This window comes from Propionivibrio sp. (assembly GCF_041441355.1).
Taxonomy (GTDB): domain Bacteria; phylum Pseudomonadota; class Gammaproteobacteria; order Burkholderiales; family Rhodocyclaceae; genus Propionivibrio.
In genome coordinates this window covers 1-56,142 of the sequence record NZ_JASDTF010000022.1, presented here as the reverse complement: position 1 = coordinate 56,142, position 56,142 = coordinate 1, and the positions used below count along the sequence as shown (strand labels likewise).

The following is a 56,142-nucleotide window of genomic DNA, read 5'->3' as shown; positions in this document are numbered from 1 at the left end:
CATCGCCAGCGTCGCGACCAACAGCAACGCCGTCGGCGGGACTTACAGTGTCGAGATCGAACGCCTGGCCAGCACCCACAAGCTGCTCTCCGCAGCCGCTGCGGACCCATCTGCGGGCGGAACACTGACAATCGAACTCGGCAGCACGGCAAGTGGCAGCTTCGTGCGCAAATCCGGCACTTCGGCCATCGACGTCACGATCAATCCCGGCTCCACCCTCGCCGACGTGGCCAAGGCCATCAACGCTTCTGACGCTGGCGTCTCGGCCACGGTGGTCAATGGCGCCAGCGGCGCGCAACTGGTCGTCACCAGCGAAGCCTCAGGCGAGACGAACCAGATCAAGATTTCGACCGCACTGTCCGGCTTCGCCTTCAACCCTGATGCCCCGGCCACCGCCGGCAATCTGACGCAGAAGGATCCGGGCCAGGATGCGATCCTGAAAATCGACGGCATCACCATCGCCAACGCCAGCTCGAACGTCGTCACCGACGCCATCACCGGCGTCACGCTCACGCTGACCAAAACCAATGACAACGCGCCGACCACGCTGACCGTGGCCAACGACGCTTCGGGTCTGCAGAGCAAGGCCGAGGCCTTCGTCAAGGCCTACAACGACGCGCGCAGCATCCTCAAAGACCTCTCGAAGTACGACGCCACGGGCAAAAACACCGGCATCCTCAGCGGCGACAGCACGGTCTCGAGTGCTGTCAGCCAGTTGCGTTCCGCCTTGTCGTCGATCCCTTCGGGAGTCAGTAGCGCCTACAGCTACCTCGCCGACATCGGCATCGTCTCGAAAAGCGACGGCACGCTGAAGCTCGACGCCACGACGCTCAAGTCGGCAACGGACAAGGACTTCGCCTCGGTTGCAAAAACTCTCTCGGCCTATGGAACGAGCTTCGCCACGCTGACCGGCAACATGATCGGCGTTAACGGCCTGATCACGGCGCGCAGCGAGGGGCTCAGCACACAGAGCGATCGCCTCGACGATCGGATTGACCAGATGAACCGCCAACTTGCTTTGGTCGAAAAACGCTATCGGGCGCAATTCACGGCGCTCGACACCATGATGGCAAAGTTCTCCACGACGTCGTCCTACCTGTCCCAGCAGCTTTCGCAGCTCAGTAAATAATCAAGGATCTTTCCGATGTTCGGTAGCCGCAGCAACCCGGCCAACGCTTACAGCCGCGTCGGTCTAGAAACGAGCGTCCAGGGGGCCAGCCCCCATCAGCTCATCGTCCTGCTTTTCGAAGGCGCCCGGCAGGCGGTTGTCATCGCCCGCGCTGGCGTCGACGCGGGCGACATCGCGCAGAAGGGGACTGCGATCACCAAGGCCATCGACATCATCCTCAACGGCTTGCGCGCCAGCCTTGACCTTGAAGCCGGCGGCAATCTGGCGCAAAACCTCTACGCGCTCTACGACTACATGGCCCGCCGTCTGCTGCACGCCAACATCAACAACGACGGTGCCGCACTCGACGAAGTGCTTGGCCTGCTCAACGAAATCCACAGCGCCTGGATCGCCATTGGGCAGCAGGTCGAGGCCGACGACACCGAATCGCGTCGCGTGGGCGGCTGACCATGAGCGCGGCGCTTGCCTTGCTGCGGGACCTCGACGAGGCGCACGCCACCATGACGCGCTGTGCCGAAGCCCTCGACTGGGATGGCGTCGCGGCCGGCTGGCGGCAGGCCGAGCGGGATTTCGCGCAACTGACGCAACACCGGCTCGAAGCCCTCCCTCCGGAGCAAAGACTCGAGGCGCGCGCGCACATTGAACGTATCCTTTACGCTCAGGCTGCCATCGTCCAACGCGCCAAGCCCTGGATGGAGCAAGTCGCCCCGCTGCTGGACAACTTCACCCGGCACCCGCTGACGCCGCTCGAAGGCTAACGCGCCGACTCCGCACCGTCGTCCTTCACGGCGACGCCCCCTCGACCGCCCCCTGCCCGCATGTCGTCCATCCCGTCCGACGTCGCCACCCGCCTGCAGAACACGGCCGATGCCGCGTTACGCCCCGTCGCCCCCACCCAGGACATCGCCGACCGCCTCTCGGGACTGGTTGCCGGCGACCGGATCATGGCGCAGATTCAGGCTTTGCTGCCCAACGGCACCTACCGCGCGCTGATCAACCAACGGGCCATCACCCTCGCCTTGCCCTTCTCGGCCAAGGCCGGCGACAGCCTGGAGTTGCTGGTCACCGAATCCGACGGCAAGCTGGCGCTCGCCGTCATCGGCCGTGAAGGGGCGGCCGCCCAGGGCGGCAGCGGCACCGAATCGGTCTCGGCCACCTTGAGCCGGGCCGGCCAACTGATCAGCGCCCTCGCCGGCAACGCCCGCCAGCCCGGCGGCAAGAGCGGCGAGGCCCTGGCGCTCAACGGCAACCAACCGCTGCTCACCGCACCGCCCAGCCAAGGGAAAGACCTGCTCCCCGCCCTGCACCAAGCGCTCACCCAGAGCGGCATGTTCTACGAAGCGCACCAGGCCGAGTGGGTCGCCGGACGGCTACCGCAATCCACGCTGCTGCAGGAGCCGCAAGGGCGGCTTTCGACCGCGGCCGCCCACGCTCAAGCCGCGGCACAAGAGGGCGCGGAAAGCGCAACGGCGCCATCGCGCGGCGAAGCCCAGCCCACGACACGCCCAGCCGAAAACCTCGCAGCCGCCCCGTCTCGTGCCGGCGAAACGCCGCCCTCCGGCGAGGTGTCTGCCCGCGCCGCCGTGACGCTTACGCCCAACGGACAACTCGTCGCTCCTCAAACCCAACCGATCGTGCAGCAACAGCTCGATGCACTCGCCACCCAAGTTTACGCCTGGCAAGGGCAAGTCTGGCCCGGGCAGGACATGCGCTGGGAAATCGAGGAGGACGGACAGCGCAATCCGGACGAAGACGCCACCGCCAATGCCTGGACGACGCGCCTGCGCCTCGTCTTGCCACACCTGGGCGAGGTCGAGGCCCGCATCCGGCTCAACGGCGACCAACTCGTCGTCGGTCTCGCCGTCGCCAACGATGCCAGCGAAGTACGGCTGCGCGGCGCCGGCGACGCCCTGCGCCAACAGTTCGACGCCGTAGGACTGACGCTGGGCGGCTTCGCGGTCAGCCATCAGGCGGCGGAGGACACCGCTCCCGTACCCCCCGAGGGAAATCGTGACGCACCGACGTGACGAGCACCTCAAGCACGCCGTCGCGCTGGCCTACACCCAAACCGACGCCGCGCCGCGCGTCGTCGCCAAGGGACGCGGCGTACTCGCCGAACAAATCATCGCCCGGGCGCGCGAGAACGGGGTTTACGTGCATGAATCTCCGGAACTGGTATCGCTGCTCATGCAAGTCGACCTCGACCAGCGCATCCCGCCGCAGCTCTATGTCGCCGTGGCCGAGCTGCTGGCCTGGCTATACCGCCTCGAGAGCGGCGAAAGCACACCCGCCGCACCGACGCTCACCCTGCCCAAGACCCCGTAATTTATTTCGCGCGAAGGCCTTAAGTTTGTCTTTTCTCCTGCCGTAAGCAGATCTAACGGCGCGCAACCTGCCCGCGAGATTCAAGGCGCCGGACACGTATCGGCGCAGGTGATCAACTGACCTCTAGGAGATTCAAATGGCACAAATCATCAACACCAACGTCATGTCGTTGAATGCCCAGCGCAACCTCAACAACACGGCCACCGGCCTGAGCACCGCCCTGCAGCGCCTCTCCTCGGGTTTGCGCGTCAACTCGTCGATGGACGACGCCGCCGGCCTCGCCGTCGCCCAGAAGATGGAATCGCAGATCCGCGGCATGACCGTCGCCATGCGTAACGCCTCCGACGGCATCTCCTACGCCCAGACCGCCGACACCGCCCTCTCGGTCGTCTCCGACCAGCTTCAGCGCATGCGCGAACTGGCCACCCAGTCGCTCAACGGCACCCTCTCCGACACCGAGCGCTCCAAGATCGACGTCGAGTACTCCGCCCTCCAGGCCGAAGCCTCCCGCATCCAGGGCGCCGCCAAGATCAACGGCCAGTCGGTCTACGCCACCTTCTCCTTCCAGGTCGGCGCCGATGCGGCCGACACCATCTCCGGCACCTTCACCAGCGTCGGCGTCACCGGCACCAACGTCAGCACCTCCGGCGGCGCCTCCACCGCGCTCTCCAGCATCGACGCCTGGCTCGGCAGTGTCGCCTCCAACCGCGCCGCAATCGGCGGGGTCCAGAGCCGCCTGACCTTCACCATCAGCTACCTCGAAGGTGCGCGTGAGAACCAGTCGGCCGCAAAGAGCCGCATCATGGACGCCGACTTCGCCGCCGAGACCGCTTCGCTCACCCGTGCCCAGATCCTCCAGCAGGCCGGCACCGCCATGGTCTCGCAAGCCAACCAGATCCCGCAGAACGTCCTCTCGCTCCTGCGTTAAATCTGAGGCAGCAGTCGCAAACCCGGCCCGGCGCAAGCCCGGCCGGGTTTTTCTTTGCCGCCCAAGCTGCCGACGCGGCTACCGGGCACCGCCCCCGGGGTGTAAAATCGCCGCCTGCAGCCGGCAGGGCATCGGCCTGATGCGCGGACCGCGTCCGCGGACGGCCCGCACGGAATGCCTCCAGCCCGCCGCCTGATGTGCCGTCCGTGGCCCAGCAGGCGCCCGCCGGCCGACCATCCGTGGAGACCCAAATTCCTGCCATGAGCTACACCGCCGAATCGATTGCCGTATTGAAGGGGCTGGAACCGGTGCGCCACCGCCCCGGCATGTACACCCGCACCGACTGCCCGTTGCACATTATTCAGGAAGCCATCGACAACGCCGCCGACGAGGCGCTCGGCGGCTTCTGCAAACGCATCACGGTCACCCTGCACGCCGACGGTTCGGTCTCGGTCGAGGACGACGGGCGCGGCATTCCGGTCGAAATCCACCCGGTCGAGCAGGTACCAACCGTCGAAGTGGTGTTCACCCGCCTGCACGCCGGCGGCAAATTCAACAAGGACGACGGCAGCTCGGCCTACCGCTTCTCGGGCGGCCTGCACGGGGTTGGCGTCTCGGTCACCAACGCCCTGTCGACGCGGCTTGAGGTCGAGGTGACGCGCGACGGCGGGCGCTTCCGCATGGCCTTTGCCGGCGGCAACGTCATCGAACCACTCGAACGTACCGGGGACGCACCCAAGCGCGCCAGCGGCACCCGCCTGCGCATCTGGCCCGATGCCCAGTTTTTCGACGCGCCGCACATCCCGCAGGGCGAACTCGAGCGCCTGTTGCGTAGCAAGGCCGTGCTGCTCCCAGGCCTCGAAATCAGCCTGCGCATCGAAAACGGCGCGACGACCACCTGGCGCTTTGCCGACGGCATGCGCCAGTACCTCGCCGAACAGCTCGACGGCGAACTCGCTGCGCCGATTTTCGCCGGCGAGAAATACGCTGCCGCCGGCGACGAGAACTTCCCGGCTGGCGCCGGCGCCGCCTGGGCGTTGTGCTGGACGGCCGAAGGCGGCCTGGCGCGCGAGTCCTACGTCAACCTCATTCCCACCCCGGCCGGCGGCACGCACGAAACGGGCTTGCGCCAAGCGGCCTTCGATGCTGTGAAGAGTTTTGCCGAGCACCACGCGTTGCTGCCCAAGGGCATCAAACTCGCCGCCGACGACGTTTTCGCCCGCATCAGCTTTGTTCTTGCCGCCCGCGTGCTCGATCCCTCGTTCCAGGGCCAGACCAAGGAACGCCTCAACTCGCGCGACGCCGTCGCCCTCGTCGCGCGCATGCTGCGCGACCCGCTCGAACTGTGGCTCAACGAACACCCCGACGCCGCCAAGAAGATCGCCGAACTGGCGATCAAGGCCGCGCAGGCGCGCACCCGCGCCGGGCAGAAAGTCGAGAAGAAAAAACAGTCGGCGGTCGCCATCCTGCCCGGCAAGCTCTCCGACTGCCAGAGCGAGGACCTCGAGCGCAACGAACTCTTCCTCGTCGAGGGCGATTCGGCCGGCGGCTCGGCCAAATCGGGCCGCGACAAGGAAGTACAAGCGATCCTGCCGCTGCGCGGCAAGGTGCTCAACACCTGGGAAGTCGACCCCGGCAGTCTGTTCGCCAACCGCGAAGTGCATGACATCGCCGTGGCGCTGGGCATCGACCCGCACCCGCCCGAAGCGCCCGACGGCGTGCTCGACAACCTGCGCTACGGCAAAGTCGTAATCATGACCGACGCCGACGTCGACGGCAGCCACATCCGGGTGCTCCTGTGCACCCTGTTCTACCGCCACTTTCCCAAGCTCGTCGAACGCGGCCACCTTTATTTCGCGCAACCGCCGCTGTACCGCCTCGACGTCCCCGGCCAGGGCAAGAACCGCCCGCCGCGCAAACTCTACGCGCTCGACGACGCCGAACGCGAAGCGACCCTCGACCGCCTGCGCCTCGAAGGCGTCAAACCCGAGGCTGTCGTCCTCTCGCGCTTCAAGGGCCTGGGCGAGATGAACCCCGAGCAACTGTGGGAGACGACCATGTCACCCGACACCCGCCGCCTGATGCGTGTGCGCCTGCCCGCCGCCCACGACGCCCTGCCGGTGATGAACATGCTGATGGCCAAGAACGAGTCGGCCGGCCGCCGCGCCTGGATGGAAGCCAACGGCGCGCTGATCGACGCGGAGATCTGAACACATGTCGCACAAGCACGAAGACACCGTCACCCCTGACCTCTTTGCCGGCGCCGCCGAAGCTTCGGCATCCCCCGCCGAGCCCGCGCAGGCGCCTTCCGTCGCCGCGCCGGACGAACCTCCGCAGCCGCCGCAGCCGCCAACCGCCGCTGTCAGCAGCGACGACGATGGCGACAGCATGCTGTTGCATGAAAGCGCGGCGCGCGACTACCTCGAATACGCCGTCGCCGTGGTCAAGGGCCGCGCCCTGCCCGACGTCAAGGACGGGCAAAAGCCGGTGCAGCGCCGCGTCCTGTTCGCGATGCGCGAACTCGGGCTGATGGCCGGCGCCAAACCGGTGAAATCGGCGCGCGTGGTCGGCGACGTGATCGGTAAATACCATCCGCACGGCGACGCTTCGGCCTACGACGCGATGGTGCGCGTCGCCCAGCCCTTCTCGCTGCGCTACCCGCTGGTCGACGGCCAGGGCAATTTCGGTTCGCGCGACGGCGACGGCGCGGCAGCGATGCGTTACACCGAAGCGCGTTTGACGCCCATCGCCGAACTCCTGCTCGGCGAACTCGGCGAAGGCACGGTCGACTTCCAGCCCAACTACGACGGCGCGTTCGACGAGCCGACCTGCCTGCCGGCCCGCCTGCCCTTCGCCCTGCTCAACGGCGCCTCGGGCATCGCCGTCGGCATGGCCACCGAGATTCCGCCGCACAACCTCGCCGAAGTCGCCGCCGCGGCGATTCACAAGCTGCAACACCCCGAAGCCGGCGTCGCCGAGCTGATGGAACACCTGCCCGGCCCCGACTACCCCGGCGGCGGCCAGATCATTTCCACCCCGACCGAGATCGCCAACGCCTACCAGAGCGGACGCGGCAGCCTGCGCGTCCGCGCCCGCTACGACTTCGAGGAAATGGCGCGCGGCGCCTGGCAACTGGTGGTGAAGGAGCTGCCGCCTGGCGTCTCCAGCGCGAAAGTACTCTCGGAAATCGGCGCGCTGATGAACCCGCAGCCCAAGCCGGGCAAGAAAGCGATCGAACAGTCGGCGGCGCAGTTAAAAGCCCTTTTCGCCTCCCAGCTCGAACGCGCGCGCGACGAGTCGGGCAAGGACGACGACATCCGCCTCGTGTTCGAGCCGGTCAGCTCGCGCCAGAGCCGCGACGAACTCGTCGCCCTGCTGCTGGCGCACACCAGCCTGGAAACCACGGCGCCGATCAACCTCGTCGCCGTCGGCCTTGACGGCCGCCCGTGCCAGAAGACGCTCGCCGACCTGATCGGCGAGTGGTGCGAATTCCGCGTCACCACCGTGCGTCGGCGCAGCGAACATCGCCTCGCCAAAGCCCTCGACCGCATCCACATTCTCGAAGGGCGGCACATCGTCTTCCTCAACATCGACGAAGTGATCCGCATCATCCGCGAGTCGGACGAACCCAAGCCGGCGCTGATCGCCCGCTTCGCGCTCTCCGACCGCCAGGCCGACGACATCCTCGAAATCCGCCTGCGCCAGCTCGCCCGCCTCGAAGGGATCAAGATCGAGCAGGAGCTGGAAAAGTTGCGCGGCGAAAAAGACGAGCTGGAGAAGTTGCTCGCCAGCGACACCCTGCTGCGCAAGCTGGTGATCAAGGAAATCCGCGCCGACGCCGCCAAGCACGGCGACGCCCGGCGCACGGTGATCGAAGCCGCGGCCATGGCCTCGCGCGCGGAAGTCGCCGCCGTCGCCGACGAACCGGTGACGCTGATCGTCTCGGCCAAGGGCTGGGCGCGCGTACGCCAGGGCCATCATCTCGACCTCTCGGCCGTGGCCTACAAGGACGGCGACGGGCCGGGCGCGCACTTCGAATGCCGCGCGATCGATTCGCTCGTCATCCTGTCGACCGAAGGCCGTGCCTTCACCGTCCCGATCGCCGCCCTGCCCGACGGGCGCGGCATGGGGGCGCCGTTGCCGTCCTTCGTCGACATGGGCGGCGGCAAGATCGCGCACGTCCTCGTCGCCAAGGCGGAAGAGGAATTCCTCTTCGCCAAGACCTCGGGCTACGGCTTCATCTGCGCTTACGCCGACCTGCTCTCGCGCCAGAAGGCGGGCAAGGCCTTCCTCACCGTCGAAGACGGCGCCGAAATCCTGCCGCCGGCCCGCATCACGGGCTGCGACCACCTCGCCGCGCTGGCCGACGACGGCCGTCTGCTCGTCTTCCCGCTCGAACAGATGAAGCGCCTCTCGGGCGGCAAGGGCGTGCAGATCATCGGCCTCAAGGGCAAAGAGACGCTCAAGGCCGTGCTCCCGATCCGCGGCGCCACCCTGCTCGTCAAGGGCAGCTTCCGCAACAAGCCCAAGGAACTCGCCTCCGAAGACAAGCACCTCGGCCAGCGCGCCCGGCGCGGCGCGGCCGTCGGCCTCGTCAACCATCCGCGGCTCGAAGCGTTGCCCGAGGTAACGCCGCCCGCGGTCACGTCCGAGAACGGCGGAACCTGACGCACCGCGCGCACCGCCGTGACGCTCAGGCACATCACTCCAAACTCCTGCATGCATCCTTTCCTTACTTCACCATCCAGCGGGACCAGAGGCCGCGCCCATGCCGCGCACCCGGTCCGTCCGTCTAGGGAGAACTCCGCATGAAACGTCTCACCCTCGCCCTGTTGCTCGGCCTCGCCACCCAGGCCGCCTGGTCGGCCGGCAACAACTACGCCGACCTCGAGCGCAAGGAGCAGCAGCGCCTCGAACAGGCGCGCCGCGACCACGCCCGGCGCCAGCAGGACAGCGCCCGCGCCAACCGCGACTACCAGCAGCGCATGAGCAACTACAACAAGCCGCAAGGCTCGCGCGCCTCGGGAAACGACCGTCCCGGCCGCATGCTCGACGTCGCCGACACCGGCAAGCGCCGCTAAGCCCGGCCCCCTCGTCTCCGCCCCCGGCGCCCAGGTGCCGGCGGACGGGCCTTGCCCTTTGCCGCCCTCAACTTATTCGTTTCAGGTATTCCCGTGCGTCCGAACCGTTACCCCCCGACACTGCGCGCCCTGCACTGGGCGATCGCCGTGCTGATCCTTGCCGCCCTGGTCATGGGCACTTTCGTCATGGCGCGCATCGCGCCGACCGACCCGGCCAAAGCCACCGCCCTCCTGAAACACATGCTGGTCGGCGGACTGATCCTCGGCCTGACCTTGATCCGCCTCTTCATCCGTCCGCACACCCGGCGTCCGGCGCCGATGCTCTCGGGCATCGCCGTCGCCGACCGCATCGTCCCTTTCGTGCATCGCGTCTTCGACGTGCTGGTGCTGGCCATGGTCGGCAGCGGGATCGGCATCGCGGCGCTGTTCAACCTGCCCGAAACCCTGTGGGCGGTTTTTCAGGGCGGCGAGGCGAGTTTTCCCACCACCTACGCGCAGCAACCGCTCTACGCCATCCACGTTGTCACGGCGCGCATCCTGGCGGCGGTCGTGGCGCTGCACATCGTCGGCGCCTTCTACCACCAGTTCATCCTGCGCGACGGGCTGATCGGCCGCATGGCCCTCTCCACCGGCCGCGGCAAGGACAGCTGAGGCCATGACGTCTCGTCCGTCCTCTCCGGCGGACGGGACGGATACAGCGACCACCGCGCCATTCGGCGGCTCGCCGCAGCCATCGACTCCGCCGTGCGGCGCCCGACTGCCTTCCGCAAACCCGCGCTGGCCGGCCCAGGCGCGCGCCCATATACTAGGCGCTCCCGGCCCTTGCCCGCCGTCAGCCCTTGCTCCCTGATCCCATGCTCTCGACCGAATGGATCGGCTACTTCGCCGCCAGCCTGACCACCCTCTCCTTCGTGCCCCAGGTCTGGCAGACCTGGAAGACCCGGCACACCAAAGACATTTCCTTGCGCATGTACCTGCTGTTCACCTGCGGCGTCGCGCTGTGGCTGGTGTACGGCCTGCTCCTCGAGGCGTGGCCGATCATCGTCGCCAATGCCGTCACCCTGGTCCTCGCCGGTACCGTTCTGACGCTCAAGCTCCGCCACGGCTAGGGCGTCGTTCGCTCTCCCGTCGAGCGCCGTCCCGCTTGCCCTGCAGCCGGGCTGCAAGCGCCCACCACAGGCGGACGCCGAGCAGACCGGCAACCGTCAAGGCATACGGCAGCACCGGGGCCAGGTCGTTCTTGCCCGCCTTGTGCCACCCGTAATGGAGGATCGCCGCCACGGCGATCAGATAGACCAGCCGGTGCAGGCGCTGCCAGTTCGCCCCGAGGCGGCGGATGGACGCCGTGTTGGAGGTCGCGGCCAGCGGCACGAGCAGCACGAAGGCCGCGAAGCCCGCGGCAATGAAGGGCCGCCGGCCGACATCGCGCAGCATCTCGAGCAACGAGAAGGCGTGTTCGACCCAGAGCCACAATCCGGCATGCAGCCCGGCGTAGAAGAAACAGTACAGTCCGAGCATGCGCCGCAGGCGCAGCCAGCGGCCGTCGCCGGTCAAGCGGCGCAGCGGCGTCATGGCCAGCGACAGGCAGAGAAAAACGAGCGCCCAGGTGCCGGTCGAACGCGTCACGAATTCGACCGGGTTGGCGCCCAGGCCGTCGCCCGTCCCGAGCCAGAAAAGCCGGGCCAGCGGCAACAAGGCGGCCAGGAAGAGCGCCAGACGGACCAGAGCAAAGCCCTGCGGAAAAACGAGACGCATGCGATCGCCCCGCTCAGAAATTAGCGCGCAGGTCCATGCCCGCATAGAGCGAGGCGACCTGTTCGGCGTAGCCGTTGAACATCAGCGTCTTGCGCCGCGGCGCGAAAAAGCCGCCCTTGTTTTCGCCCAGACGCCGCTCATTGGCTTGGCTCCAGCGCGGATGATCGACCGTCGGATTGACGTTGGAATAAAAACCGTACTCGCGCGGCGCCGCCAGCGACCAGCTGGTCTTCGGTTGCTGCGCGACGAAGCGGATTTTCACGATCGACTTGGCGCTCTTGAAGCCGTATTTCCACGGCACGACGAGGCGCACCGGCGCCCCGTTCTGTTTGGGCAGCACTTCACCGTAGAGCCCCAGTGTGAGCAGGGTCAGCGGGTGCATCGCCTCGTCGAGACGCAAGCCCTCGCGGTAGGGCCAGTCGAGGACGCCCGAGGCGACGCCGGGCATCTGCCGCCGGTCGGCGAGCGAGATGAATTCGACGAAACGCGCGCTGCCCAGCGGCTCGACGCGCCGGATCAGCTCGGACAGCGAATAGCCGACCCAGGGGATGACCATCGACCAGCCTTCGACGCAGCGCAGGCGATAGACGCGCTCCTCGAGCGGCGCCAGCTTGAGCAATTCATCGAGGTCGAAGACGCGCGGCTTGCCGACCAGGCCTTCGACGGCAACGGTCCACGGCCGGGTCTGCAGGCGATGGGCTTCGCGCGCGGGGTCGGCCTTGTCAGTGCCGAATTCGTAGAAATTGTTGTAGCCGATGACATCCTTGTACGGCGTCAGGACGGCATCCGAGGCGTCCAAGGCGTAGGCTGGATGCGGCTTCGCGGCCAGCCGCTCGCCGCGCCCCGCCTCGCTCCCGGCGGCCCAGGCCTGACGCAAGCCCCAGGGCGCGAGCGCGGCACCGAAGGTTCCGGCAGCGGCCGCCGCCAGCAGCCGGCGCCGTTGCTCGAACACCGCGCGCGGGGTGATTTCGTCCGCCGGCACCGCGGCCGACGCGTTCTTGATGAGGATGCCCATCGCTGCACTTCCTTTCCGTTTTGCGCCTCGCGCCCCGTTCGGCAAGGCGCCGCGCTGATTTCGGCGACGCCGGCGAAGCCGCGGCGGCCATGTGGTTTGGACCCCGCCACCCGGCACAAGATTCTCAGCCGGGAGCGAGGGCATTAAACTAGGGATGCAGCGCGCTTCGAGCCCACAGAAAACCGAGACCGCGAGGCGAAACCGCCGCTCCCAGGCATTGGTCGTTCACCGTACGGAATCCTTACACCATGCATCGTCATTGCGCTTTTTCCCTTGCTCCCCGCCCCCTCGCCGCGCTCGCCGCCGCCCTCCTCGCCCTGCCGCTCGCTGCTCAGGCCGAGCGCGTCGGTTGCGTCACCACCGAATGGAAGTTGCTGGGCGCCAACCACCGCGTCTGCGTCGAATCCTTCTCCGACCCGAAGATCCCCGGCGTCACCTGCCACGTGAGCCAGGCGCGGACCGGCGGTATCAGCGGCAGCCTCGGTCTGGCCGAAGACCCCTCGCAGTTCGCGCTCGCCTGCCGGCAGACCGGGCCGATCGTCCTGCCGGAAAAAATGCCCAAGGAGGCGACGGTGTTCTCCGAAGACACCTCGCTGGTCTTCAAGGAAACCAAGGTCGTCCGCCTGTGGGACGAGTCGCACCGCACCCTCGTTTATCTCGCCATCAGCCGCAAGCTGATCGATGGCGCCCCAGCCAACAGCATCGCCACGGTCCCGGTCCGCCCCTGGGCCGCCCCCTGACCGTACATTTCACCCTCAAGCCTTCGATAAAGACGCCGTAGAGGCGCATACATCACACCTGCATCCACCGTTGTCCAGGGAGGTCTTACCGTGTCACTCAAGCAACGCCTGCTCGCCTTCGTCGTCGTTCTGCTCGGCGTGGTCGTCGCCGCGCTCACCAGCCTCGCCTACAAGGAGATGCGTGAAGAAATCGTCACCGGGGTCACCTACGAGATCGAATCGGCCGTCCGCGGCAACCGCGAGGCCATCTCGCGCTGGTCCGAACAACGGCGCGATGCGATGAGCGCCGCAGCGGCCCGCCTCAACGACGGTGCCACCGATCCGCGCCCCTTCCTCAACACCGGCAAGGACGCCGGTCGTTTCGAGCAAACCTTCGCCGGCTACGCCGACAAGCGCATGCTCTACAACCTCGCCGACAAGAAAGCGGCCGAGGGCTACGACCCGACCTCGCGCCCCTGGTACAAGCTGGCAGTCGAAAAACGCGTCGCCATCGCCACCGAACCCTACGTCTTCGCCAGCACCAAGAAACTCGGCATCACCTTCGCCCGCGCCTTCGAATCGCATGGCGTCACCGGCGTCGTCGGCGGCGACATCACGCTCGAAGACGTGATCGCCATCGTCACCCGCATCCAGTTGCGCGGCGACGGTTACGCCTTTCTGGCGACGCGCGACGGCAAGGTCGTCGCCCACGCCAAGCCCGATTCAACCTTGAAGCCCGTCGCCGAGGTCATGCCCGGCTTCGACGCCGCCGCCCTCCAGAACGCCGGCGACACCATCGCCCTGCGCGAGATGACCATCGACGGCCGCACCAAGTACGTCGCCGTCACCTCGATCCCCGGCGCCGACTGGGCCCTCGCCGCCGTCATCGACAAGGCCGCGATCCTCGCCCCGCTCACCACCCTGCTCTGGTCGCTGATCCTCTCCGGGGTCCTCGTCGCCGCCCTCGGCGCCGTCGCCACCCACTTCGCCCTCGCCCGCCTGCTCAAGGACCTCTTTGGCCTGCGCGATGCGCTCACCGAGATCGCCGGCGGGCAGGGCGACCTCACCCGCCAGTTGCCGGTCACCGCGCGCGACGAGATCGGACAGACCGCTGAGGCCTTCAACCGCTTCATCGCGTCCTTGCGCACCATGTTCCTCGAGGTCCGCGACAACGCCACCCAGCTCAACAGCGGCATCGACGACCTCTCGGGCGACATCGACCAGATCTCGTCCGAGGTCGGCCGCCTGGCCACCACCCTCGATTCGCTCGGCCGCCGTTCGAGCGAAATGAATTCGATCATCGCGGCCATCCGCGAGATCGCCGAGCAGACCAACCTCCTGGCCCTCAACGCGGCCATCGAGGCGGCCCGCGCCGGAGAGTCCGGACGCGGCTTCGCGGTCGTCGCCGACGAGGTCCGCAAGCTCGCCGAGCGCACCGCCAAGGCCACCGTCGATATCGGCAGCCTGATCGATGCCACCCACGGCGACATCCGTTCGGCGCTCACGGACATGAACGATACCCAGCGCTCCGTCGGTACCGGCCTCTCCGCCTCCCAGGCCGTCGCCACCGAGATCGCCGGCATCGAGGATGAGGTCGCCCGCGTCGTCGCTTCGATCCGCGACATCGCCGCGTCGACCCGCGAGCAGTCCGTCGCCACCAACGAGATGGCCAACGCCGCCGAGCAGGCCAACCGCATGACCATGCAAACCGATCAGGCCGTCCAGCGCGCCACCGCCACCGTCAGCGAGCTCAACGCCCTCTCCCATCGCCTGCACGAGCTCGTCGGCCGATTCCGCATCTGACCCCCACACCTCTCAACCTCAACGCCGGCTAAACGCCGGCGTTGGTTGTTTTAGCAGTATTAATCGAAACAAAGCATGAAGGGATCAGACAAGCGCTTTTTTATGTCAAGGTAGCTCTATTCGAGCTGCTTGCAGCAACTGATATTGATTAATCTGCGGCACAAGCAATTAACCCGTTTTTCGCCCGCCAATCGCACCTAATGCCTTCCCTGGGCCATCTAAACTCAACAACCGTTTTGACTGAAGCCCCTTCCAACATCGATCTTGCATCAGCGCCACCGCTTTGCTTGAGTGAAAGCTCTCCTTGCCAAGGAAGGCAGTCATGCCGCGCCGCTTTTCTGCCCCCCGTCCGCTCCACCCGCCGCAAGCTGGCGTCGCCTGCCGCTACTGCCGCCTCGTGGGCACGCTCTGCAGCGGAGCAGCGCGCCCGTATGCGCCGCGGAAACGGCAACGGCTGATCGCCGGCTCGCTGTTCTTCGTCCTCGCATTACCGGCGCTCGGCTGGGCTTTGCACGGCGAACCGGCGCATAATTTCGTTGGCGCGATCATCGATCTGGGTTTCGCCCTGTCCGGACTCGGCCTGCTCGTCGGTTTGCGCGGCTGCAACGCTTGCGTTGCCCGTCTTTTTGGCGAACGCGAATAGGTCAGGCAAAACACTCCGGTTGAGCGTACGCCGCACGCAACGCCTCGACGAACAAGCGGACGCGCAACGGCAGATGACGACGTTGCGGATACAGCGCATAAATGCCCAAAGGCGGCGGCGCATGCTCCTCGAGCACGGCTACCAGTCGTCCGGCGCGCAAATCGGCCCCGACCTCCCAGAGCGAACGCCAGGCAAGACCGGCGCCGGCCACCGCCCATTCGTGCAGCACCGTACCGTCGTTGCACGCAAAACGACCGCCGATCTTGACCGCGACGGGTGCGGCTTCAGGGCTCGGCCGCAGCATCCAGCCGCGCTGCAGGCCCAGCGACAGGCATTCGTGCCGGGCCAGATCGGACGGGGTCTGCGGAACGCCACAACGCGCCAGATACTCAGGGCTGGCGACCACGGCCCGTCGCATCTCACCAAGCTTGGTGCCCACGAGGCTCGAATCCGGCATCTCGCCGATGCGCACGGCACAATCGACGCCCTCGTTGACCAAATCGACCAAACGGTCGGACAGATCCAGCGTCACCTGTACCCCGGGATGCTCGGCCATGAAACGCGCCACCACGGGGACGACGTGCCGACGCCCGAAACCGGCCGGCGCCGAGACCCGCATGTGCCCTGAGGCCTGCAAGCCCCCTTGCATGACCGCCGCCTCGGCACTCGCCAAGTCGCCCAGCAGCCGCTGGCAATCTTCCAGGTACGACTGTCCTTCGAACGTCAGCGACAAGCGCCGCGTACTGCGCACCAGGAGCCGCACGCCCAGGTGGGCTTCGAGCGCATCGAGGCGACGACCGATCACCGCTGGCGTCACCCCTTCCTGCCGGGCGGCCGCCGACAGGCTACCGCGCGTCGCCGCGTTCACGAACGCCTCGATCTGTGCCAAACGATCCGCCATCTTGCTCTCCGGGATGCGCCGCCCATCGCCCACTACGACGGCACGGTGCGACAAGACTTACAGAATGCTTACATTAAATACCGAATTAAACGACAAGCAATCAAAATTTTATACTTAAATGAAAAAATGGTTTGCATTCTCGCCCTCTAATCAAGCGTCCGGTCCTTCCCTAGAATGGCTGAGCACACCCGCCGTACGCCGTTCCAATTTTTAAACACTCGGATTCGCTTACCCCCTTCCCGAACGCCCGAACAAGGAGCCAACGCATGGATCGCATCGCCAACCTCACTCTGCCCGCGGGCATGCAGATCAACGCCCCGCTGCACGCGGGTTACGACACCGTGCTCACGCCCGAGGCATTGGCCTTCGTGGCCCAGTTGCACCGCGCGTTCAACGGCCGTCGCCTGGACGTGCTCGCCGCGCGCCGCGCCCGCCAAGCCCGCATCGACGCCGACGAGATACCGGACTTCCTGCCCGAGACGCGCGCCGTGCGCGACGGCGATTGGCGCATTTCGCCCCTGCCCAAGGCGTTGGAACGCCGACGTGTCGAGATCACCGGCCCGGTCGAAGCCAAGATGATCATCAACGCCTTCAATTCCGGCGCCGACTCGTACATGACGGACTTCGAGGATTCGAACAGCCCGCGCTGGGAGAACCAGATCCAGGGGCAGATCAACCTCTACCGCGCCGTTCGCCGCAACCTCGCCTTCACCAACGAAGCCGGCAAGGAATACCGGCTGAACGAGCAGATCGCCACCTTGCAGGTGCGGCCGCGCGGCTGGCACCTCGATGAAAAGCACGTCACCGTCGACGGTGAGCGCGTCTCGGGCGGGCTCTTCGACTTTGCGCTGTTCTTCTTTCACAACGCCCGCGAACAGGTGGCGCGCGGCGCCGGCCCCTTCTTCTACCTGCCCAAACTCGAATCGCACCTCGAGGCGCGCCTGTGGAACGAGGTTTTCGTCATGGCCCAGGAGCAGCTCGGCCTGCCGCGCGGAACGATCAAGGCCACGGTACTGATCGAGACCATCCTCGCCACCTTCGAGATGGAAGAAATCCTCTACGAACTGCGCGAGCACTCCGCCGGACTCAACGCCGGGCGCTGGGACTACATCTTCTCGTGCATCAAGAAGTTCCGCCAGAACCGCGACTTCTGCCTCGCCAACCGCAGCGCGATCACCATGGAAGTGCCGTTCATGCGCGCCTACGCCCTGGCCTTGATCCGCACCTGCCACAAACGCGGCGCACCGGCGATCGGCGGCATGAGCGCACTGATCCCGATCAAGAACGACCCGGAAGCCAATGAAAAAGCGCTGGCCGGCATCCGCCACGACAAGACGCGCGATGCCAACGATGGTTTCGACGGCGGTTGGGTCGCACATCCGGGCCTGGTGCCGATCGCCCTGGAGGAATTCGTCAAGGTGCTTGGCGAGCGCCCGAACCAGTGGGACAAGCAGCGCAACGAGACCTTCACCGCCGCCGACTTCCTCGACTTCCGTCCCGAACAGCCGATCACCGAAGCAGGCCTGCGCAACAACATCAACGTGGGCATTCACTACCTCGGTTCATGGCTGGCCGGCAACGGCTGCGTGCCGATCCACAACCTGATGGAGGACGCCGCAACGGCCGAGATCTCGCGCTCGCAGGTCTGGCAATGGGTGGTGTCGCCCAAAGGCGTCCTCGACGACGGTCGCAAGGTCGACGCCGACCTGGTCCGCCGGCTGATCGGCGAGGAACTGCCCAAGGTCAAAGCCACGATCGCCGCGCAAGAGGAGGACGGCAGCACCTACGAGCAGGCCGCACGCCTCTTCGAGCGCATGAGCCTGGCACCGGAGTACCCCGAGTTCCTCACGCTACCGCTGTACGAGACGATGAACTGAGCCAAGCACGCGCCCCGACGTCCCGGCGCCAGGACAAGGGCGTCGGGCTTGCTTGCGCCAGAGGCGCCGCCCCGCGTTTCACCAGACGAAAAACGTGTAACAAAATGTAATGAATCGGATGCACCACCCTCTGCTCGAGGTGTTATCCTCCCCCCATAAACAGAACCGATGCGAAAAACACAAGGCATCGGCGGGGGGTGGAGGAAGAAAATGCACAGGGAATTTCTCGGGCGCATTGGCTTCGGCCAACGCGAACAGATCGCCGGTATCCGGCTGCACCGGGTCGCGCCGTCGGCGCGCGAGCGTTTCGACGCCTGCCTGGAAGCGCTCGGACTGGCCGAATACACGCAGATCGAACGGCGCGGAGACACGCTGGACGCCACGCTCACCGCGCACGCCGCGGTTGGGCTCACGCCCCGTTTCGAAACACTGGGGCTGGCCGAACGACTGGAACGCCACGGTGAATTTTCACTGCGCCGCGAAATCGTTGCTGCCTTGCTAGGATCGCCCCTGCGCTTCGAATACCCGACGCTGGACGAATTCGACGCCGCCATCCGGGTTCGCGAACGCATCGTCGCCGCCGCGCACAAGACGCAACTGGCCTTCGACACCGAGGCAGCAGAACGCCCCTGGGACTACTGGACCTACGACAGCGAACGCGGCTTCACCCTGCGCCCCGGGAAATCGCTGATCGAAGCCCTGCTCAAAGCCACACAGCCGGAAGACCCGGCGCACAAGTACGAATTCTCCTGCTACAGGGCCACCGAATACGTGCTCCTGCTCGGCATCGCGCAGGAACTCGCCGAACACAACCCGGCGCTCTACGCCAGCTTGCAAAAGCAATGGGAAACGGAAGCCATCATGTCCGGCCGCTTCCACGATACGTTCCTGCACGAGTTCGGTTCGCTCGACACCCCGCTGCCCGGGGGGTACTACATCCCCGGTGACCGGGTTTGGTTCCGCAACCCGGACGCGCGCTCGGCGGACATCCCCGGCTACGAAGGCTCTTGGGTCTTCTACCTTGGCGGCGGCCAGTTTTCGAATTTCTGGCGCGCCGACCGACCCTACACCTTGGCCAGCAAGTGCCTCGAAATCTACCACTGGCGTAACGGCGCCCTCCCGTCCGACGAACCGGGGCGCCTGTGCATGGATGAAACGGTGGTCGATGCCTGCGTGCAGGAATCCTTGACCCACCCGCGCGAAGCCCGGCGCATTCTCGACCGCATGCTGCGCCTGCGCGACGGCCGCGGCATCTACGCCGAAGGCGGCTGCATCGACGCCTCGCGCGAATGCCCGCGCCCGCTGTGCCAGGGCACGGCCGACCTGCGCCTGCCGCAGAGCGGCACCGCCTGAGCGGCGCCCCGCAAGCTCAGACGACCACGTTGCGCGGCGCACCGCGCAAGAAGGCCTCGACGTTGCCGATCAATTGTTCGGCCAGCTTTTCGACAGTTTCGACGCTGGCCCAGGCAATGTGAGGCGTCACGATCAGGTTCGGCAGATCGACATCGAGCAGCGGATTGCCGTTGCGCGGCGGCTCTTCGCTCAGCACATCCACGCCCGCTCCGGCGATGACGCCCCGCTGCAGCGCTTCGAGCAAGGCCGCCTCGTCGACGATCCCGCCCCGCGCCGTGTTGATGAGGATGGCGCTACGTTTCATCTGCGCCAGTTCGGGGGCGCCAATCAGATTCCTTGTCTCCTGCGACAACGGACAATGCAGGCTCAGCACGTCGGCGGCAGCCAGCGCCTCGGAAAACGGTACCCGCCCCGAACGTGCGTGCGCCACGCCTTTATGTTCGGCGAACACGATCCGCATTCCCAGCCCGCGCGCCAACTCCGCCAGCCCCTGGCCCAGCACGCCGCCACCAACGATCGTCAAGGTGCTGCCGCCCAGCTCGAACAAGCTTGGCGTCTGCAAGCAGAAGGTCGGCGAACGCTGCCAATCGCCGGCCAACACCCGGCTGCGATAGGCGAACAGTTGCCGACGCAAGGCCAACATCAGCATCAGGCAATGCTCGGCCACCCCGCTCACCGCGTAGTCGCGCACATTGCACACCGTCACCCCGCGCGCCCTGCAGGCGTCGAGATCGATCACGTTGTAGCCCGTCGCGGCCACGGCGACCAGTTTGAGCGCCGGCAGGCGGGCCAGAACGGCCGCCGTGATCGGCACCTTGTTGGTGATCGCGACGGCGGCTTCCTGCAGGCGGGCGACGGTTTCGTCCTCGCCCGTCGTCGCGGGATACTCCTGCCAGAGATGCGGCAAAGCCACCGGACGAACCGGCACGGCCACCGTCGAACGGTCGAGAAAAACAATTTTCGGCAACATGAGCGATCGAGAATGAAGGCGCCCCCCCCGGAAGGGGGCGAAGGACTGGCGGGAAAAGAGTAAAACCGCCGCGGCGAACGCGCCGCTACGGCCTCAGGTTCACTGGTCTTCGATGCGGAAGCCGATTTTCAACGTCACCTGAAAGTGCGCGACCTTACCCTCGACCACGTGCCCGGTCGTCTTGACGACTTCGAACCACGAAATGTGACGAATGGTTTTCGCGCTGGTCTCGATGGCATTGCGGATGGCTTCGTCCGAACTTACGGGCGAGGAGCCGACGATCTCGATCATCTTATAGACATGATCCGACATGGCGTTCTCCGGCGGGTTGAAAAGGGGGCGACGACGGGGCGCGCAGCGCAATGACGCCGGCACCTCTTCAAGAAGACTATACCCTCTGCCGCCCCCGGCAAACAATGCGCAAGCGATGACGAACGCTTTTCCGCCCCGCTGCGCGTCAAAACATCTTCGCCAGTCTCGACTTGGCGAGCGGCGGGTTTTTGGCGAAGTATTTGCGGATGCCGGCGATGATCGCCTCGGCCATCTTGTTCTGGTAAGCGTCGTCGTTGAGCCGCCGTTCTTCTTCCGGGTTGGAGATGAAGGCCGTCTCGACCAGGATCGAAGGAATGTCCGGCGCCTTGAGCACGGCAAAGCCAGCCTGCTCGACTTGCGGCTTGTGCAGGCGGTTGATGCCGCCGATCTCGTCGAGCACCGCACGCCCGAGCTTCAGGCTGTCGCTGATCGTCGCCGTCTGCGACAAATCGAGCAGGGTGCGCGCAAGCACCGGGTCTTTCACGTCGATATTCACCCCGCCGATCAGGTCGGCCGCGTTTTCTTTCTGCGCCAGGTAGCGCGCCGCCGAACTCGAAGCACCGCTCTCGGAGAGCGCGAAGACCGAGGAACCGTTGGCGTCGGGGCGGGTGAAGGCATCGGCATGAATCGACACGAACAAATCGGCCTGGATGCGGCGCGCCTTTTGCACGCGCATCTGCAGCGGGACGAAGAAATCGGTGTCGCGCGTGAGCACCGCACGCATGTTCGGTTCGGCGTCGATCTTGGCCTTGAGCCGCTTGGCAATGGCCAGGGTGATGTGCTTTTCATAGCTGCCACTGCGCCCGACGGCACCGGGATCCTCGCCGCCATGCCCCGGATCGAGCATGATCGTCACCAAGCGGTCGACCACCGGCTTGCCGCCGCGGGGCCGTTCGACGCGCGTCTCGCTCTCCGCCACACTCGGTCGCTCGGTCGCGGGTGCGGCCTGCCCGGCGCCTTGTGCCTGGGCATCGACCTTCCCGATCAGTTGCGCCAGCGGGTCCGGCGGCTCGAGCGGGTAGACGTCGAGCACCAGACGATGGCCGTATTCACCCACCGGCGGCAGGACGAAGACCTGTGGCTTCACCTCCTGCTTGAGCTCCATCACCAGGCGCACGATCCCGGGCTTGAAGCGCCCGGCGCGCAGCAGCTTGATGTTCGGGTCGTCCGGCGAAACCTTGGTCGACAAGCTCTCGAGGACGCTGTCGAACTCGACGCCCTCCATGTCCACCACCAGGCGCTCGGGGTTCTTGACCGTGAAGTGGGAGTATTTGAGCGGCAGGCGCGATTCGATCGCCACCCGGGTGTAATCGGCAGCCGGCCAGACGCGTACGGCGAGCACGCTGATGCCCGCCGCAAACGCCCGTCCGACGGGGCTGACGAGCAGGACGAGCGACGCGCCGGCGGCGCGGATCAGCTCGCGACGACGCAGAAGCGGCCCGCCCGCTGGGCGCGGAAAGCGTTCAGACATTGCGCCCCCGCGGCACTGCGCGCTTCAAGCTCGACGACGCGTCCGTGCTCCGGCGCGGCATCGGCGAAACGGAAGACCACCGCCAGGTCCGCATGGGGAACATGGCCTGCCGCTTTGTCGGGCCATTCGACCAAGCAAATCGAATCGCTCCGGAAATACTCGCCCAGCCCTGCATCGTCAAACTCTTCTGGATCATTGAACCGATAAAAATCAAAGTGATACAAGTATAAGCTCGAAACCGAATAAAGCTCAACCAGGGTGTAGGTCGGGCTTTTGACCGGGCCGGCGTGCCCGAGCGCACGGAGCAAGGCGCGCACCAGGGTCGTCTTGCCGGCGCCAAGGTCGCCGTCGAGCCAGACCACCATCCCCGGCGCCAGGGTTTCAGCCAGGGCCGCACCGAGCGCATTCGTCGCCGCTTCGTCCGACAGGCGCAGGGTGAGGCAAGCGCTTTCGGGTGCGTCGGACCCTGGCGCCGCGTTCGCGGCAGGCAGGCTATGATTCGGGCTATGCACGAGGAACACTCCGAAAAGACAGGACAGAAAACCGCGCCGGGCAACGCCGCGCCAGACGTGGCGGCGCGCACGCCGTTGCCCGAGCTGATCCGGCGCTGGAGCCAGGATTACGGCTTTAGCAGCGTGGGCATCGCCGGACTCGCGAGCCCCGCGCTCGCCACGGCGGCGGAGCGCCTCGCCGGCTGGCTGCACGCAGGGCGGCACGGGGAAATGGATTATATGGCCAAACACGCCGCGCTGCGTGCGCAGCCCGAGCGCCTGCTGGACGGCGCCCGCTCGGCCATCCTCGCCAGCCTGCCCTATTGGCCGAGCGGCGCAGATGCTGAGCAGGTACTCACCAACCCGGATCTGGCTTACGTTTCCCGCTACGCCCTCGGGCGCGACTACCATCGCACGTTGCGCCAACGCCTGCAAAAGCTCGCCACCCGCCTGGAAGAACACCTGCGCGCGCACCCGCCGGCCGACGGGCGCGTCTTCGCCTACCGCGTGTTCACTGACTCGGCGCCGGTGTTCGAGGTCGAACTGGCCCAGCAGAGCGGCGTCGCCTGGCGGGGAAAGCACACCCTGACACTCTCCCGGCAAGGTTCCTGGCACGTTCTCGGCGGCATCTACACCACCCTTGAGCTGCCCCCCGACGCACCGGCGGAAGCACACTGCGGCCGCTGCACCCGCTGCCTCGACGTCTGCCCGACGCAGGCCTTCGTCGGCCCGTACCAACTCGACGCCCGGCGCTGCATTTCCTACCTCACGATCGAACTCAAGGGGCCGATCCCGCTCGAATTCCGGCCCTTGCTCGGCAACCGCATCTACGGCTGCGACGACTGCCAGCTCTGCTGCCCCTGGAACCGCTTCGCCCGCCTTGGCGACCCCGATTTCGCCGTGCGCAACGGCCTCGACGCGGCGACGCTCTCCGAACTCTTCGCCTGGAGCGAAAGCGAGTTCGAAACCCGTCTGGCGGGCAGCCCGATCCGCCGCATCGGACACGAGCGCTGGCTGCGCAACCTCGCCGTCGCCCTCGGCAACGCCGCACCGGACGCCCACGCCCGCACCGCCCTCGTCCAGCGCGCCGACGACCCGTCACCCTTGGTGCGCGAACACGTCGCCTGGGCACTGGCACGCCACACCGACGGGCGCTAAACCGCCGCCGTCCGTCTGCAAAGGCTTGATTTCCGGATGGAGTTGGATACCATGGGAACGTTCGGCGCAACATCCGCGCGCCGATTTTTGGCCAGACCGCCAACCGCGGTCTCTGAAACAGGGCAAAACCGCCGAAAGGCGGCGACGCAAAGTCTCCGGCCTACAGCCGATTGCGGCCAAGGTAGCGGGACCACCAGAACGGGGTCTGACATGTTTTTCAACTCGCCACATCACCCGCCCCTCCGCCGCACGCATGGCATCGACGGCTCACGTCGCGCCTCCGGCTTTTCGGCGGCCGCCCCCGCGCGGAGGCGGACATGAACCTCAAGGTCGTCTCGCTCAACGCCCTGCCCAACGGCCGCAGCCCGGGGCAGCGCCTGCTCGGCGAATGCCGCGACCTACTGCTCGATCGGCTCAGCCTGTGGCTGCGCGCCCTCGCGCCGACCATCGGCGAAGAACTCTTCGTGCTCGCCGACTCGACCCGCGACCGCCTGCTGCAGACCCGCTACCTCGACCTGCGCGCCGACATCGAGAGCAGCTGGACGCAATACGTCGAACATTTCCGCCGCACCTTCGGCCAGGTCGCCGGCGCTGACGCCGGCCGCAACGGCAACGATGCGCAAGCGTTCTCGGACGCCTCCGGGCTGTCGCTGATGGACGATGCCGTGCTCAGCGAGCACATCGTCCTGCGCGAATTCTCCGCCCAGCTTTCCGAGTCATGCGACGAGGAGCTCTACACCCTGAACCGCCGGGTCGCGCTGCTGCTCGACCGCGAAACGCCCTGCGACGAAGACAATCCGCTCGCGCCGGGCATCGTCTGCACTGCGCTGTCCAACGCCTGCGTTGCCATCGGCGACGACGCCGAGAACCGCCTGATCCTGCTCCGCCGCATCGAACGCCACCTGCATGCCGGCCTGCCGCCGATCTACCAGCAGGTCAATGCCATGCTCATCGAGCGCGGCATCCTGCCCGACCTCAAACGCACCTACCGGCGCAGCAGCAGCTTCACCACCGATACGCCCGCGGCCCCAGCCGGCGCAGCTTCGGCCGCTGCCGCAACCGCCGCGCGCGACGACGGTAGCATCCTCGCCGCCTTGCAGCGCCTGGCCGAACTGCGCACCCTCCCGGGCGCCAGCGCCGGCGGGCCAGCGCAACCGCTGGCGGGACTCCCCGCCGCCTTGACCGCCTTCGCAGGCACGGCACAGCCGGGGCACGCCGCGCCAATCGACGCCGCCAGCATCGACATCCTGCTGCGCGGCGCGCTCGCCGGCCTGCCGCAGCCAATGACAGCTCCCGCCGGCCCGGCGCTTACCCTTGACGGTGAGATGCAGGCCCTGGTCAATCAGGTTCGAGTCGTCCGCGACTCGCCCGGCGCCCAGGAGCTGGGCGGCCTCGAAGCCGTGACGCTGGACATCGTCGCGATGCTCTTCGACTTCATTTTCGACGACGCACACGTCCCGCTGGCGATCAAGGCCCTGCTCAGCCGCCTGCAGATCCCGGTGCTCAAGGTGGCGATGCTCAACCCCGGCTTCTTCGCCGACCGCCAGCACCCGACGCGCCGCTTTCTCGGCGGCATTGCCGGCGTCGCCATCCGCTGGGGCGACGAGGTCGACGAGAACGACCCCTTCTACGCCAAACTGGCCGAACTCGTCGACCGCATTCAGGCCAATTTTGAAGACAAGGTCGAAGTCTTCGGCGAAGCCCTGGCCGAACTCGAAGCCTTCGTCGACACGCACGACGCCGAAGAAGACGACACCACCCTGGCCGCGGCCAACCACGTGCTGCAACGCGAACAGGAAAGCGCCGCCTGGGAACGCGCCCAAAGCGCCCTGCGCGACTTCCTCGCCCTGCGCGCCCTGCCCGCCGCGCTGCACGCCTTCCTTAACGAACACTGGCTCGGCGTCCTCCAGCAGGCCGCCTTGGCCGCCGCCACCGCAGCCCCCGACGACGACAGCGGCCAACGTCTCTGGGACAGCACCCAAAGCCTGATGGGCGACCTGGCGTGGAGCGTCGAAGCCAAGCGCGGCCCCGACGACCGGCTGCGCCTCGTCTCCCTGCTGCCCGAACTGCTCTCCGGACTCAACCGCGGGCTCGACCGCACCGGCACCACGCACGAAGCGCGCGGCGGCTTCTTCGACGCCCTCGTCAAACTGCACGCCGCCGCCCTGCGCGGCGAAGCCGCGCCGACGACCGACGCCCCGCCGCCGCCCGCAACGCCGACGACCGACTGGTCGTCCAGCAACGGAGGCGAGCTTTTGGTCACCCGCAGCCTCGACCACGGCGTCGAAGTCGAAGACGTCATTCTGGTCGGCGCCCCGCCGGTGTGGCGCGCCGACGAACGCGAAATCCAGCGCGAGGTCGGCGCCCTGAAGCGTGGTGACTGGGTCGAGTTCCGCGACGATCAGGGCCACAGCACGCGCGAACGCCTCAACTGGATCAGCCCGCAGCGCGGCATCCTGCTCTTCAGCAATCATCAGGCCGCCAAGGCCATCTCGATTGCGCCCGAAGCGCTGGTGCGCCAGATCCGCGACGGCAAGGCCGCCATCGTTCATCCCGAAGCGATCTTCGAACGCGCCCTGAGCGGTGCACTGGACAGCCTGACCGCAAACCCCGCGCCATAATTCCATCGGCATGAAAACCGAATCCACAAGCGGTGGACCTTCTGGCAAGATAGGGGGCATCCGCCAGGAGAGGAACGCATGCCCGCCCCTGCTTTTCCGCACCTGCTTGCCCCGCTCGATCTCAGTTTCGTCACCCTGCCCAACCGGGTGCTCATGGGGTCGATGCACACCGGCCTCGAAGAAGCCCGGCACGGTTTTTACCGGCTGGCGGAGTTCTACGCCGAACGCGCGCGCGGCGGCGTCGGCCTGATCGTCACCGGCGGCTTTTCGCCCAACCTCTCCGGGCGCGGCCACTCGCACGCGGCGCAGCTGAGCTTTCCCTGGCAGGTCGGCAAGCACCGGCGCATCACCGCCGCAGTGCACGACGCCGGCGGGCGGATCGCCCTGCAGATCCTGCACACCGGGCGCTACGCCTTCCATCCGCTGGCCGCCGCCCCCTCGCGCCTGCGCGCGCCGATCAACCGCTTCATGCCGCGGGCCTTGAGCGCTCACAGCGTGCGCGCCACCCTCGTTGATTACGGCCACTGCGCCTCGCTCGCCCGCCAGGCCGGCTACGACGGCGTCGAGATCATGGGCTCCGAAGGCTACCTGATCAACGAGTTCACCGCCCCGCGAACCAACCGCCGCCAGGACCAATGGGGCGGCAGCAGCGAAAACCGCAACCGCTTCGCCATCGAAGCGGTGAAAGCCGTGCGCGCCGCCGTCGGCCCCGACTTCATCGTCATCTACCGCCTGTCGCTGCTCGACCTCGTCGAAGACGGGTGCAGCTGGGACGAAATCGCCGCCCTCGCCCGCGGCGTAGAAGCGGCCGGCGCGACGCTGATCAACACCGGCATCGGCTGGCACGAATCGCGCATCCCGACCATCGCCACCCTGGTGCCGCGCGCCGCCTTCGCCTGGGTGACGCACAAGCTCAAAGCCGAGGTTTCCGTGCCGCTGATCGCGGCCAACCGGATCAACGACCCGCAGGTCGCCGACGACCTCCTCGCGCAAGGGCGCGCCGACCTGGTCTCGATGGCCCGCCCGCTGCTCGCCGACCCCGACTTCGTGCGCAAGGCGGCGAGCGGCAGAAGCGCCGAAATCAACACCTGCATCGCCTGCAACCAGGCCTGCCTCGACCACGTCTTCGCCGGCCAGATCGCCTCCTGCCTCGTCAATCCGCGCGCCTGCCACGAAACCGAACTCAAGCTCGAAGCCACCGCCGCGCCGCGCCGCATCGCCGTCGTCGGCGCCGGCCCCGCCGGGCTGGCCTGCGCCGCCACCGCCGCCGAACGCGGCCACGCCGTCACGCTCTACGAAGCCGACGCCGAGATCGGCGGCCAGTTCAAGCTCGCCCGCCGCATCCCCGGCAAAGCCGAATACGCCGAAACCCTGCGCTACTTCGACCACCGTCTGCGCCACGCCGGCGTCGAACTTCGCCTCGGCCGCCGGATCGGCGCCGCCGAATTGATCGCCGCCGGCTACGACCACGTGGTGCTGGCCACCGGCGTCACCCCCCGTGCGCTCGACCTTCCCGGCCACGACCATGCAAAAGTCCTCGACTACGCCGAATTGCTGGCAGGCCGCCGCCAGGCCGGAAAACGCGTCGCCGTGATCGGCGCCGGCGGCATCGGCTTCGACGTTGCCGAATGGCTCACCCACCCGCCCGACGCAGCGCACGACGCACACGACGCACTCGGCGCGCCCGAGGCCCTCGCCGCCTTCGAAGCCGAATGGGGGATCGACGAAAGCTACGCCGCACGCGGCGGCCTCAAAGCCCCCGCCCCGGTGCGCAGCCCGCGCACCGTCTGGCTCCTGCAGCGCAAACCTGGGCGGCTCGGCGAAACCCTGGCCCGCACCACCGGCTGGATTCGCCGCGCTCGGCTCAAGCGGCGCGGCGTGCAGATGTTCGGCGGCGTCACCTACGAACGCATCGACGACGCCGGCCTGCACCTGATCCTCAACGGCGAACCCTGCTGCCTGCCGGTCGACCACATCGTCGTCTGCGCCGGGCAGGAACCGTGCCGCGAGCTCGAAGCCGAACTGCGCGCCGCCAGCGTCCGCCTGAGCCTGATCGGCGGCGCCGACCTCGCCACCGAGCTCGACGCCAAACGCGCCATCGACCAAGGCACCCGCCTCGCAGCAACGCTCTAAGCCCAGAAAGCGACATCCCACGCGCCCTGCAGCCGGCCTGGAAGGCGCATGGAATGGCGCACCCAGCCATGCGCCCGCCCGACGAACTTGCATTGCCGGGGCCATGGTCAATACTCCGAAAGCCCCTTCATTTTCCCGCATCGTTCAGGACGGCCTGCGTTGCCCCTCCGCCCACGCCCTCTTCACAGCTTGTTGGCGCTGTGCGCCCTGCTCCTTGCTGTGTCTTCCGTTCCGCAGGCCGGCGCGCAGCCCTTGCGCGTCCTCACCACCGAAGAGGCGCCGACCAACTACACCCGCGATGGTTTATTGACCGGGATCACCGTCGACATCGTGCGCACGCTCCTTGAGCGCCAGGGGCTGAAGACGCCGATCGAGATTTATCCCTGGCCGCGCACCTTTGCCATCGCCCAAAGCGCAGCCAACGTGGTGATCTTTACCGCCGCCCGCACGCCGGAACGCGAAGCGCTCGGCTTTTCCTTCGTCGGCCCGGTCACCACGCGCCGGCATGCGCTGTTCGCGCGTGCCGACGATGTTCGCCGTTACCCCTCGCTCGACGCCCTGCGCAAGGAACGCCCTCTGATCGCCGGAATGCGCGGCGACTGGCGCGCCGCCTGGGTGGGCGAGCAGAAGCTCCCTTTGTACGCGACCAACTCGCACGCCCAGAGCCTGCGCATGCTGCTCGCCGGCCGCGTCGATCTGGCGGTGCTCTCCGACCTGGAGGTGGGCGCCGACCTCGACGCCATCGGCAGTGCGCGCCAGAGCGTGCGCCTCGCCTACGTGATCGAGGAGCGCGCCGCCTACATCTTGCTCTCCAAGGGCACCCCGGCCGACACGCGGGCGCGCTGGCAAAGCGAATTCACGCGCCTGCAGGAGGGCGACTTCTTCCGCCAACTGAGTTCGCGCTGGTCCGCCATTCTCGGCCTTCCCTTGCACTACAGCCCTGTGCAGGGCATCCACATCGAGCCCGCGACGGAGCGCGGGAAATAAGGCGATCCGCCCCCGCCGCCCACGACCGCCCACTGCGGCCTGCCGCAGTCCGGGAGGCCGCATGGACAGGCGTGTCTGGCGTACCTCCCGGAGTAGACGCCCGCCCATGCTATGCTCCTGTGCTACCCATCCCCAACGGCTAGACAAAAGCACAAGGAGCCTCACCCATGACGTCTCCGACTCCGGAGGTCTTCCACGCCTCCAAGCGCAACGGTATCACCCGCATGCGCTTCCTTTTGATCGCCATCTTGCTCGGAACGCCGGCCGCCCTCATCGCAGCCAACGGACTTAGCACCTTCAACGCAGTCGTCTGCGCCCTCGCCGCCGGCCTCGCGTTCGCCCTAGACCGGTTGTCGCGCAAGCAACTCGGTTTCGGAAAACCGCTTCTTATCCTGACCGACGACGAGTTGAACGCCCCGAACCTGAGCGGCCAATCGAAACGCCTGCGCTGGGCCGACATTGCCTCGATCGGGCAGGAAACCGTCCAAGGTCACAACTTCATCCGCTTCCGCCTCAAAAGCGCTGCTACCGCCCCCAAGCGAGGTTTCTGGAGCCGGCTCTCGGGCGACCCCAGTCTGTCGCTCAACGCTTTTTCGCCGGAGGACCAGGCCCGCGTATTCGACGCCCTGCTCGCCCACCACGCGCGCCACCCGAGTTTTGACCGCACGCAAGCCCAGCAGGACATTGACGACGCCCAACAGGCCCAGTCCTTCGAAGCCGGACTTCAAGCCCTGCAACCGCGCCCGTGGGCAACCTATCTCCTGATCGCACTCAACCTCGGAGTCTGGTTACTAACCTTGAACCGAGGCGCCGGTCTACAACAGACGCCCAGCGATCTCTTACTGCTCTGGGGCGGTAATGCGGCCTCGGAAGTCCAGCGCGGCGAATTTTGGCGCCTCACGAGCGCGACCTTCCTGCACAGCGGCGTACTGCACGTGATGATGAACATGTTCGGCCTCTATTCGGCTGGCGTCCTCGTCGAACGCATTTACGGCACGCGCCAGTTCCTGCTCATCTACTTTGGCGCTGGCCTGCTCGGCAGCGCGCTCAGCCTGCATTTCGCGGCACAGAGCGCGGTCTCGGTCGGGGCCTCGGGCGCGGTCTTCGGGGTCGCCGGCGCCCTACTCGTCGCCGTTCTCCAGCACCGCGAACGCATTCCCAAAGCCTTCAGCAAGGAAACATTGACCGGCGTCGGCAGCTTCCTCGTCTATTCCTTGCTACAAGGCTTCGCGCACGCCGGCATCGACAATGCCGCGCACATCGGCGGCCTGCTCGGCGGAAGCCTCGCGGCCTACCTGCTGCCCGAACGCTTCGACCTCGAGAGCTTCCGCCGCCTCACCGGCCGACGAACCGGAATCGCCTTCCTGACCCTAAGCTCGGTATTGCTGAGCGTGGGGCTCACCGCTCCGGAAGCAACGCTCGACCAGCGCCGCCTGGTCGAAAGCCCGGCGATCGCCAAACGGGCATTTCAGCAGTTCAACGACGCCATCAACACGCTCAAACAGGCGGACGACGACGTCTCAGCCGGCCGGCGCGACGAGCACGAGGTGATCGAAACGCTTTATCCGCGCGTCAGCAGCGAATTCCGCGCCGCTGCCAGCGACTACAAACGCCTCGGTCATCGCCCGGGCGACCCGCGCATAGGTTTTGCTGCAGACATGACCCGGGTGGCGGAACTGTTTGCCGAATTGCTCGAACTGCCGCGCGCCTACGACCCGGAGGAGCGCAAATATGCGGTACTTGATCGGACGCGAGAGCAGCAGATTGAGGCGGAGTTGAAGACGCTCACCGAGCGCATCGCGAAGTTCATTGCCGAAACGAAGAAATAACTCAATTCACAGCCCCTCACCGCCAGGATACGCCCGCTGCGCCCTGCAGCGGGCCTGGAGGGCGCATGGAGATTGGCGGCCAGGGCACATTCTGGGCAAAAAAAGACCGGCTTCGCGCCGGTCTTTTCGTTTTCCGCCCTGCGGCGAAGGTTCAGCGTTCGACCGGGCGGGCCGGGTCACTGCACCATTCGCTCCACGAGCCCGGATAGAGCTTGGCGCCCGGCAGGCCGGCGCGTTCCATAGCCAACAGGTTGAGGCAGGCCGAGACGCCGGAGCCGCATTGCAGAATGGCTTGTTCGGGCGGCAGGCCGTCGAGCAGCTCGACGAATTCGCGCCGCAGTTCGTCGGCCGGGCGGAAGAGGCCGTCTTCGCCGAGGTTGCGCCCGAAGAAGCGGTTGCGCGCGCCGGGGATGTGGCCACCGACGGGGTCGATGGTCTCGTTTTCGCCGCGGAAGCGGTCCGGGCCGCGCGCGTCGATGACGCAGCGCTCAAGGTTGCCGAGGTTGGCCAGCACTTCGGCGGCGTCGACCGTCCAGCCGTCGCGCGGCGCACCGACGAAGTCGACCGGCGCGACGATCGGCACCACCGGGTCGAGCGGCCGGCCTTCCTTGACCCACTGCCCGAAGCCGCCGTCGAGCAAGGCGACACGTTCGTGGCCCAGCCAGCGCAGCATCCACCAGAGGCGCCCGGCAACCATGCCACCGGCGTCGTCATAGACCACAACCTGCGTTTCCGGGGTGATCCCACAGCGCCCGAAGGTGCGTCGCATCGCATCGAAGTCGGGCAGCGGGTGGCGGCCGTTGCGGCCGGTCTTCTCCCCCGAGAGGTCGTCGTCGAGGTGCAGGAAGAGCGCGCCGGGCAGGTGGTTCTCGGCATAGACGCGGCGGCCGTAGCCGACGTCAGAGAGTTGATGACGGACGTCGATGATGCGCCAGTTGGGGTCGTCGAGGTGCGCGGCCAGCGTGGCGCAGGACACCAGCGTCGAACTGAAGCCGCCGTCGCCCTCGCCTTCCTCGAGCCAGCTCCGGGCCTCCTCCTCGTTGTCGAACAGGCGCATCTCGGCCTGGACGAAAATCTGCGACAGCCAGGCGCTCCAGGCCACCCACTCGCTATGCGTGATCACCGCGATGCGTTTGAAACTGTGCTTGTGCGCCCGCGCGAAAACCACTTCCTCCCAGGCCACATCAAGGGTGAAGTCGGCCATCTGGCGCAGATCGAAGTACAGGTCCACCGGCCCTTGAAAGCGGACCTTGTAATTGACCATGTCTTCGAATTCCCGATAGTCGGCCAGCGTAAACTCGCCGTAGACATTCACTTCGACACGTTGAGGTTGTTGTTGTACGACGATCATGGTGATCTCCGCTCCGGTGGATTGAATCTGTCGAGAATGGCTGGAAAGATCGAAAAAAACTCAAGCGTTAGCGGCCGGTCGGACGTTCGAAAAAGTGTTTGCCATCACCCCGCTGGCGACGATCAGAGCGATCGCCAACCAAGCCTCGAAAGATAAGGTCTCCTGCCAAATCAGCATACCGAAAAGGCTGGCAAAAATCACCGCCGAATACGCCAGGCTGGCCGCCACCAGCGTCTTTCCGCGTTTATAGGCGCGCGTCATGGCCAGTTGGGCGAGCACACCGAAAGCGCCGACGCCCAGAAGCAGCAGGCCGCCGCGCAGGTCTTCGACCGGATGCCGCTCGGCCACGGCCAACCACAGCCCGCTCCCGACCGTGGCCAGGAGTGAAAAATAGAACACGGTACGTTCCTCGGGTTCGCCGCGCTCGCCCAGTTCGCGCACGTTGAAATAGGCGATCCCGGCCAGCATGCCGCTCACCAGGCTGACCGTGATGCCCAGCCACTGCGCCCCGTCGAGGTTCGGTCGCAGGAGCAACGCCACTCCGGCAAAACCGACGCCCAGCGCAGCCACGATGCCGGCATTGAGGCGCGCCTTGCCGAAGGCGGCCAGATAAAGGGCGAGGAACAGCGGCGCGGTGTAGGCCAGGGTCACCGCGGTCGCCAGCGGCAACAGGCTGATGCCGTAGAAATAGAAGCACAACGAGACGAAGCCGCTGGCGCCGCGCCACAACTGAAAGCGCCAGTGCGGGGTGCGCAACGGAACACGGCGGACGCCGACCAGCGCCGCGATCAGGAGCAAGGAAATGGCGTTACGGTAAAAGACGATTTCGGCGGTCGAAAAGCTGTCGGCCGCCAGTTTCACGCACACGCCCATACAGGCGAAAAGAAAACTGGCGACAACCATCCACAAGGCTTGCATGGGGGAGACGTGGCCCAAACCCGCTGGCATGGGCGATCGATGCGTAAAGAGCGGATTCTAGACCTTTTCCGATTGACCGTCCCCCCCTCTTTGCGTTATTTTGCGCCGTTTCCAGCGAGTATTTTCCGATGGCGCGCACGCCCGCTTCAGCCCCCTCTTCCGAGGAGCGCACCGCTTCCTCCGCCGACCCGGGCGAACTGCGTTTCGAAACCGCGCTCGCCGAACTCGAACAGATCGTTCAGCGCATGGAAAGCGGCCAACTCTCGCTCGAGGATTCGATCGTCGCCTACCGCCGCGGCAGCGCCCTGCTCAAGCATTGCCAGCAGAAGCTCGACGACGCCGAGGCGCGCATCCAGATTCTCGAGAATGGCAGCCTGCGCGATTTCGACGCCGCCAGCGAAGGCAAATCATGACCCCCGACACCGCCCTTCCTTTCGTCGACTGGATGCAAAGCACCCAGTCACGCATGGAGCAGACGCTCGACCGCCTGCTCCCCTCCGCAACCTCGATCCCGGCCCGGCTGCACGAGGCCATGCGCTACGCCAGCCTCGGCGGCGGCAAGCGCGTCCGTCCGCTGCTCGCCTTCGCCGCCGGCGAACTGACCGCTGCCCCGGCAGAGCGCATTGAAGTCGCCGCCAGCGCGGTCGAACTGATCCACGCCTATTCGCTGGTGCATGACGACCTACCCTGCATGGACGACGACGTCCTGCGTCGCGGCCGGCCGACCTGCCACGTCGAATACGACGAGGCGACCGCGCTGCTCGTCGGCGACAGCCTGCAGACGCTGGCCTTCGAGCTGCTCGCCCGCGAAAGTCTCGGCACCCCGACCCGCCAGCTCGACATGGTGCGCACCCTGGCGCACGCCAGCGGCTCTCTGGGCATGGCCGGCGGCCAGGCCATCGACCTCGGCGCCGTCGGGCGCACGCTCGAACAGGCCGAACTCGAACTCATGCACGCACTCAAGACCGGCGCCCTGATCCGCGCCGCCGTACTGCTCGGCGCGATGTGCGGCGACGACTTCCCGGCCGAGGCACGCGAAGCGCTCGACCGCTTCGCCAAGCGCGCCGGCCTGCTCTTCCAGGTCGTCGACGACATCCTCGACTGCACCGCCAACACCGCCACCCTGGGCAAAACCGCCGGCAAGGACGCGCAAGCCGACAAACCGACCTACGTCAGCCTGCTCGGTCTGGAACGCGCGCGCGATTTCGCTGCCGAACTGCGCAGCCAGACGCTGGATTCGCTTTCCGGTTTCGGCGAGCGCGCCCGGCGCCTGCGCGAACTGACCGATTTCATCACCCATCGATCGTTCTAAGCCCGGCCGCCCGCGGCCCGGAACAGAACTCACGGATTCGGGATTACACCCCATGACCAGCTACCCCTTGCTCGACACCATCGGTTCGCCGGCCGCGTTGCGCGCGCTGGAACGCAAGCAGCTGCCCCAGCTCGCCGAAGAGCTGCGCGCCTTCCTCGTCGAATCGGTCTCCAAGACCGGCGGCCACCTCTCGTCCAACCTCGGGACTGTCGAGCTGACGCTGGCCCTGCACTACGTCTATGACACCCCGCGCGACCGTCTGGTGTGGGACGTCGGCCACCAGACCTACGCACACAAGGTCCTCACCGGCCGGCGCGAAGGCATGGCCCGGCTGCGCAGCCACGGCGGCGTCTCGGGCTTCCCCAAGCGCTGCGAAAGTGACTACGACACCTTCGGCGTCGGCCATTCGTCGACCTCGATCTCGGCCGCGCTCGGTATGGCTCTGGCCTGCAAGCTCAAGGGCGACGACCGCAAGACGGTGGCCATCATCGGCGACGGCGCGATGTCCGCCGGCCAGGCCTTCGAGGCGCTCAACAACGCCGGCGTTGCCGACGCCAACATGCTCGTCATCCTCAACGACAACGACATGTCGATCTCGCCGCCCGTCGGCGCGCTCAACAAATACCTCGCCCGCCTCTTCTCGGGCAGCGCCTTCAACGCCGCGCGCCGCGCCGGCGAGAAGGTGCTCGGCGTCTCGCCGGGCCTGCTCGAATTCGCCAACCGCTTCGAAGAACACGTCAAAGGCATGCTCACCCCGGGCACCCTGTTCGAGGAACTCGGTTTCAACTACATCGGCCCGATCGACGGCCACGACCTCGATTCGCTGATCCCCACCCTGCAGAACCTGCAGAAGCTCAAAGGGCCGCAGTTCCTGCACGTCATCACCCGCAAGGGGCAGGGCTACAAGCTCGCCGAGGCCGATCCCATCCTCTACCACGGCGTCTCCAAGTTCCAGCCGGAGGTCGGCATCGAAGGCGGCAAGGGAGGCAAAGGCGGCGCGCGACCGACCTACACCCAGATCTTCGGCCAATGGCTGTGCGACATGGCTGCTGCAGACGACAAGCTGGTGGCGATCACCCCGGCGATGGGCGAAGGCTCGGGCATGATCCGCTTCTCGGAGCAGTTCCCTGAGCGCTATCACGACGTCGGCATCGCCGAGCAGCACGCCATCACCTTCGCCGCCGGCATGGCCTGCGAGGGCTTGCGGCCGGTGGTCGCCATCTACTCGACCTTCCTGCAGCGCGGTTACGATCAGTTGCTGCACGACGTCGCCCTGCAGAACCTGCCGGTGGTCTTTGCCCTCGATCGCGGCGGCCTCGTCGGCGCCGATGGCCCGACGCACCACGGCACCTTCGACCTCTCCTACGTCACCTGCATCCCGAACATGGTCGTCATGACGCCGGCCGACGAGGAAGAATGCCGGCGCATGCTGACCACGGCCTACCGCCACGACGGCCCGTCGGCAGTGCGCTATCCGCGCGGCACCGGCCCCGGCGTGGCAACCTGCGCCGAGCTGACGACGCTGCTGCTCGGCAAGGGAGAAATCCGCCGTCAGGGCCAGGGCGTGGCCCTGCTCGCCTTTGGCAGCATGCTCACCCCGGCGCTCGAAGCCGGCGAGGCGCTCGACGCCACGGTGGCCAACATGCGCTTCGTCAAACCGATCGACCGCGAACTGATCGCAAAGCTGGCTGCGGAACATTCTTTGCTCGTCAGCGTCGAAGAGAATGCCCTCATCGGCGGCGCCGGCTCGGAAGTCGCGCGTGTCCTCGACGAATTGGGCAGCCCGGTGCGCTTTATCCGCATCGGCCTGCCCGACCGCTTCATCGATCATGGCGACCAGGCCCGCCTGCTGGCCGAAGTCGGCCTTGATCGCGACGGCATCGTCGCAACCGTCAGAACGGCGCTCACCGATGCCCAGGCCGCAAGCGCGGCCTCCATTGCTCAGGAAAAACCATGAACGAAAAACCCGCTCCCGCCATGGTCGACGTGCAGAATCTGGCCGACACCCGCCAGATCGCGATCAACCGCGTCGGGATCAAGGCCATCCGCCACCCGGTCAAGGTCCTCGACCGCAGCGGCGGCATCCAGCACACCATCGCTGTCTTCAACATGTACGTCGGCCTGCCGCACAACTTCAAGGGCACGCACATGTCGCGCTTCGTCGAGATTCTCAACAGCCATGAGCGCGAGATCTCGATCGAGAACTTTCCCGCCATGCTGCGCGAAATGGTGCAAAAACTGGAAGCCCAGACCGGTCACATCGAGATGAGCTTCCCCTACTTCATCAACAAGGCCGCGCCGGTTTCGGGCGTGCAGAGTCTGATGGACTACGACGTGACGCTCACCGGCGAAATCTGCCACGGCGAGATCGCCTCGACGGTCAAGGTCGTCGTCCCGGTCACCAGCTTGTGCCCATGCTCGAAGAAGATCTCCGAGCGCGGCGCGCACAACCAGCGCTCGCACGTCACGATCACCGCGCACATCAAGGATCACATCTGGATCGAGGAGATCGTCGAACTCGTCGAGAAGGAGGCCTCCTGCGAGCTGTACGGCCTGCTCAAGCGCCCCGATGAGAAATACGTCACCGAGCGCGCCTACGACAACCCGAAGTTCGTCGAAGACATGGTGCGCGACGTCGCCGCCCGCCTCAACCAGGAAACGCGCATCCATTCCTACGTGGTCGAATCGGAAAACTTCGAGTCGATCCACAACCACTCGGCCTACGCCTTGATCGAGAGCGCGCCGAAGTGCGCGCAAAAAACGCCGGCCTGAGTGTTCTCACCTGCGCCCACCATCAGGGCGCAAAAAAACGGGGCGTATCCTGACGGAACGCCCCGTTGCATTTCGGCCTTGCGCGCCGCCCGGCGGCGCGCAGTGGCGTACGATCAGTCCTTCTGCTTGCGGACCAGCTTTTCCTTGATGCGCGCCGACTTTCCGGAACGCTCGCGGAGGTAGTACAGCTTGGCGCGACGCACGTCGCCACGGCGCTTGACCTCGATCGAGGCAACCAGCGGCGAGTAGGTCTGGAAGGTACGCTCGACGCCTTCGCCCGACGAGATCTTGCGGACGATGAAGCTCGAGTTCAGGCCGCGGTTACGCTTGGCGATAACCACGCCTTCGTAGGCCTGCAGACGCTCACGGGAACCTTCCTTGACCTTGACCTGGACGATAACGGTATCGCCGGGGGCAAATTCGGGGATGGTCTTGCCCAGGCGGGCAATTTCTTCTTGCTCGAGTTGCGCAATCAGATTCATTTTTAAGACTCCTTTTTGGTTTCCTGACCGCATTGCTCCTGAAACTGCACCAGGAGTTGCGTTTCCTCTTTCGACAGCATCCGCCCCGCCAACAGCTCGGGCCGCCGCTGCCACGTCCGTCCCAGCGCCTGTTTGAGGCGCCAGCGACGAATCTGCTCGTGGTGGCCGGACAATAGCACATCCGGCACCCGCCGGCCCGCGTATTCCTCGGGCCGCGTGTAGTGGGGGCAATCCAGCAGGCCCGCCACAAACGAATCCTCGCTTGCCGAAGCGGCGTCGTTGAGCACGCCCGGCAGTTGCCGCACGACGGCGTCCAAAAGCGCCATCGCCGGGAGTTCGCCACCTGAAAGCACGAAATCCCCGATCGAAATTTCCTCATCGACGCAGCGTTCGATCAGCCGCTCGTCGATCCCTTCGTAGCGCCCGCACAGCAGCACCACGCCTTCCTGCCCGGCCGCCTCGACGAAGCGCATCACCCGCGCATGCGTGAGCGGCGCGCCTTGCGGCGACAGATAGACCACCCGGCTCGCCGCGACGCCCTGCGCCGCCTGGCGCGCCTTCGCCGCAGCAATCGCCGCTTCAAGCGGCGCCGGTAACATCACCATCCCGGGACCGCCACCGTAGGGCCGATCATCGACCGTCCGGTGCAAGTCCTGCGTAAAGTCGCGCGGGTTTGTGAACGCCAGCGACCAACGTCCTTCGTCCAGCGCCCGCCGCGTCACCCCCGACTGGGTGATCGCCGCGAACATCTCCGGAAACAGCGTCACCGCATCGGCGACCAGCACCGGTCCGGCGGCCCGCCCACGAGCGGCAGAACTCACCAGTCGGCTTCCCACTCGACGCGCACCCGGCGCGTCGACAAATCCACGTCCAGCACGACCGCCGCAACGAAGGGCAGGAGTTGCTCCTGTCCGTCGCCATTGCCGACGCGCAACACGTCGTTGGCCGCCGTTTCGATCAGCCCGAGCACGCGCCCGAGCGGCTGATCCTTGGTATTCACCACGTCCAGGCCGATCAGATCGCCCCAGTAATACTCATCCGTCCCGGTCGCCGGCAGGGCTTCCCGCGGCGCACCGATCAACAGGCCGGCGGCGGCCTCGGCCGCGTTCCGGTCGTCGAAACCGGCGAACTGGGCGACCCAGGAATCGCCATGCGTCCGGCAACGGATCAAGCGCTGCGGCTGCCAGCGTTCCGGCGCCTCACCTTCACGGCCCAGCCACCAGTATTTCATCCGCGCCCAAGCGGCCGGATCGTCGGCGAAGGGATGCACGTGCACCGCACCGCGCAGCCCGTAAGCCGAAACAATCTTGCCGAGAACGACAATGTCGGCCGCAACCGGAGGTTGGGCCGACAAGGCAGAAGACTCTGTCAAGCGTCGAGAGGTCGCTTAGGCGGCAACCGGCGCGGCCGCCTTCTTCACCAGACGGGCGACCGTCGGCGAGAGCTGGGCGCCATTTTGCTGCCAGTAGCTCAGACGGTCGGCGGCGATGCGCAGACCCTCTTCCTTTTCCGAGGCGATCGGGTTGTAGAAACCGATGCGCTCGATGAAACGGCCATCGCGACGGGTGCGGGAGTCCGCCACCACCACGTTGTAGAAGGGACGCTTCTTGGCGCCACCGCGTGCGAGTCGAATAACAACCATAGGAGATCTCTATTCCGAAATCAGAAAAAGGGCAAGATTATAACAAGAAAGCGCGGGAAAACAAGCCGCTACTCCAAACAGGGCCCAAACCCGCCCCGCTCCGATGCGTACGACCGGCTGCGGACGGCCGTCGACAAATGCACGCCGGCGTGACGTATGCCGCAACGAACGCCGCCCGGCGCGGTCTACACTCAGACCAGCGCGTCTTTGAGTCCAGCGCCGAACCATGAGCCCTTCGTTCATCTCTGCTGCAAACCAGGCCCCGGGAAAACCCGACGGCATCGCTCGCCTCCAAGGATGGCTGAGGACTCCCCGCGCCCCTCATGATAGCGACGAATACGCGAATCAGTTGCAGCATCTGCAGGCGCTCGGCGAATGCGCGGCGACGCTGCCGCAACGCATGGCGGTCCTCGACGCACTCTACCTCCGCCTGCACGCCGCGCTCGACGGAACCGCCGCAACGCTCACCACGCTGCCGCTCCCCCTTCCGCGCAAACAAAAACTGACCCTGCGCGCTGCGCAGGACTGCCTGCTCAACCTTGCCCGCGCCCTGCTCGGCAGCCTCAGCGAACACAGCCCGCGCCACGGCCTCGGTGTGCACTTCGCCCACAACCTCGGCCATCCGCCAGAGCTCGTCCTATGGCGCGCCCTGCGCTGTCTCGGACGGCACTTCCAGCTCAGCGCGCTGGTTGCCGCCCCCGCAGGACACGACCTCTGGCGGGAACTGCACCACGTTTTTCAGCGCGCCCAGGCGCTCGACCTCCTCGACACGCACCCGGACCCGGACGGGCAATCGCTTGCCGACACCTACTTCGCCACCATCCTCCACGCCTGCGCCCAACCCACCTCGCTCAGCGTCGAAGAAAACCGCTTCGTAGCCGACCTTCTGGCACACAGCCGCGGCCTGATCGACCCCGAAGGCGAATCCCCGCCAACCTTCATTCTCGACCTCGCCCGCGACGCCCCCGCCTTTTCGGCCTTCCGCCCACCGCCAGACCTCGCCATTCCGTTCGCCTTTTCCTGCAAGCGCTTATGCGCCAGGCTCCGGGTCCAGGAAGCCGCACTGACCCGCGGCATCGGCGCGCGTGCGCTCGAACTTCCCGGCTTCGCCGAAACCCCGTCCGGACGCAGCCTGCTGCGCCGTCTGGCCAGCCGCTGGAACTCACCCGCCAAGCGCCGCTTCCCGCGCCGCCGCCAAGGCTACCGCGGCCAACTCCTGGCCGGACTCGACGCCTTGCGCGAACTCTTTCGCCACGCCGCGAACCATCCCCCACCCAGCACGCAGTGGATGATCATCAACGAAAGCCCGGACGGGTACGCCGCCATGCACGTCTCGGGCGACACCGGCAATTTCGCCGCCGGAGACATCGCCGCCTTGCGCACCGAAACCGGCGACCGCTGGCAACTGTGCATCGTGCGCCGGGTCGAGTCGGCCCACCCGGAACACATCGAAGTCGGGCTACAAATTCTGCCCGGCGACGCTGCACCAGCCAGCCTGATCCGCCCCGCCTCGAGCGACACCCCCACAGAACGGCACGCCGTTCTGCTCCTCCCGCCAATCCCGCCGCTGCGCAACAGCGCCCTGCTGGTCGCCCCCAGCCATGCCCTGCCCGACGCGCCCTGCGAGTTCCTGCTGGTCACCGAGCGGCACAACCTCGAAATCCGCGAGATGCGCAGCCTCGGCTGCGAGGAACGCAACGCGCGCATCGCCCTGTTCCATATTGAAAACGACGAACCGCCTGCGCTTTAACCCGCGCGCTGCGGATTCCAGCCACCGCAAAGCCGGCAAATAACGAGACGACAAGGAGGTGTGTTCCGGCACCGCTGTCGCCCACCAGGACCGACCCTTTTTCGCTCTATTCGCACTGGAATCACCAGTGGCGCGGCCACTCGGCGGCCACCAGCCCACCGAGCAACACCAGACACCAGGACAGGTAGAGCCAGAACAGGAAGATCGGCACGACGGCGAAAGCCCCGTAGAGCAGCGAAAAAGTCGGCACCAGGCCAATGTAAGCGGCAAACCCCTTCTGCATGCCGAGGAAAGCCAGCGCAGCAAAAAAACCGCCGCGCCCGGCATCGCAAAACCGCACCTTGGCGTTCGGCAACCAGACGTAAAGCAGGGTGAAACAAAACGCGGTCGCCAACAAACCGCCGAGACGCAAGGACAGCACGCGCATCCAGCCGGGCTGCTCAAACCAGCCCAGCGAAACGACCACCGCCTGGTAAGTGATGTAACCGACGCCGACGACCGCCAGCGGCCAGAACGCGAGTACACCGACATACACACCAAGACGCCGCCACCATACCGAGCGCCCAGAAACCCGCCAGATGTCGTTGAACGCACGTTCCATGTTCAGTAACAGGAACAAGACGCTCAGACACAGGCCGGCCAGGCCGAACAAGGTCATTTCCGAAGCGTTGCGCGAGAACGTCAGAACATAATCGACGATCATCCCGCCGCTGCGTTCGGGCAAGATGCTGCCGGCAAGAAACCGGTCAAGCTGCAAGGCATAGGCTTCGATGCCCGGCAACAAGGACATCACCCCGAAGGCGATGACCACCATGGGCACCAGCGAGAACAGCGTCAGGTAAGCCAAGCTCGCGCCCGACTGATCGAGCCCCTCCGCAAAAAAGCGGCGCAAGACGGTCCGCAACAGGACCACAACGCGCAAAGCAGTCGTCGACATGCGTCCTATGATAGCCTGTCGCCCCTTCGCCCGCCCCCTTCGCCATGAACGCCGTCACCGCGCACCGCATCGCCGCCAGCAGCCTCATTGCCCTGATCCTGCTCTGCCTCGCGTGGGAACTCAGGCTCGCCCCGGTCATCCCTGGCGGTTCGTGGCTGGCGCTCAAATGCCTTCCCCTGCTCCTACCGCTGCGTGGCGTCCTCGCAGGGCGTCGCTACACCTTTCAGTGGTCGACGCTGCTGATCCTTTTTTACCTCTGCGAAGGCGTAGTCCGGGCGACCACCGACACCGGCTCCAGCCGCGGCCTCGCCGGGCTCGAAACCCTCCTCGCCGCGCTCTACTTCTGGAGCGCCATTGCCTACGTGCGTCGCACGCGGCCAGGCCGCCCATAAAAAAAGCGCGTCATTCGACGCGCTTTTTCTGGATGCCGGCTTGACTCAGGAGAGTTCCGCGAGCACGGTGCTCGATGCCGAAACCTTGTCGCCGATCACCACCTTGACCTGAGTATCGAGCGGCAGGTACAGGTCGACGCGCGAACCGAAGCGGATGAAGCCGTAACGCTGCCCCGCGCTCAGTGCCGTGCCGGGCTCGACATAGTTCAGGATGCGCCGCGCCACCAGGCCAGCGATCTGCACGCAGGTGACATCACGCCCATCCGCGGTCTTGAGGTGCAGCGCGCAGCGCTCGTTCTCGACCGAGGCCTTGTCGAGGGCTGCATTGAGGAAGCGCCCCGGGTTGTACCACTTCTGCTCCACGCGGCTGGCGATCGGGGCGCGGTTCGAATGCACGTTGAACACGTTCATGAACACGCTGACCTTGAGCGCCCGGCGCTTGAGATAAGGATCGTCCGTTTCCTCGACGACGACGATGCGCCCGTCGGCCGGAGCGACGATGCTCTTCGCCCCGCCGGCGATCACCCGAGCAGGATCACGGAAAAACTGCAGGCAGAAGACGAAGATCAGCCAGAACGGCAGGGACCAGACGCCGGCCGATGAAGCCAACAAGGCCAGCGCCAGCGACAGGGCGATAAAGGGCCAGCCCTCGCGGGCCAGAAACGGATGCGGATAATTCATGGACAACCTGTAAGGGAATAAAGGGCGACACCCGGATTACGACTCGGGGTGAGACGCGGAGCAACGCTCCGAAGTCTCACCCCGAAATCCTCAGCCCGACGCTCAGTTCTTGCTTTGATCGACGAGCTTGTTCTTCTTGATCCAAGGCATCATGTCGCGCAGTTTACCACCGACCTGCTCGATCGGATGCTCGGCGGTCAGACGGCGGCGCGCGGTCATCGACGGGTAGTTGGTCTTGCCTTCCAGAATGAACATCTTGGCGTATTCACCGCTCTGGATGCGCTTCAGGGCATTGCGCATGGCGTAGCGCGACTCTTCGTTGATGACTTCCGGCCCGGTCACGTACTCGCCGTACTCGGCGTTGTTCGAGATCGAGTAGTTCATGTTGGCGATGCCGCCTTCGTACATCAAATCGACAATCAGCTTGAGCTCATGCAGACACTCGAAGTAGGCCATCTCCGGCGCGTAGCCGGCTTCGGTCAGGGTCTCGAAGCCCATCTTCACGAGTTCGACGGCGCCGCCGCAAAGCACGGCCTGCTCGCCGAAGAGGTCGGTCTCAGTCTCTTCGCGGAAGTTGGTCTCGATCACGCCGCCCTTCGTGCCGCCGTTGGCCGCGGCATACGACAGCGCGATGTCCTTGGCCTTGCCCGAGACGTCCTGGTGCACGGCGATCAGCGAGGGCACACCGCCCCCCTTGAGGTACTCGGAGCGCACGGTGTGGCCCGGGCCTTTCGGCGCGACCATGATCACGTCGAGGTCGGCACGCGGCACGACCTGGTTGTAATGCACGTTGAAGCCGTGTGCGAAGGCCAGTGCGGCGCCCTTCTTGATGTTCGGCTCGACGTCGTTGTAATAGACGGCCGGGATATTCTCATCCGGCAGCAGAATCATCACGACGTCGGCGCCCTTGACCGCCTTGGCGACTTCTTCAACCTTGAGGCCGGCCTTCTCGGCCTTGCTCCACGATGCGCCATCCTTGCGCAGGCCGACGGTGACCTTGCAGCCGGAGTCCTTCAGGTTCTGGGCGTGGGCATGGCCTTGCGAGCCGTAGCCGACGATGGTGACCTTCTTGCCTTTGATCAGGGAGAGGTCGGCATCCTTGTCGTAATAGACTTTCATCGTTTTCCTTTCTTGCGAAGTGTTCCCGTGGCGCGGGTCAGACTTTCAGAATGCGGTCGCCGCGGCCGATGCCGCTGACGCCGGTGCGTACGGTTTCGAGGATGAGATCCGCATCGATCGCCTGGATAAAGGAATCGAGTTTGGAACCGCTCCCCGTGAGCTCGATGACGTAGGTTGTCTCGGTCACGTCGATGATGCGCCCGCGGAAGATATCGGCCATGCGCTTCATTTCCTCGCGGTCCTTGCCGGTGGCGCGGACCTTGATAAGCATCAGCTCGCGCTCGATATGCGCGGCCTCAGAAAGATCGACGACCTTGATGACGTCGACCAGCTTGTTCAGCTGTTTGGTGATCTGCTCGATGATCTCGTCGCTGCCGCTGGTGACAATGGTCAGCCGCGACAACGAACGGTCCTCGGTCGGCGCCACGGTCAGCGTTTCGATGTTGTAACCGCGCGCCGAGAACAACCCGGCCACCCGGGACAGGGCGCCGGCTTCGTTCTCGAGCAGAATGGAGATGATGTGTCGCATGAAAGGTTCCCTCAGAGCGGTTCGGCCATGATGATTTCGGACAAGCCCTTGCCGGCGGCGACCATCGGATAGACGTTGGTTTCGCGTTCGGTGCGGATGTCGAGGAAGACCAGGTCGTCCTTGTGCTCGATGAAGGCCTTGCGCAACGCCGGTTCAACCTCTTCGGGCGTATCGACGCGGATGCCGACGTGCCCGTAAGCCTCGGCCAGCTTGACGAAGTCGGGCAGGGAATCCATGTAGGTCTGCGAATAGCGGCCGTTGTAGAACATCTGCTGCCACTGCCGCACCATGCCCAGGAAGCGGTTGTTGAGGGCGATGATCTTGACCGGCAGATTGTACTGCTTGGCCGTCGCCAGCTCCTGGATGCACATCTGGATCGAACCGTCGCCGGTGATGCAGGCCACCTGGCGGTCGGGGTTGGCGATCGCCGCCCCCAGGGCGTAAGGCAAGCCGACGCCCATGGTGCCAAGGCCACCGGAGTTAAGCCAGCGGCGCGGCTTGTCGAATTTGTAGTACTGCGCCGCCCACATCTGGTGCTGGCCGACGTCGGAGGTGATGATGGCGTCGCCGCCGGTGATCTCCCACAATTTCTCGATCACGAACTGCGGCTTGATGCCTCCGTTCTGCACGTACTTGAGGCTTTCGTGCGCCCGCCAGCCCTCGATCTCCTGCCACCACTCGGCGATTTCCGGGCGCGCCGGTTCGGCCTGCACCAGAGAGAGCATCTCGGCCAGGACATCGCGCACATTGCCGACGATGGGCACATCGACGCGGACGCGCTTGGAAATCGACGAAGGATCGATGTCGACGTGGATGATCTTGCGCGGATGCGAGGCGAAATGCGCGGGGTCGCCGATCACGCGATCGTCGAAGCGGGCGCCGACGGCCAGTAGCACGTCGCAGTGCTGCACTGCCATGTTGGCCTCAAGCGTGCCATGCATGCCAAGCATGCCGAGGTATTGCTTATCGGTGCCCGGGAAGCCCCCCAGGCCCATCAGGGTGTTGGTCACCGGGAAGCCGAGCGCCCGGGCCAGGGCCACGAGCTGTTCGGCGGCATCGGACAGGATCACGCCACCGCCGGTATAGATCATCGGGCGCTTGGCGCCGAGCAGCAGGTTGACCGCCTTCTTGATCTGCCCGTGATGCCCTTTGACCACGGGATTGTACGAGCGCAGGTGAACCTCCTGCGGGTACTCGAACTTGCACTTGGCCGCCGTGATGTCCTTCGGAATATCGACCACCACCGGGCCGGGCCGGCCGCTGTTGGCGATGTAGAAGGCCTTTTTGATGGTCGGGGCGATGTCCTTAACGTCCTTGACGAGGAAATTGTGCTTCACGCACGGACGCGTGATGCCAATCGTGTCGCACTCCTGGAAGGCGTCCTGACCAATGTACGAGGTCGGCACCTGGCCGGTGATGACCACCATCGGTATCGAATCCATATAGGCCGTGGCGATGCCAGTCACGGCATTGGTCGCACCCGGCCCCGAGGTCACCAGCGCCACCCCGACCCGCCCCGTCGACCGGGCAACGGCGTCAGCGGCATGCACCGCGGCCTGTTCGTGGCGGACGAGAACATGCTTGACCGCATCCTGCTTGTACAGCTCGTCGTAAATGTGGAGTACGGCGCCCCCCGGATAGCCGAATACGCATTCGACCTTTTCTTCCTGCAGGCACCTGATTACAATCTCCGCACCGGTCATCATGGTCATGATCCTTGCCTCACGCAGCCGAAACCCCGAAAAAGCTCATAACGTTATCGCCTAGACCCCGATTGGTCAAGCAAAGACCCTGCGGGGTTCCGCGCCCAATTCGCTCCCCCGCACAGCACGAACAAGGACATCGACTCTGGCCAGCTCACGCGAACTGTCGGATTTCCTAGCCGCAACGGAGCGCCGTGCTTTCAAGCAGGCGATGTTCGCCGTGCGCAACGAAGAATCTGCGCTCGACATCGTGCAGGATTCGATGATGAAGCTCGCCGAAAAATACGGCGACCGCCCGGCAGAAGAGTTCCCCATGCTCTTCCAGCGCATCATCCAGAACACGATCCGCGACCACTACCGGCGCAGCAAGGTCCGTTCGCTGTGGACCACCTTGCTGTCCGCCTTCTCGTCGGACGACGACGAGACGCACGACCCGCTGGAAACTCTCGAGGTCGAATCCGAGTCTTACACGCCGGACACCCCGGAAGGCGCCCTCCAGCAAAGCCAAGTTCTTGAGATAATAGAAAAAGAAATAAATTCTTTGCCACCACGTCAACGAGAAGCCTTCCTCATGCGTTACTGGGAAGACATGGACGTCGCGGAAACCGCCTCCGCAATGGGCTGCTCCGAAGGCAGCGTCAAAACCCATTGCTCGCGCGCCACACACGCGCTGGCGGCGGCATTGAAAGCAAAAGGAATCACGCTATGAACGAACAACATTTCGGCTTCAAGGTCAGACAGCACCTTAACCTCGGGCTTCACGAAGTCAAACCCGAGACGCTGGCGCGCCTTGCCGAGGCCCGCGAAAAGGCGCTGGCCTGCCAAAAGCAGGCCGAAACCCGCTCGCTCCTCGCCGCGGCCGGCAGCTTCGTTCATTTCAGCACCGATCACCTGCGCTTTCGCCAAGTCATTTCCGCCCTTGCCCTCGTCGTTGGCCTCGGCATCGCCGCCTACTGGACGGCCGACCAGCGCATCACGGAATTGGGCGCCATTGACAGCGCCCTGCTGACCGATGAAATTCCGTTGCGCGCATTCACCGACAAGGGCTTCGCTGCATGGTTAAATCGCAATTCGCCATAGCATTCGCCGCAACCGCGCTCGCTTTCGCCCTCACCACCCACTCGGCCTGGTGCGCCACGCCCAGCCCGTCGCTCATCGCGACCCCGCCGCAGCCTAAATGGACCGAACTCACCGTCCAGCAGCGGATCGTCCTCGCCCCGCTCAGTGACGAATGGGACTCGATGGAGTATTACCGGCAAAAGAAATGGCTGGGCATCGCCCTGCGCTTCCATACTTTATCGCCCGAAGAACAGCGCCGCATCCAGGAACAGATGCAGGAATGGGACAGACTGACGCCGGAAGAGCGCCAACTGGTGCGTGAAAAGTTCAAGTCGGCCACTCAGTTGCCGGCCGACAAGAAGCAGGAACTGCTGCAGAAGTGGGAGGAATACCAAAGCCTCCCCGAGAGCGAGAAACAGAAGCTCAAGGCAGAAGCCAGCACGGTGCCGGAGGTCAAGCCCGTCCCGACCAAACCGCTGCCGCGCCCGGCGACCCCCCCCCCCACGGTGACCGCCAAGCCGCCAGCTCCCGCTGCCCTTCCGCTGCCCGCCGAAAAGCCCCTGGACCCGGCCACCGTGCAAGCCCAGCCCGCCGTGCCGCCGGTCGGCGCCCCCACCGAAGCCGTGGCCCTCCCCGCACCGTCCGCACAAGCAGCAGACCCGGCAACGGCACCCGCGGTGGCGCCCCCCTCGAATTCGCCAAACGCCGCGAACGCAAACGCGCTGCCGTTGCCCCCCACCCAACCCTGATCGACCATGCCGAGCGCCCCCCCCGGCCTCATGCGCCGGCTGACCGGCATGGCCTACGAGGCCCTGCTGCTCGTCGGCGTGCTGCTGCTCGCTTTCGTTCTGCCGCACATTCTGATTGGCGCCCTGACCCGCTTCCTCGCGAGCCCTGGCGTCCTGTGGGCGCACCTCTTCCTGGTGCTGTGCGTTTATTTCACCTGGTTCTGGACACACGGCGGGCAAACGCTGGCGATGAAGACTTGGCGCATCCGTCTGGTCGCTGCCGACGGCGGCGCCGTCAGCCCGGGCCAAGCCATCCTGCGCTTCGTGTTGTGCTGGCCGAGCCTGTTGCTGGCTGGCGTTGGCCTGTTGTGGGCCCTGGTCGACCGCGACAGGCAGTTCCTGCATGACCGCTTGGCCGGAACCCGACTCACGCTTTCCTAGCCATCACACCACCGCGCCAAGGCTGGCGCAACCAAGGACAAAACCCTTGAACACACCGGCGGCTGCGGTTCGCGCTGCGCCCCAGCCTTGCCCGGGCGCGCACTCATGCCGCTGAAAAATGCCACTGAAATCGCCGCGCGCAAGAAACGACGCACAGCGAACGGCACTAAAGCGAGACGCTAGACGCCGCGCTCAGCGGCGCTCGACCCACCAGATCATTCCCGCAGCGGCCACCAGGAAGAGCAAGGACGGCGCCAACGCGCTGAGCGCTGGCGACCAGCTGTTGATCGCGCCAAGGTTGGAGAAGAGGCCATTGAGCATGTGAAAGAAGACGCCGATCATCACCCCGGCGAAAATCTTCAGACTGACGCCACTGACGCGGTTGTGGGTGTAGCCGAAGGGCAGCGCCAAGGCCACCATCACCAGTGCTGCAAGCGGATAGACGATCTTCTTCCACAGCGCGATGTCGTAACGCTGCGTCTTCTGGTTGTTCTCGGAGAGGTGCTTGATGTACGAGGACAGGTGCGGCAGCGACATGCGGTCAGGCGAAACCATCAGCACCGACAGGATGTCCGGGTTGAGCGCCGAGCGCCACTCCATGTCGGCCAAACGGCGAATTTCCGAGCGCTCGCCGTAGAGACGCGTCTGCACGATGTCCTTCAGGCGCCAGCCGTCGGGCGGCAGATACTCGCCTTCGGCCGCCTCGATCACCGACCGCAATTGCGCCTTCTCGTCGAAATCGTAGATGCGGATGCCGCGCAGGCGATGATCGGGAAGCACCACCTGGACGTTGATGAACATCCGCTCATCCTTGACCCACAGGCCGCTGCGCAAATCCTGGCTGACCGTGCGACCGCGCTCTTTCAGGCGCAGTTGCTGTGCGGCCCGCTCGGCCGGCGGCGCAACGACTTCACCGATCACAAAGGTGAGCACGGCGCACACGGCGGCCACTTGGAAGAGCACGCCGAGCAGGGTCGGGGTGGACATCCCGGACGCGCGCAGCACCGTGATTTCCGAGTGCCGGGCCAGGGTCGAGAGCGCGTAAAGCGTCCCGATCAGCACGGCGATCGGCATCAGTTCATAGACCCGCCCAGGGATGCGCAGCAGCACGAAGGCGATGGCGTGGCGCAGCTGGTAATCGCCCTGGCCGACGCTCTTGACCTCGGTGATCATGTCGAAGAAGCCGAACAGCGCCAGGAAACCGGCGAGCACCAGGGCGATCGCGGCGACGACCTCGCGCGACAGGTAGCGACGGTAGATTTTCATCGGAACCAGCGCCCCAGGGAGAAAATCGCGATCCGCCGGTAGAACATGAAGGGCAGGACCGCCAGCATGATCAGATGCACTCCGAACAAGCCAACGGCAAAGGACGTGCGTCCACCAGCGATCCAGGCCTGACTGATGGTCATCAGGTTGTTGTAGAGCAGGTAGGTGAACAAGGCCAGCAAGAGGTTGGCCGAACGCCCGGCGCGCGGATTGACGAAGGACAGCGGAATCGCCAGCAGCGCCAGCACGACCGCCGAAATCGGCACGCTCAGGCGCCACATCAGTTCGGCACGGTATGCCGGCTGGTCGATGGCCATCAGCTCGAGTGTCGGCGTATTGCGCGGTGTACGCTCAATCCCGCGCGACTCCTTGGTTTCGATGCGCACCGCATAGCGCCCGTACTCGAGCACGCGGAATTCCGGCGTCCCCGGGATGATCTCGTAGCGCCGCCCGTTCTCAAGGACGAGAAAGCGATCGCCGTTCTCGGCGATTTCCTGGTGTCCGCGCGTCGCCATGGTCACACCCAAGCGCTGATTCTCGACCGAGGACACGAAGACGTTGCGCACGAAGGTCTGGTCGTCAGCGACCGCCTCGACGAAGACCACCCGTGAGCCCGACGCCGATTCCTGGAAAGCGCCCGGCGACACCTGCCCGGCGTCGCGCTGCGAACTCAAGGCGCCGCGGTACTCGGCGCTCTTCGAGAGCGCCCAGGGCGAGGCGAACAGCGACAAGGCCGAGATGGCGATCAAGAGCGGCGCGAGGAAGACCAGCACCGGCCGAATCCAGGCCAGCAGCGAAACGCCGGACGAAAACCACACGACCATCTCCGAATCGCGGTAAGCGCGCGACAGCGACAACAAGATGGCGACGAAGGCCGAAAGCGACAGCAGCGCCGGGATGTAATGCAGTGCCGAGAAGCCGAGCAGGGCCACCACCGCCTCCGGCGCGACCGCCCCCGACGCCGCCTCGCTGAGCAGGCGGATCAGTTGCGTCGTGAGCAGGATCGCGAAGAGCGCCACGAAGACGCCCGCCGCCGATTGCGTAAACTCGCGCCGGGTCGCGCGCTGGAAGATCATTTTTTGACTTGGTCGAAAAACTGCGGGGATAATCGGCGCTGTTTCGAACAACAGCAATTGCCGAGGAGCAAGGCGGTGGAATTTAGCATAAAAACAGGGGTCCCGGAGAAGCAGAAGAGCGCCTGCGTGGTCGTCGGCGTCTTCGAAGACGGGACGCTCGACGCGGCGGCGAGCCGCCTCGATAAGGCCAGCGGCAAGCGCCTCGGCCAACTGATCGAACGCGGCGACCTCTCCGGCAAGGCCGGCAGCAGCCTCGTCCTCCATGACCTGCCCGGCACCGTCTGCGCGCGCGTGCTGCTCGTCGGCCTCGGCAAACGCGACGATTTCGGCGACAAGGCCTACGCCGCCGCCTTGCGCAACGCCCTCAAGGCGCTCGCCCAGACCGGCGCCGAAGACGCCGTCGTCTACCTGACGACGCTCGCCGTCGGCGAACGCTCGCCGGCCTGGAAGGTCCGCCAGGCGCTGATCGCTGCTGGCGATGCGAGCTACCGTTTCGACCAGTTCAAGAGCAGCCCGGCCGATGAGCGGGCGCTCACCCACCTCGCCTTCGCGGTCGCCAAGGACGGCGAGCAGAAGGCCGCTGAAACCGCCCTCACCCAGGGGCTGGCGATTGCCGAAGGCTGCGCCCTGGCGCGCGATCTCGGCAACTTGCCGGGCAATGTGTGCACGCCCGAGTACCTGGCGCGTACGGCGCGCGAACTCGCCGACGAATTCGGCCTCGAGCTCGAAGTGCTCGAGCGCGAAGACATGGAGCAGCTGGGCATGCACTCGCTGCTCTCGGTCGCCAAGGGCTCGCGCCAGGCGCCCAAGCTGATCGTCGCCCATTACCGCGGCGCGCCGGCCAAGAAAGGCAGCAAAAAGAGCAAGGGCCCGCTGGTTCTGGTCGGCAAGGGCATCACCTTCGATTCCGGCGGCATTTCGCTCAAGCCCGGCGAAGGCATGGACGAAATGAAGTTCGACATGTGCGGCGCCGCCAGCGTCCTCGGCACGCTGAAAACCGTCGCACAGCTCGCGCTGCCGATCGACCTTACCGTCATCGTCCCGGCCACCGAGAACATGCCCGACGGCGCGGCGAGCAAGCCCGGCGACATCGTCGCCTCGCTCTCCGGCCAGAGCATCGAAATCCTCAACACCGACGCCGAAGGCCGCCTGATCCTCTGCGACGCGCTGACCTACGCCGAGCGCTTCGAACCGGCCGCCGTCATCGACGTCGCCACACTCACCGGCGCCTGCGTCGTCGCTCTTGGCCACGTTGCCACCGGCCTCTTCACCAACGACGACGAACTCGCGGCCGACTTGCTCGCCGCGGGAGGCACGGCGCTCGACCGCGCCTGGCAGCTACCGCTGTGGGACGACTACCAGGACTTGCTTAAAAGTAATTTCGCCGACATGGCCAACATCGGCGGACGTTGGGGCGGCAGCATCACCGCCGCGTGCTTCCTCTCGCGCTTTGCCCGGAAGTACACCTGGGCGCACCTCGACATCGCCGGCACCGCCTGGAAGAGCGGCGCCGACAAGGGCGCGACCGGTCGCCCGGTGCCGCTGCTGGCGCACTACCTGATTGACCGCGCCGGGAAACTCGCTTGACCAAGATTTTCTTCTATCACAACACCCCTGACCGCATCGCCGCCACCGCCGCGCTGATCGGCAAGGCCTACGCGCAAGGCAAACCCATCCTCGTCTATGCGCCCGAGCAGGAAACCGCCGAGGCGCTCGACCGCCAGCTGTGGGTGCAGCCGCCCACCGGTTTCATCCCGCACGTCGATGCCGCCTCGCCGCTTGCCGGCGAGACGCCGGTACTGATCTGCGCCGAGCTCGAAACGCCGGCGCAGACCGACCGCCTGTTCAACCTCTCGCTCGAGGTGCCGCCGGCCTTCGCCCGCTTCACCAGCGTGATCGAAGTCGTCGGCCAGGACGACGGCGAGCGCCTGGCCGGGCGCGAGCGCGTCCGCTTCTACAAGGATCGCGGCTACGAAGTGCAGTACATCGACCTCGGGGAGGCGCGCCGATGAACGAGCTTGAGAACGTGGTCGACCGCGCCGACGCACTGATGCGCCGACGCCGCTTCGTCGCCGTACCGACGACGCCTCCGCCACCCGCCCCGCCCGAGCCGGCCGGCGACGACTTGCCGCTCCTGACCGAAGTGGTCGGTGACGACTTGCCGCTCCTGACCGAAACGGTCCCCTGCACCGGGCTGCCCGACGAGGCCGCGCTGCGCGAGCGCCTGGCCGACGAGCTGGCCCGCAGCCTGAGCGCCCGCCTGGCCTGCGAGCTCGGTGCCGAACTGGCGCAGAGCGTCGAACGGCGCCTTGCCGCCGAGCTCCCGACGCTGGTCGAAGCCGTCCTCATCGACGTCGGCGAGCAGCTGCGCGCAGGCATCGCCGCCAGCGTCGGCGACGCCTGCCGCGATTTCGTCCGTCGCCACGGCCCCGCCGCGCGCGAAGACTGATCCGCCCGCCGCCCCCCTCCCCGCCGGACGGCTCGGCGGGGCGCCTTTCCCTCGCGGCGCGTCCCGGCGCCTGCCGGCGTCCGGTATAATCGAGGGTTTCTTCTCTTCCACATAGCGCACCGCCATGGAACTCGCCAAAAGCTTTGAACCGGCCGACATCGAGCGTCGTTGGTATCCCGAATGGGAGGGCCGCGGCTACTTCGCCGCCGGCCTCGACACCGCCAAACAAGACGCCTTCTGCATCCTGCTGCCGCCGCCCAACGTCACCGGCACGCTGCACATGGGGCACGGTTTCAACCAGGCGATCATGGACGCGCTCACCCGCTACCACCGCATGCGCGGCGACAACACGCTGTGGCAGCCGGGCACCGACCACGCCGGCATCGCCACGCAGATCGTCGTCGAACGCCAGCTCGACGGCCAAGGCATTTCGCGCCACGACCTCGGGCGCGAGAAGTTTCTCGAAAAAGTCTGGGAGTGGAAGGAATTCTCGGGCAACACCATCACCCGCCAGATGCGCCGCCTCGGCACCTCGCCCGACTGGACGCGCGAACGCTTCACGATGGACGCCGGCCTCTCGAAGATCGTCACCGAAACCTTCGTCCGCCTGCACAAGGAAGGCCTGATCTACCGCGGCAAGCGCCTCGTGAACTGGGACCCGGTGCTGCACACCGCGGTCTCCGACCTCGAAGTCGTGAGCGAGGAAGAAGACGGCTTCATGTGGCACATCCGCTACCCGCTCGCCGATGGCTCGGGCAGCCTGACGGTGGCCACCACCCGCCCCGAGACCATGCTCGGCGACACCGCGGTGATGGTGCATCCGGAAGACCCGCGCTACAAGGATCTGATCGGCAAGAGCGTCAAGCTGCCGCTGACCGACCGCGAAATCCCGATCATCGCCGACGCCTACGTCGACCTCGAATTCGGCACCGGCTGCGTCAAGGTCACCCCGGCGCACGACTTCAACGACTACGCCGTCGGCCAGCGCCACAAGCTGCCGATCATCTCCATCCTCACGCTCGACGCCAAGATCAACGACAACGCGCCCGAGAAGTACCGCGGCATGGACCGCTTCGACGCCCGCAAGGCCGTCGTCGCCGACCTCGAAGCAGCGGGCGTGCTGGTCAAGACCGACAAGCACAAACTGAAAGTGCCGCGCGGCGACCGCACCGGCGTGGTCATCGAGCCGATGCTCACCGACCAGTGGTTCGTCGCCATGTCCAAGCCCGGCGCCGACGGCACCAGCATCGTCGGCAAGGCGCTCGAATGCGTGGCCTCGGGCGAGATCAAGTTCGTCCCCGAAAACTGGGTCAACACCTACAACCAGTGGCTCAACAACATCCAGGACTGGTGCATCTCGCGTCAGCTGTGGTGGGGCCACCAGATTCCGGCGTGGTACGACGAAGCCGGCAACGTTTACGTCGCCCACGACGAAGCCGAAGCCAAGGCCCAGGCCGCGGCCAACGGCCAGACCGGGCCGCTCACGCGCGACCCGGACGTGCTCGACACCTGGTATTCGTCGGCCCTGTGGCCCTTCTCGACGCTCGACTGGACGCCCGAGTGGCCGGAGAAGTCCAACCCCGCGCTCGACCTCTACCTGCCCTCGACGGTGCTCGTCACCGGCTTTGACATCATCTTCTTCTGGGTGGCGCGCATGGTCATGATGACCAAGCACATCACCGGCAAGATCCCGTTCAAGCACGTCTACGTGCACGGCCTGATCCGCGACGCGGAAGGCCAGAAGATGAGCAAATCCAAGGGCAACGTGCTCGACCCGATCGACCTGATCGACGGCATCGGCATCGACGACCTGGTGCAGAAGCGCACCACCGGCCTGATGAACCCCAAGCAGGCCGAGCAGATCGAAAAGCGCACGCGCAAGGAATTCCCCGAGGGCATCCCCGCCTTCGGCACCGACGCGCTGCGCTTCACCTTCCTCTCGCTCGCCAGCCCGGGCCGCGACATCAAGTTCGACCTCTCGCGCTGCGAGGGCTACCGCAACTTCTGCAACAAGCTGTGGAACGCCACCCGCTT

General features: G+C 66.0%; 54 protein-coding genes, 2 pseudogenes and 1 riboswitch (1 of these 57 only partly in view). Of the genes and pseudogenes, 35 read left to right on the top strand and 21 right to left on the bottom strand.

Annotation, left to right across the window (positions count from 1 at the left end; translation table 11 throughout):
* The 11 genes from fliD to QMB55_RS09275 form a co-directional block, all read left to right on the top strand.
* Positions 1-1,129 carry the 3' portion of a flagellar filament capping protein FliD gene (gene fliD / locus QMB55_RS09325; protein WP_497588422.1) on the top strand. Its footprint begins 239 nt before the window's first position, so only the last 1,129 of its 1,368 coding nucleotides appear in the window; its start codon lies off the left edge, out of view; it ends in the stop codon at positions 1,127-1,129.
* Between the two features lie 15 nt (positions 1,130-1,144).
* A complete protein-coding gene (gene fliS / locus QMB55_RS09320) occupies positions 1,145-1,576 on the top strand; it encodes a flagellar export chaperone FliS (RefSeq protein ID WP_497588421.1) in 432 nt (143 codons plus the stop codon).
* A gap of 2 nt (positions 1,577-1,578) precedes the next feature.
* Positions 1,579-1,887, top strand: coding sequence for a flagellar protein FliT (gene fliT, locus QMB55_RS09315; RefSeq protein ID WP_497588420.1), 309 nt, complete (start codon positions 1,579-1,581; stop codon positions 1,885-1,887).
* 60 nt (positions 1,888-1,947) lie between these two features.
* Positions 1,948-3,156, top strand: a complete 1,209-nt coding sequence (gene fliK / locus QMB55_RS09310; RefSeq protein WP_497588419.1) for a flagellar hook-length control protein FliK — start codon at positions 1,948-1,950, stop codon at positions 3,154-3,156.
* The gene (locus QMB55_RS09305; RefSeq protein WP_497588418.1) at positions 3,140-3,454 is read left to right on the top strand and encodes an EscU/YscU/HrcU family type III secretion system export apparatus switch protein; all 315 of its coding nucleotides are present in this window, start codon (positions 3,140-3,142) and stop codon (positions 3,452-3,454) included. The genes fliK and QMB55_RS09305 overlap by 17 nt, the downstream gene beginning before the upstream one ends.
* 136 nt (positions 3,455-3,590) lie before the next feature.
* Positions 3,591-4,382 (top strand): flagellin N-terminal helical domain-containing protein, encoded by a 792-nt coding sequence (locus QMB55_RS09300; RefSeq protein ID WP_497588417.1) that lies wholly within the window; start codon positions 3,591-3,593, stop codon positions 4,380-4,382.
* A 260-nt stretch (positions 4,383-4,642) separates the two neighbouring features.
* Positions 4,643-6,592, top strand: coding sequence for a DNA topoisomerase IV subunit B (gene parE, locus QMB55_RS09295; RefSeq protein ID WP_497588416.1), 1,950 nt, complete (start codon positions 4,643-4,645; stop codon positions 6,590-6,592).
* A 4-nt stretch (positions 6,593-6,596) separates the two neighbouring features.
* A complete protein-coding gene (parC, locus tag QMB55_RS09290; RefSeq protein ID WP_497588415.1) occupies positions 6,597-9,050 on the top strand; it encodes a DNA topoisomerase IV subunit A in 2,454 nt (817 codons plus the stop codon).
* 140 nt (positions 9,051-9,190) lie between these two features.
* A complete protein-coding gene (locus QMB55_RS09285) occupies positions 9,191-9,463 on the top strand; it encodes a hypothetical protein (protein ID WP_497588414.1) in 273 nt (90 codons plus the stop codon).
* Positions 9,464-9,556: 93 nt separating this feature from the next.
* A complete protein-coding gene (locus QMB55_RS09280; RefSeq protein ID WP_497588413.1) occupies positions 9,557-10,114 on the top strand; it encodes a cytochrome b in 558 nt (185 codons plus the stop codon).
* Between the two features lie 203 nt (positions 10,115-10,317).
* Complete coding sequence (locus QMB55_RS09275) at positions 10,318-10,572, top strand: SemiSWEET transporter (protein WP_497588412.1); 255 nt, start codon at positions 10,318-10,320, stop codon at positions 10,570-10,572.
* Here the strand turns inward: QMB55_RS09275 and msrQ are convergent.
* Together msrQ and msrP are read right to left on the bottom strand one after the other, a co-directional pair.
* The gene (gene msrQ / locus QMB55_RS09270) at positions 10,553-11,218 is read right to left on the bottom strand and encodes a protein-methionine-sulfoxide reductase heme-binding subunit MsrQ (protein WP_497588411.1); all 666 of its coding nucleotides are present in this window, start codon (positions 11,216-11,218) and stop codon (positions 10,553-10,555) included. The genes QMB55_RS09275 and msrQ overlap by 20 nt on opposite strands.
* A 13-nt stretch (positions 11,219-11,231) precedes the next feature.
* Complete coding sequence (gene msrP / locus QMB55_RS09265) at positions 11,232-12,233, bottom strand: protein-methionine-sulfoxide reductase catalytic subunit MsrP (RefSeq protein WP_497588410.1); 1,002 nt, start codon at positions 12,231-12,233, stop codon at positions 11,232-11,234.
* A gap of 248 nt (positions 12,234-12,481) precedes the next feature.
* On the opposite strand from msrP, the gene QMB55_RS09260 reads away from it, so the two are divergent.
* The 3 genes from QMB55_RS09260 to QMB55_RS09250 all read left to right on the top strand — a co-directional run bounded on the left by QMB55_RS09260 (position 12,482) and on the right by QMB55_RS09250 (position 15,398).
* Positions 12,482-12,973 carry a CreA family protein gene (locus QMB55_RS09260; protein ID WP_497588409.1) on the top strand — a complete coding sequence of 164 codons (492 nt, stop codon included), beginning with the start codon at positions 12,482-12,484 and terminating at the stop codon, positions 12,971-12,973.
* 90 nt (positions 12,974-13,063) lie between these two features.
* Positions 13,064-14,755 (top strand): methyl-accepting chemotaxis protein, encoded by a 1,692-nt coding sequence (locus QMB55_RS09255; RefSeq protein ID WP_497588408.1) that lies wholly within the window; start codon positions 13,064-13,066, stop codon positions 14,753-14,755.
* A gap of 322 nt (positions 14,756-15,077) precedes the next feature.
* Entirely contained in the window at positions 15,078-15,398 is a 321-nt protein-coding gene (locus QMB55_RS09250; protein WP_497588407.1) for a hypothetical protein, read from the top strand.
* A 1-nt stretch (position 15,399) separates the two neighbouring features.
* Here QMB55_RS09250 and QMB55_RS09245 read toward each other — a convergent pair whose 3' ends face one another.
* The gene (locus QMB55_RS09245; RefSeq protein ID WP_497588406.1) at positions 15,400-16,299 is read right to left on the bottom strand and encodes a LysR family transcriptional regulator; all 900 of its coding nucleotides are present in this window, start codon (positions 16,297-16,299) and stop codon (positions 15,400-15,402) included.
* 266 nt (positions 16,300-16,565) lie between these two features.
* On the opposite strand from QMB55_RS09245, the gene aceB reads away from it, so the two are divergent.
* Entirely contained in the window at positions 16,566-18,176 is a 1,611-nt protein-coding gene (gene aceB / locus QMB55_RS09240; RefSeq protein WP_497588405.1) for a malate synthase A, read from the top strand.
* A gap of 210 nt (positions 18,177-18,386) precedes the next feature.
* Positions 18,387-19,529: a TGL-type protein-glutamine gamma-glutamyltransferase gene (locus QMB55_RS09235; RefSeq protein ID WP_497588404.1), complete on the top strand. Its 1,143-nt coding sequence runs from the start codon at positions 18,387-18,389 to the stop codon at positions 19,527-19,529.
* Between the two features lie 16 nt (positions 19,530-19,545).
* Here the strand turns inward: QMB55_RS09235 and QMB55_RS09230 are convergent, their stop codons facing one another.
* The 4 genes from QMB55_RS09230 to tsaE form a co-directional block, all read right to left on the bottom strand.
* Entirely contained in the window at positions 19,546-20,499 is a 954-nt protein-coding gene (locus tag QMB55_RS09230) for a D-2-hydroxyacid dehydrogenase (RefSeq protein ID WP_497588403.1), read from the bottom strand.
* A 99-nt stretch (positions 20,500-20,598) separates the two neighbouring features.
* The gene (locus tag QMB55_RS09225) at positions 20,599-20,811 is read right to left on the bottom strand and encodes a dodecin (RefSeq protein ID WP_497588402.1); all 213 of its coding nucleotides are present in this window, start codon (positions 20,809-20,811) and stop codon (positions 20,599-20,601) included.
* Positions 20,812-20,956: 145 nt separating this feature from the next.
* The gene (locus QMB55_RS09220) at positions 20,957-22,282 is read right to left on the bottom strand and encodes an N-acetylmuramoyl-L-alanine amidase (RefSeq protein ID WP_497588401.1); all 1,326 of its coding nucleotides are present in this window, start codon (positions 22,280-22,282) and stop codon (positions 20,957-20,959) included.
* Positions 22,225-22,773: a tRNA (adenosine(37)-N6)-threonylcarbamoyltransferase complex ATPase subunit type 1 TsaE gene (tsaE, locus tag QMB55_RS09215; protein ID WP_497588432.1), complete on the bottom strand. Its 549-nt coding sequence runs from the start codon at positions 22,771-22,773 to the stop codon at positions 22,225-22,227. The genes QMB55_RS09220 and tsaE overlap by 58 nt, the downstream gene beginning before the upstream one ends.
* A 15-nt stretch (positions 22,774-22,788) precedes the next feature.
* On the opposite strand from tsaE, the gene queG reads away from it, so the two are divergent.
* From queG to QMB55_RS09190, 5 genes are all read left to right on the top strand, one after another.
* Complete coding sequence (gene queG, locus QMB55_RS09210; protein ID WP_497588400.1) at positions 22,789-23,931, top strand: tRNA epoxyqueuosine(34) reductase QueG; 1,143 nt, start codon at positions 22,789-22,791, stop codon at positions 23,929-23,931.
* Between the two features lie 111 nt (positions 23,932-24,042).
* A riboswitch (cyclic di-GMP riboswitch) is annotated at positions 24,043-24,129 on the top strand.
* 119 nt (positions 24,130-24,248) lie between these two features.
* Positions 24,249-26,552 carry a DUF1631 family protein gene (locus QMB55_RS09205; protein WP_497588399.1) on the top strand — a complete coding sequence of 768 codons (2,304 nt, stop codon included), beginning with the start codon at positions 24,249-24,251 and terminating at the stop codon, positions 26,550-26,552.
* A 78-nt stretch (positions 26,553-26,630) separates the two neighbouring features.
* Complete coding sequence (locus QMB55_RS09200; protein WP_497588397.1) at positions 26,631-28,685, top strand: oxidoreductase; 2,055 nt, start codon at positions 26,631-26,633, stop codon at positions 28,683-28,685.
* A 219-nt stretch (positions 28,686-28,904) separates the two neighbouring features.
* The gene (locus QMB55_RS09195; protein ID WP_497588396.1) at positions 28,905-29,672 is read left to right on the top strand and encodes a substrate-binding periplasmic protein; all 768 of its coding nucleotides are present in this window, start codon (positions 28,905-28,907) and stop codon (positions 29,670-29,672) included.
* 167 nt (positions 29,673-29,839) lie between these two features.
* Positions 29,840-31,501 carry a rhomboid family intramembrane serine protease gene (locus QMB55_RS09190; RefSeq protein ID WP_497588395.1) on the top strand — a complete coding sequence of 554 codons (1,662 nt, stop codon included), beginning with the start codon at positions 29,840-29,842 and terminating at the stop codon, positions 31,499-31,501.
* A 151-nt stretch (positions 31,502-31,652) separates the two neighbouring features.
* Here QMB55_RS09190 and QMB55_RS09185 read toward each other — a convergent pair.
* From QMB55_RS09185 to QMB55_RS09175, 3 genes and pseudogenes are all read right to left on the bottom strand, one after another.
* Positions 31,653-32,456, bottom strand: a pseudogene (locus tag QMB55_RS09185) (sulfurtransferase); the annotation flags it as partial.
* 57 nt (positions 32,457-32,513) lie between these two features.
* A pseudogene (locus QMB55_RS09180) lies at positions 32,514-32,852 on the bottom strand (SpoIIAA family protein); the annotation flags it as partial.
* A 60-nt stretch (positions 32,853-32,912) separates the two neighbouring features.
* Positions 32,913-33,770, bottom strand: a complete 858-nt coding sequence (locus QMB55_RS09175) for a DMT family transporter (RefSeq protein ID WP_497588394.1) — start codon at positions 33,768-33,770, stop codon at positions 32,913-32,915.
* A gap of 128 nt (positions 33,771-33,898) precedes the next feature.
* Here QMB55_RS09175 and QMB55_RS09170 point away from each other — a divergent pair, with 128 nt between their 5' ends.
* Genes QMB55_RS09170 through folE2 form a run of 4 tightly spaced genes read left to right on the top strand, consistent with a single transcriptional unit; the run spans position 33,899 to position 37,854 of the window.
* The gene (locus QMB55_RS09170; protein ID WP_497588393.1) at positions 33,899-34,183 is read left to right on the top strand and encodes an exodeoxyribonuclease VII small subunit; all 285 of its coding nucleotides are present in this window, start codon (positions 33,899-33,901) and stop codon (positions 34,181-34,183) included.
* Positions 34,180-35,082, top strand: coding sequence for a polyprenyl synthetase family protein (locus QMB55_RS09165; protein WP_497588392.1), 903 nt, complete (start codon positions 34,180-34,182; stop codon positions 35,080-35,082). Before QMB55_RS09170 ends, QMB55_RS09165 begins: the two co-directional genes overlap by 4 nt.
* A 52-nt stretch (positions 35,083-35,134) precedes the next feature.
* A complete protein-coding gene (dxs, locus tag QMB55_RS09160) occupies positions 35,135-37,039 on the top strand; it encodes a 1-deoxy-D-xylulose-5-phosphate synthase (RefSeq protein ID WP_497588391.1) in 1,905 nt (634 codons plus the stop codon).
* Positions 37,036-37,854, top strand: coding sequence for a GTP cyclohydrolase FolE2 (folE2, locus tag QMB55_RS09155; protein WP_497588390.1), 819 nt, complete (start codon positions 37,036-37,038; stop codon positions 37,852-37,854). The genes dxs and folE2 overlap by 4 nt, the downstream gene beginning before the upstream one ends.
* A gap of 113 nt (positions 37,855-37,967) precedes the next feature.
* On the opposite strand, the gene rplS is transcribed toward folE2, so the two are convergent.
* The 4 genes from rplS to rpsP all read right to left on the bottom strand — a co-directional run bounded on the left by rplS (position 37,968) and on the right by rpsP (position 39,978).
* The gene (rplS, locus tag QMB55_RS09150) at positions 37,968-38,336 is read right to left on the bottom strand and encodes a 50S ribosomal protein L19 (RefSeq protein ID WP_497588389.1); all 369 of its coding nucleotides are present in this window, start codon (positions 38,334-38,336) and stop codon (positions 37,968-37,970) included.
* A 2-nt stretch (positions 38,337-38,338) separates the two neighbouring features.
* Positions 38,339-39,121, bottom strand: coding sequence for a tRNA (guanosine(37)-N1)-methyltransferase TrmD (trmD, locus tag QMB55_RS09145; protein ID WP_497588388.1), 783 nt, complete (start codon positions 39,119-39,121; stop codon positions 38,339-38,341).
* 32 nt (positions 39,122-39,153) lie between these two features.
* Entirely contained in the window at positions 39,154-39,660 is a 507-nt protein-coding gene (gene rimM / locus QMB55_RS09140) for a ribosome maturation factor RimM (protein WP_497588431.1), read from the bottom strand.
* Positions 39,661-39,723: 63 nt separating this feature from the next.
* Positions 39,724-39,978, bottom strand: coding sequence for a 30S ribosomal protein S16 (gene rpsP / locus QMB55_RS09135; protein WP_497588387.1), 255 nt, complete (start codon positions 39,976-39,978; stop codon positions 39,724-39,726).
* A gap of 226 nt (positions 39,979-40,204) precedes the next feature.
* Here rpsP and QMB55_RS09130 point away from each other — a divergent pair, with 226 nt between their 5' ends.
* On the top strand, positions 40,205-41,728 hold the full coding sequence (locus QMB55_RS09130) for a cyclic-di-GMP receptor FimW-related protein (protein WP_497588386.1): 1,524 nt from the start codon (positions 40,205-40,207) through the stop codon (positions 41,726-41,728).
* A gap of 121 nt (positions 41,729-41,849) precedes the next feature.
* Here the strand turns inward: QMB55_RS09130 and QMB55_RS09125 are convergent, their stop codons facing one another.
* On the bottom strand, positions 41,850-42,665 hold the full coding sequence (locus QMB55_RS09125) for a YihY family inner membrane protein (protein WP_497588385.1): 816 nt from the start codon (positions 42,663-42,665) through the stop codon (positions 41,850-41,852).
* A gap of 44 nt (positions 42,666-42,709) precedes the next feature.
* Between QMB55_RS09125 and QMB55_RS09120 the strand changes: the two genes are divergently transcribed.
* Complete coding sequence (locus QMB55_RS09120) at positions 42,710-43,057, top strand: DUF2069 domain-containing protein (RefSeq protein WP_497588384.1); 348 nt, start codon at positions 42,710-42,712, stop codon at positions 43,055-43,057.
* Between the two features lie 45 nt (positions 43,058-43,102).
* On the opposite strand, the gene QMB55_RS09115 is transcribed toward QMB55_RS09120, so the two are convergent.
* The 4 genes from QMB55_RS09115 to ilvB all read right to left on the bottom strand — a co-directional run bounded on the left by QMB55_RS09115 (position 43,103) and on the right by ilvB (position 47,098).
* Complete coding sequence (locus tag QMB55_RS09115) at positions 43,103-43,738, bottom strand: phosphatidylserine decarboxylase (protein ID WP_497588383.1); 636 nt, start codon at positions 43,736-43,738, stop codon at positions 43,103-43,105.
* A 102-nt stretch (positions 43,739-43,840) separates the two neighbouring features.
* Positions 43,841-44,857, bottom strand: a complete 1,017-nt coding sequence (ilvC, locus tag QMB55_RS09110) for a ketol-acid reductoisomerase (protein WP_497588382.1) — start codon at positions 44,855-44,857, stop codon at positions 43,841-43,843.
* A gap of 37 nt (positions 44,858-44,894) precedes the next feature.
* On the bottom strand, positions 44,895-45,386 hold the full coding sequence (gene ilvN / locus QMB55_RS09105; protein WP_497588381.1) for an acetolactate synthase small subunit: 492 nt from the start codon (positions 45,384-45,386) through the stop codon (positions 44,895-44,897).
* A gap of 11 nt (positions 45,387-45,397) precedes the next feature.
* On the bottom strand, positions 45,398-47,098 hold the full coding sequence (gene ilvB, locus QMB55_RS09100) for a biosynthetic-type acetolactate synthase large subunit (RefSeq protein WP_497588380.1): 1,701 nt from the start codon (positions 47,096-47,098) through the stop codon (positions 45,398-45,400).
* Between the two features lie 79 nt (positions 47,099-47,177).
* Between ilvB and QMB55_RS09095 the strand changes: the two genes are divergently transcribed.
* Genes QMB55_RS09095 through QMB55_RS09080 form a run of 4 tightly spaced genes read left to right on the top strand, consistent with a single transcriptional unit; the run spans position 47,178 to position 49,317 of the window.
* Positions 47,178-47,798: an RNA polymerase sigma factor gene (locus tag QMB55_RS09095; RefSeq protein WP_497588430.1), complete on the top strand. Its 621-nt coding sequence runs from the start codon at positions 47,178-47,180 to the stop codon at positions 47,796-47,798.
* On the top strand, positions 47,795-48,169 hold the full coding sequence (locus QMB55_RS09090) for a DUF3619 family protein (RefSeq protein WP_497588379.1): 375 nt from the start codon (positions 47,795-47,797) through the stop codon (positions 48,167-48,169). Before QMB55_RS09095 ends, QMB55_RS09090 begins: the two co-directional genes overlap by 4 nt.
* A complete protein-coding gene (locus tag QMB55_RS09085) occupies positions 48,145-48,897 on the top strand; it encodes a DUF3106 domain-containing protein (protein ID WP_497588378.1) in 753 nt (250 codons plus the stop codon). Before QMB55_RS09090 ends, QMB55_RS09085 begins: the two co-directional genes overlap by 25 nt.
* Positions 48,898-48,903: 6 nt before the next feature.
* Positions 48,904-49,317 (top strand): RDD family protein, encoded by a 414-nt coding sequence (locus QMB55_RS09080; RefSeq protein ID WP_497588377.1) that lies wholly within the window; start codon positions 48,904-48,906, stop codon positions 49,315-49,317.
* A gap of 192 nt (positions 49,318-49,509) precedes the next feature.
* Here QMB55_RS09080 and lptG read toward each other — a convergent pair whose 3' ends face one another.
* Positions 49,510-50,583, bottom strand: a complete 1,074-nt coding sequence (gene lptG, locus QMB55_RS09075; protein WP_497588376.1) for an LPS export ABC transporter permease LptG — start codon at positions 50,581-50,583, stop codon at positions 49,510-49,512.
* Positions 50,580-51,659 carry an LPS export ABC transporter permease LptF gene (gene lptF / locus QMB55_RS09070; protein WP_497588375.1) on the bottom strand — a complete coding sequence of 360 codons (1,080 nt, stop codon included), beginning with the start codon at positions 51,657-51,659 and terminating at the stop codon, positions 50,580-50,582. The genes lptG and lptF overlap by 4 nt, the downstream gene beginning before the upstream one ends.
* Positions 51,660-51,734: 75 nt before the next feature.
* Here lptF and QMB55_RS09065 point away from each other — a divergent pair, with 75 nt between their 5' ends.
* The 4 genes from QMB55_RS09065 to QMB55_RS09050 all read left to right on the top strand — a co-directional run.
* The gene (locus tag QMB55_RS09065) at positions 51,735-53,246 is read left to right on the top strand and encodes a leucyl aminopeptidase (RefSeq protein ID WP_497588374.1); all 1,512 of its coding nucleotides are present in this window, start codon (positions 51,735-51,737) and stop codon (positions 53,244-53,246) included.
* Complete coding sequence (locus QMB55_RS09060) at positions 53,243-53,671, top strand: DNA polymerase III subunit chi (RefSeq protein ID WP_497588373.1); 429 nt, start codon at positions 53,243-53,245, stop codon at positions 53,669-53,671. Before QMB55_RS09065 ends, QMB55_RS09060 begins: the two co-directional genes overlap by 4 nt.
* Positions 53,668-54,108 (top strand): hypothetical protein, encoded by a 441-nt coding sequence (locus tag QMB55_RS09055; protein ID WP_497588372.1) that lies wholly within the window; start codon positions 53,668-53,670, stop codon positions 54,106-54,108. Before QMB55_RS09060 ends, QMB55_RS09055 begins: the two co-directional genes overlap by 4 nt.
* 124 nt (positions 54,109-54,232) lie before the next feature.
* Positions 54,233-56,142: valine--tRNA ligase (locus QMB55_RS09050; RefSeq protein WP_497588371.1), on the top strand; the 1,910-nt coding region annotated here is incomplete at its 3' end.

Coding starts and splice junctions, on each gene's coding strand:
- fliT (WP_497588420.1), top strand. CDS start 1,579: ATGAGCGCGGCGCTTGCCTTGCTGCGGGACCTCGACGAGGCGCACGCC.
- QMB55_RS09175 (WP_497588394.1), bottom strand. CDS start 33,770: ATGCAAGCCTTGTGGATGGTTGTCGCCAGTTTTCTTTTCGCCTGTATG.
- ilvN (WP_497588381.1), bottom strand. CDS start 45,386: ATGCGACACATCATCTCCATTCTGCTCGAGAACGAAGCCGGCGCCCTG.
- folE2 (WP_497588390.1), top strand. CDS start 37,036: ATGAACGAAAAACCCGCTCCCGCCATGGTCGACGTGCAGAATCTGGCC.
- ilvB (WP_497588380.1), bottom strand. CDS start 47,098: ATGACCATGATGACCGGTGCGGAGATTGTAATCAGGTGCCTGCAGGAA.
- QMB55_RS09260 (WP_497588409.1), top strand. CDS start 12,482: ATGCATCGTCATTGCGCTTTTTCCCTTGCTCCCCGCCCCCTCGCCGCG.
- dxs (WP_497588391.1), top strand. CDS start 35,135: ATGACCAGCTACCCCTTGCTCGACACCATCGGTTCGCCGGCCGCGTTG.
- parC (WP_497588415.1), top strand. CDS start 6,597: ATGTCGCACAAGCACGAAGACACCGTCACCCCTGACCTCTTTGCCGGC.
- QMB55_RS09300 (WP_497588417.1), top strand. CDS start 3,591: ATGGCACAAATCATCAACACCAACGTCATGTCGTTGAATGCCCAGCGC.
- QMB55_RS09125 (WP_497588385.1), bottom strand. CDS start 42,665: ATGTCGACGACTGCTTTGCGCGTTGTGGTCCTGTTGCGGACCGTCTTG.
- QMB55_RS09165 (WP_497588392.1), top strand. CDS start 34,180: ATGACCCCCGACACCGCCCTTCCTTTCGTCGACTGGATGCAAAGCACC.
- QMB55_RS09245 (WP_497588406.1), bottom strand. CDS start 16,299: ATGGCGGATCGTTTGGCACAGATCGAGGCGTTCGTGAACGCGGCGACG.
- QMB55_RS09285 (WP_497588414.1), top strand. CDS start 9,191: ATGAAACGTCTCACCCTCGCCCTGTTGCTCGGCCTCGCCACCCAGGCC.
- fliS (WP_497588421.1), top strand. CDS start 1,145: ATGTTCGGTAGCCGCAGCAACCCGGCCAACGCTTACAGCCGCGTCGGT.
- QMB55_RS09120 (WP_497588384.1), top strand. CDS start 42,710: ATGAACGCCGTCACCGCGCACCGCATCGCCGCCAGCAGCCTCATTGCC.
- QMB55_RS09235 (WP_497588404.1), top strand. CDS start 18,387: ATGCACAGGGAATTTCTCGGGCGCATTGGCTTCGGCCAACGCGAACAG.
- QMB55_RS09250 (WP_497588407.1), top strand. CDS start 15,078: ATGCCGCGCCGCTTTTCTGCCCCCCGTCCGCTCCACCCGCCGCAAGCT.
- lptG (WP_497588376.1), bottom strand. CDS start 50,583: ATGAAAATCTACCGTCGCTACCTGTCGCGCGAGGTCGTCGCCGCGATC.
- QMB55_RS09090 (WP_497588379.1), top strand. CDS start 47,795: ATGAACGAACAACATTTCGGCTTCAAGGTCAGACAGCACCTTAACCTC.
- QMB55_RS09085 (WP_497588378.1), top strand. CDS start 48,145: ATGGTTAAATCGCAATTCGCCATAGCATTCGCCGCAACCGCGCTCGCT.
- QMB55_RS09190 (WP_497588395.1), top strand. CDS start 29,840: ATGACGTCTCCGACTCCGGAGGTCTTCCACGCCTCCAAGCGCAACGGT.
- fliK (WP_497588419.1), top strand. CDS start 1,948: ATGTCGTCCATCCCGTCCGACGTCGCCACCCGCCTGCAGAACACGGCC.
- msrQ (WP_497588411.1), bottom strand. CDS start 11,218: ATGCGTCTCGTTTTTCCGCAGGGCTTTGCTCTGGTCCGTCTGGCGCTC.
- QMB55_RS09220 (WP_497588401.1), bottom strand. CDS start 22,282: ATGTCTGAACGCTTTCCGCGCCCAGCGGGCGGGCCGCTTCTGCGTCGT.
- msrP (WP_497588410.1), bottom strand. CDS start 12,233: ATGGGCATCCTCATCAAGAACGCGTCGGCCGCGGTGCCGGCGGACGAA.
- QMB55_RS09115 (WP_497588383.1), bottom strand. CDS start 43,738: ATGAATTATCCGCATCCGTTTCTGGCCCGCGAGGGCTGGCCCTTTATC.
- QMB55_RS09205 (WP_497588399.1), top strand. CDS start 24,249: ATGAACCTCAAGGTCGTCTCGCTCAACGCCCTGCCCAACGGCCGCAGC.
- rpsP (WP_497588387.1), bottom strand. CDS start 39,978: ATGGTTGTTATTCGACTCGCACGCGGTGGCGCCAAGAAGCGTCCCTTC.
- QMB55_RS09055 (WP_497588372.1), top strand. CDS start 53,668: ATGAACGAGCTTGAGAACGTGGTCGACCGCGCCGACGCACTGATGCGC.
- QMB55_RS09130 (WP_497588386.1), top strand. CDS start 40,205: ATGAGCCCTTCGTTCATCTCTGCTGCAAACCAGGCCCCGGGAAAACCC.
- QMB55_RS09170 (WP_497588393.1), top strand. CDS start 33,899: ATGGCGCGCACGCCCGCTTCAGCCCCCTCTTCCGAGGAGCGCACCGCT.
- rplS (WP_497588389.1), bottom strand. CDS start 38,336: ATGAATCTGATTGCGCAACTCGAGCAAGAAGAAATTGCCCGCCTGGGC.
- QMB55_RS09225 (WP_497588402.1), bottom strand. CDS start 20,811: ATGTCGGATCATGTCTATAAGATGATCGAGATCGTCGGCTCCTCGCCC.
- lptF (WP_497588375.1), bottom strand. CDS start 51,659: ATGATCTTCCAGCGCGCGACCCGGCGCGAGTTTACGCAATCGGCGGCG.
- parE (WP_497588416.1), top strand. CDS start 4,643: ATGAGCTACACCGCCGAATCGATTGCCGTATTGAAGGGGCTGGAACCG.
- QMB55_RS09275 (WP_497588412.1), top strand. CDS start 10,318: ATGCTCTCGACCGAATGGATCGGCTACTTCGCCGCCAGCCTGACCACC.
- queG (WP_497588400.1), top strand. CDS start 22,789: ATGCACGAGGAACACTCCGAAAAGACAGGACAGAAAACCGCGCCGGGC.
- QMB55_RS09200 (WP_497588397.1), top strand. CDS start 26,631: ATGCCCGCCCCTGCTTTTCCGCACCTGCTTGCCCCGCTCGATCTCAGT.
- QMB55_RS09230 (WP_497588403.1), bottom strand. CDS start 20,499: ATGTTGCCGAAAATTGTTTTTCTCGACCGTTCGACGGTGGCCGTGCCG.
- aceB (WP_497588405.1), top strand. CDS start 16,566: ATGGATCGCATCGCCAACCTCACTCTGCCCGCGGGCATGCAGATCAAC.
- ilvC (WP_497588382.1), bottom strand. CDS start 44,857: ATGAAAGTCTATTACGACAAGGATGCCGACCTCTCCCTGATCAAAGGC.
- QMB55_RS09080 (WP_497588377.1), top strand. CDS start 48,904: ATGCCGAGCGCCCCCCCCGGCCTCATGCGCCGGCTGACCGGCATGGCC.